This is a genomic window from Paenibacillus litoralis, from assembly GCF_046244365.1.
GTDB lineage: Bacteria > Bacillota > Bacilli > Paenibacillales > NBRC-103111 > Paenibacillus_V.
Window position 1 is genome coordinate 7,105,794 of sequence record NZ_CP176395.1, and the last position, 57,249, is coordinate 7,163,042.

51 protein-coding genes and 17 tRNA genes (2 of these 68 running past the window's edge) are annotated in these 57,249 nt (G+C 54.2%); 8 read left to right on the top strand and 60 right to left on the bottom strand.

Annotation, left to right across the window (positions count from 1 at the left end):
* The 4 genes from ACKGJP_RS29820 to ACKGJP_RS29835 form a co-directional block, all read right to left on the bottom strand.
* Positions 1-570 carry the 5' portion of a Gfo/Idh/MocA family protein gene (locus tag ACKGJP_RS29820; RefSeq protein ID WP_409342406.1) on the bottom strand. 402 nt of this gene lie to the left of the window's left edge, so 570 of the gene's 972 nt are visible here — the first part of the coding sequence; it begins with the start codon at positions 568-570; the stop codon falls past the left edge of the window.
* A 325-nt stretch (positions 571-895) separates the two neighbouring features.
* Positions 896-1,519, bottom strand: a complete 624-nt coding sequence (locus ACKGJP_RS29825; protein ID WP_409342407.1) for a cyclase family protein — start codon at positions 1,517-1,519, stop codon at positions 896-898.
* Positions 1,520-1,928: 409 nt separating this feature from the next.
* Positions 1,929-3,461: a glucose-6-phosphate dehydrogenase gene (gene zwf, locus ACKGJP_RS29830; protein ID WP_409347290.1), complete on the bottom strand. Its 1,533-nt coding sequence runs from the start codon at positions 3,459-3,461 to the stop codon at positions 1,929-1,931.
* Between the two features lie 167 nt (positions 3,462-3,628).
* Entirely contained in the window at positions 3,629-4,405 is a 777-nt protein-coding gene (locus tag ACKGJP_RS29835; RefSeq protein WP_409342408.1) for a YwmB family TATA-box binding protein, read from the bottom strand.
* Between the two features lie 144 nt (positions 4,406-4,549).
* Here ACKGJP_RS29835 and ACKGJP_RS29840 point away from each other — a divergent pair, with 144 nt between their 5' ends.
* Positions 4,550-4,906 (top strand): hypothetical protein, encoded by a 357-nt coding sequence (locus ACKGJP_RS29840; protein WP_409342409.1) that lies wholly within the window; start codon positions 4,550-4,552, stop codon positions 4,904-4,906.
* A gap of 77 nt (positions 4,907-4,983) precedes the next feature.
* Here ACKGJP_RS29840 and ACKGJP_RS29845 read toward each other — a convergent pair whose 3' ends face one another.
* The 11 genes from ACKGJP_RS29845 to ACKGJP_RS29895 form a co-directional block, all read right to left on the bottom strand.
* Positions 4,984-5,427 (bottom strand): GNAT family N-acetyltransferase, encoded by a 444-nt coding sequence (locus ACKGJP_RS29845; protein WP_409342410.1) that lies wholly within the window; start codon positions 5,425-5,427, stop codon positions 4,984-4,986.
* Between the two features lie 479 nt (positions 5,428-5,906).
* On the bottom strand, positions 5,907-6,551 hold the full coding sequence (locus tag ACKGJP_RS29850; protein WP_409342411.1) for a phosphatase PAP2 family protein: 645 nt from the start codon (positions 6,549-6,551) through the stop codon (positions 5,907-5,909).
* A gap of 50 nt (positions 6,552-6,601) precedes the next feature.
* The gene (locus ACKGJP_RS29855) at positions 6,602-6,856 is read right to left on the bottom strand and encodes a hypothetical protein (protein WP_409342412.1); all 255 of its coding nucleotides are present in this window, start codon (positions 6,854-6,856) and stop codon (positions 6,602-6,604) included.
* 91 nt (positions 6,857-6,947) lie between these two features.
* Entirely contained in the window at positions 6,948-7,592 is a 645-nt protein-coding gene (locus tag ACKGJP_RS29860) for a response regulator (RefSeq protein ID WP_409342413.1), read from the bottom strand.
* A gap of 29 nt (positions 7,593-7,621) precedes the next feature.
* Positions 7,622-8,710 carry a histidine kinase gene (locus ACKGJP_RS29865; RefSeq protein WP_409342414.1) on the bottom strand — a complete coding sequence of 363 codons (1,089 nt, stop codon included), beginning with the start codon at positions 8,708-8,710 and terminating at the stop codon, positions 7,622-7,624.
* Positions 8,711-8,809: 99 nt separating this feature from the next.
* Positions 8,810-9,469 carry a cell wall-active antibiotics response protein LiaF gene (gene liaF, locus ACKGJP_RS29870; protein WP_409342415.1) on the bottom strand — a complete coding sequence of 220 codons (660 nt, stop codon included), beginning with the start codon at positions 9,467-9,469 and terminating at the stop codon, positions 8,810-8,812.
* A gap of 150 nt (positions 9,470-9,619) precedes the next feature.
* On the bottom strand, positions 9,620-10,369 hold the full coding sequence (locus tag ACKGJP_RS29875; RefSeq protein WP_409342416.1) for a PspA/IM30 family protein: 750 nt from the start codon (positions 10,367-10,369) through the stop codon (positions 9,620-9,622).
* A gap of 4 nt (positions 10,370-10,373) precedes the next feature.
* On the bottom strand, positions 10,374-10,841 hold the full coding sequence (locus ACKGJP_RS29880; protein WP_409342417.1) for a PspC domain-containing protein: 468 nt from the start codon (positions 10,839-10,841) through the stop codon (positions 10,374-10,376).
* The gene (locus tag ACKGJP_RS29885; RefSeq protein WP_409342418.1) at positions 10,838-11,518 is read right to left on the bottom strand and encodes a PspA/IM30 family protein; all 681 of its coding nucleotides are present in this window, start codon (positions 11,516-11,518) and stop codon (positions 10,838-10,840) included. The genes ACKGJP_RS29880 and ACKGJP_RS29885 overlap by 4 nt, the downstream gene beginning before the upstream one ends.
* A 102-nt stretch (positions 11,519-11,620) precedes the next feature.
* The gene (locus ACKGJP_RS29890) at positions 11,621-11,917 is read right to left on the bottom strand and encodes a LiaF transmembrane domain-containing protein (protein WP_409342419.1); all 297 of its coding nucleotides are present in this window, start codon (positions 11,915-11,917) and stop codon (positions 11,621-11,623) included.
* Positions 11,918-12,189: 272 nt separating this feature from the next.
* The gene (locus ACKGJP_RS29895; RefSeq protein ID WP_409342420.1) at positions 12,190-12,888 is read right to left on the bottom strand and encodes a YetF domain-containing protein; all 699 of its coding nucleotides are present in this window, start codon (positions 12,886-12,888) and stop codon (positions 12,190-12,192) included.
* 199 nt (positions 12,889-13,087) lie between these two features.
* Here ACKGJP_RS29895 and ACKGJP_RS29900 point away from each other — a divergent pair, with 199 nt between their 5' ends.
* Positions 13,088-13,666, top strand: a complete 579-nt coding sequence (locus ACKGJP_RS29900) for a TetR/AcrR family transcriptional regulator (RefSeq protein ID WP_409342421.1) — start codon at positions 13,088-13,090, stop codon at positions 13,664-13,666.
* A gap of 63 nt (positions 13,667-13,729) precedes the next feature.
* On the opposite strand, the gene eis is transcribed toward ACKGJP_RS29900, so the two are convergent.
* The gene (gene eis, locus ACKGJP_RS29905) at positions 13,730-14,926 is read right to left on the bottom strand and encodes an enhanced intracellular survival protein Eis (protein WP_409342422.1); all 1,197 of its coding nucleotides are present in this window, start codon (positions 14,924-14,926) and stop codon (positions 13,730-13,732) included.
* A gap of 287 nt (positions 14,927-15,213) precedes the next feature.
* Between eis and ACKGJP_RS29910 the strand changes: the two genes are divergently transcribed.
* Both ACKGJP_RS29910 and ACKGJP_RS29915 read left to right on the top strand, forming a co-directional pair.
* Positions 15,214-16,239 (top strand): SH3 domain-containing protein, encoded by a 1,026-nt coding sequence (locus ACKGJP_RS29910; protein WP_409342423.1) that lies wholly within the window; start codon positions 15,214-15,216, stop codon positions 16,237-16,239.
* Positions 16,240-16,539: 300 nt separating this feature from the next.
* Positions 16,540-17,745, top strand: a complete 1,206-nt coding sequence (locus ACKGJP_RS29915; protein WP_409342424.1) for a serine hydrolase domain-containing protein — start codon at positions 16,540-16,542, stop codon at positions 17,743-17,745.
* Between the two features lie 673 nt (positions 17,746-18,418).
* Here ACKGJP_RS29915 and ACKGJP_RS29920 read toward each other — a convergent pair.
* From ACKGJP_RS29920 to ACKGJP_RS29930, 3 genes are all read right to left on the bottom strand, one after another.
* The gene (locus ACKGJP_RS29920; RefSeq protein ID WP_409342425.1) at positions 18,419-19,180 is read right to left on the bottom strand and encodes an SDR family NAD(P)-dependent oxidoreductase; all 762 of its coding nucleotides are present in this window, start codon (positions 19,178-19,180) and stop codon (positions 18,419-18,421) included.
* Positions 19,181-19,252: 72 nt separating this feature from the next.
* Entirely contained in the window at positions 19,253-20,977 is a 1,725-nt protein-coding gene (ilvD, locus tag ACKGJP_RS29925) for a dihydroxy-acid dehydratase (protein WP_409342426.1), read from the bottom strand.
* A 14-nt stretch (positions 20,978-20,991) separates the two neighbouring features.
* Positions 20,992-22,488 carry a M81 family metallopeptidase gene (locus tag ACKGJP_RS29930; protein ID WP_409342427.1) on the bottom strand — a complete coding sequence of 499 codons (1,497 nt, stop codon included), beginning with the start codon at positions 22,486-22,488 and terminating at the stop codon, positions 20,992-20,994.
* Between the two features lie 309 nt (positions 22,489-22,797).
* Between ACKGJP_RS29930 and ACKGJP_RS29935 the strand changes: the two genes are divergently transcribed.
* The 3 genes from ACKGJP_RS29935 to ACKGJP_RS29945 all read left to right on the top strand — a co-directional run bounded on the left by ACKGJP_RS29935 (position 22,798) and on the right by ACKGJP_RS29945 (position 24,680).
* A complete protein-coding gene (locus ACKGJP_RS29935) occupies positions 22,798-23,463 on the top strand; it encodes a GntR family transcriptional regulator (protein WP_409342428.1) in 666 nt (221 codons plus the stop codon).
* Positions 23,464-23,526: 63 nt separating this feature from the next.
* Complete coding sequence (locus ACKGJP_RS29940) at positions 23,527-24,243, top strand: EcsC family protein (protein WP_409342429.1); 717 nt, start codon at positions 23,527-23,529, stop codon at positions 24,241-24,243.
* Positions 24,244-24,308: 65 nt separating this feature from the next.
* Positions 24,309-24,680, top strand: coding sequence for a hypothetical protein (locus tag ACKGJP_RS29945; protein ID WP_409342430.1), 372 nt, complete (start codon positions 24,309-24,311; stop codon positions 24,678-24,680).
* Between the two features lie 188 nt (positions 24,681-24,868).
* Here ACKGJP_RS29945 and ACKGJP_RS29950 read toward each other — a convergent pair whose 3' ends face one another.
* The 8 genes from ACKGJP_RS29950 to ACKGJP_RS29985 all read right to left on the bottom strand — a co-directional run bounded on the left by ACKGJP_RS29950 (position 24,869) and on the right by ACKGJP_RS29985 (position 31,184).
* Positions 24,869-25,810, bottom strand: coding sequence for a metallophosphoesterase family protein (locus ACKGJP_RS29950; protein WP_409342431.1), 942 nt, complete (start codon positions 25,808-25,810; stop codon positions 24,869-24,871).
* Between the two features lie 365 nt (positions 25,811-26,175).
* Positions 26,176-27,474, bottom strand: a complete 1,299-nt coding sequence (locus ACKGJP_RS29955) for a molybdopterin-dependent oxidoreductase (RefSeq protein WP_409342432.1) — start codon at positions 27,472-27,474, stop codon at positions 26,176-26,178.
* Positions 27,475-27,639: 165 nt separating this feature from the next.
* Entirely contained in the window at positions 27,640-28,692 is a 1,053-nt protein-coding gene (locus tag ACKGJP_RS29960) for a sensor histidine kinase (protein WP_409342433.1), read from the bottom strand.
* Positions 28,689-29,399: a response regulator transcription factor gene (locus tag ACKGJP_RS29965; protein WP_409342434.1), complete on the bottom strand. Its 711-nt coding sequence runs from the start codon at positions 29,397-29,399 to the stop codon at positions 28,689-28,691. The genes ACKGJP_RS29960 and ACKGJP_RS29965 overlap by 4 nt, the downstream gene beginning before the upstream one ends.
* A 47-nt stretch (positions 29,400-29,446) precedes the next feature.
* Positions 29,447-30,034 carry a histidine phosphatase family protein gene (locus tag ACKGJP_RS29970; RefSeq protein ID WP_409342435.1) on the bottom strand — a complete coding sequence of 196 codons (588 nt, stop codon included), beginning with the start codon at positions 30,032-30,034 and terminating at the stop codon, positions 29,447-29,449.
* 63 nt (positions 30,035-30,097) lie between these two features.
* The gene (locus tag ACKGJP_RS29975) at positions 30,098-30,469 is read right to left on the bottom strand and encodes a fluoride efflux transporter FluC (protein WP_409342436.1); all 372 of its coding nucleotides are present in this window, start codon (positions 30,467-30,469) and stop codon (positions 30,098-30,100) included.
* Positions 30,466-30,885, bottom strand: coding sequence for a fluoride efflux transporter CrcB (gene crcB / locus ACKGJP_RS29980; RefSeq protein WP_409342437.1), 420 nt, complete (start codon positions 30,883-30,885; stop codon positions 30,466-30,468). The genes ACKGJP_RS29975 and crcB overlap by 4 nt, the downstream gene beginning before the upstream one ends.
* Positions 30,873-31,184 (bottom strand): winged helix-turn-helix transcriptional regulator, encoded by a 312-nt coding sequence (locus ACKGJP_RS29985; protein WP_409342438.1) that lies wholly within the window; start codon positions 31,182-31,184, stop codon positions 30,873-30,875. The genes crcB and ACKGJP_RS29985 overlap by 13 nt, the downstream gene beginning before the upstream one ends.
* 161 nt (positions 31,185-31,345) lie before the next feature.
* On the opposite strand from ACKGJP_RS29985, the gene ACKGJP_RS29990 reads away from it, so the two are divergent.
* Positions 31,346-31,744, top strand: a complete 399-nt coding sequence (locus tag ACKGJP_RS29990; RefSeq protein ID WP_409342439.1) for a DoxX family protein — start codon at positions 31,346-31,348, stop codon at positions 31,742-31,744.
* A gap of 1,156 nt (positions 31,745-32,900) precedes the next feature.
* Here ACKGJP_RS29990 and ACKGJP_RS29995 read toward each other — a convergent pair.
* The 33 genes from ACKGJP_RS29995 to ACKGJP_RS30155 all read right to left on the bottom strand — a co-directional run.
* On the bottom strand, positions 32,901-33,734 hold the full coding sequence (locus ACKGJP_RS29995) for an amidohydrolase family protein (RefSeq protein WP_409342440.1): 834 nt from the start codon (positions 33,732-33,734) through the stop codon (positions 32,901-32,903).
* A gap of 161 nt (positions 33,735-33,895) precedes the next feature.
* Positions 33,896-36,202 (bottom strand): aminotransferase class III-fold pyridoxal phosphate-dependent enzyme, encoded by a 2,307-nt coding sequence (locus tag ACKGJP_RS30000; RefSeq protein ID WP_409342441.1) that lies wholly within the window; start codon positions 36,200-36,202, stop codon positions 33,896-33,898.
* 252 nt (positions 36,203-36,454) lie between these two features.
* The gene (locus ACKGJP_RS30005; protein WP_409342442.1) at positions 36,455-37,351 is read right to left on the bottom strand and encodes an amidohydrolase family protein; all 897 of its coding nucleotides are present in this window, start codon (positions 37,349-37,351) and stop codon (positions 36,455-36,457) included.
* A 12-nt stretch (positions 37,352-37,363) separates the two neighbouring features.
* Complete coding sequence (locus tag ACKGJP_RS30010) at positions 37,364-38,185, bottom strand: AAC(3) family N-acetyltransferase (RefSeq protein ID WP_409342443.1); 822 nt, start codon at positions 38,183-38,185, stop codon at positions 37,364-37,366.
* Complete coding sequence (locus ACKGJP_RS30015) at positions 38,182-40,851, bottom strand: hypothetical protein (protein WP_409342444.1); 2,670 nt, start codon at positions 40,849-40,851, stop codon at positions 38,182-38,184. The genes ACKGJP_RS30010 and ACKGJP_RS30015 overlap by 4 nt, the downstream gene beginning before the upstream one ends.
* A gap of 30 nt (positions 40,852-40,881) precedes the next feature.
* A complete protein-coding gene (locus ACKGJP_RS30020) occupies positions 40,882-41,703 on the bottom strand; it encodes a carbohydrate ABC transporter permease (protein ID WP_409342445.1) in 822 nt (273 codons plus the stop codon).
* 17 nt (positions 41,704-41,720) lie between these two features.
* Positions 41,721-42,677, bottom strand: coding sequence for a carbohydrate ABC transporter permease (locus ACKGJP_RS30025; RefSeq protein WP_409342446.1), 957 nt, complete (start codon positions 42,675-42,677; stop codon positions 41,721-41,723).
* A 144-nt stretch (positions 42,678-42,821) separates the two neighbouring features.
* Complete coding sequence (locus tag ACKGJP_RS30030) at positions 42,822-44,318, bottom strand: ABC transporter substrate-binding protein (protein ID WP_409342447.1); 1,497 nt, start codon at positions 44,316-44,318, stop codon at positions 42,822-42,824.
* A 92-nt stretch (positions 44,319-44,410) separates the two neighbouring features.
* Positions 44,411-45,997 (bottom strand): response regulator, encoded by a 1,587-nt coding sequence (locus ACKGJP_RS30035; RefSeq protein ID WP_409342448.1) that lies wholly within the window; start codon positions 45,995-45,997, stop codon positions 44,411-44,413.
* Positions 45,994-47,679 (bottom strand): sensor histidine kinase, encoded by a 1,686-nt coding sequence (locus tag ACKGJP_RS30040; RefSeq protein WP_409342449.1) that lies wholly within the window; start codon positions 47,677-47,679, stop codon positions 45,994-45,996. The genes ACKGJP_RS30035 and ACKGJP_RS30040 overlap by 4 nt, the downstream gene beginning before the upstream one ends.
* Positions 47,680-48,268: 589 nt before the next feature.
* Complete coding sequence (locus ACKGJP_RS30045) at positions 48,269-49,021, bottom strand: TraR/DksA C4-type zinc finger protein (RefSeq protein ID WP_409342450.1); 753 nt, start codon at positions 49,019-49,021, stop codon at positions 48,269-48,271.
* 151 nt (positions 49,022-49,172) lie between these two features.
* Positions 49,173-51,380, bottom strand: a complete 2,208-nt coding sequence (recQ, locus tag ACKGJP_RS30050; protein WP_409347291.1) for a DNA helicase RecQ — start codon at positions 51,378-51,380, stop codon at positions 49,173-49,175.
* 467 nt (positions 51,381-51,847) lie between these two features.
* The gene (locus ACKGJP_RS30055) at positions 51,848-53,416 is read right to left on the bottom strand and encodes an MDR family MFS transporter (RefSeq protein WP_409342451.1); all 1,569 of its coding nucleotides are present in this window, start codon (positions 53,414-53,416) and stop codon (positions 51,848-51,850) included.
* A gap of 34 nt (positions 53,417-53,450) precedes the next feature.
* Positions 53,451-54,122: a hypothetical protein gene (locus ACKGJP_RS30060; RefSeq protein ID WP_409342452.1), complete on the bottom strand. Its 672-nt coding sequence runs from the start codon at positions 54,120-54,122 to the stop codon at positions 53,451-53,453.
* A 33-nt stretch (positions 54,123-54,155) separates the two neighbouring features.
* The gene (locus tag ACKGJP_RS30065; RefSeq protein ID WP_409342453.1) at positions 54,156-54,839 is read right to left on the bottom strand and encodes a hypothetical protein; all 684 of its coding nucleotides are present in this window, start codon (positions 54,837-54,839) and stop codon (positions 54,156-54,158) included.
* 8 nt (positions 54,840-54,847) lie between these two features.
* A complete protein-coding gene (locus tag ACKGJP_RS30070; protein WP_409342454.1) occupies positions 54,848-55,471 on the bottom strand; it encodes a YhbD family protein in 624 nt (207 codons plus the stop codon).
* Between the two features lie 289 nt (positions 55,472-55,760).
* Positions 55,761-55,843, bottom strand: a tRNA-Leu gene (locus tag ACKGJP_RS30075).
* 22 nt (positions 55,844-55,865) lie between these two features.
* Positions 55,866-55,942, bottom strand: a tRNA-Arg gene (locus tag ACKGJP_RS30080).
* A 13-nt stretch (positions 55,943-55,955) separates the two neighbouring features.
* A tRNA-Leu gene (locus tag ACKGJP_RS30085) sits at positions 55,956-56,041 on the bottom strand.
* 7 nt (positions 56,042-56,048) lie between these two features.
* A tRNA-Cys gene (locus tag ACKGJP_RS30090) sits at positions 56,049-56,122 on the bottom strand.
* Between the two features lie 6 nt (positions 56,123-56,128).
* Positions 56,129-56,203, bottom strand: a tRNA-Gly gene (locus ACKGJP_RS30095).
* Positions 56,204-56,208: 5 nt separating this feature from the next.
* Positions 56,209-56,283, bottom strand: a tRNA-Gln gene (locus ACKGJP_RS30100).
* Positions 56,284-56,313: 30 nt separating this feature from the next.
* A tRNA-His gene (locus ACKGJP_RS30105) sits at positions 56,314-56,389 on the bottom strand.
* Positions 56,390-56,407: 18 nt separating this feature from the next.
* Positions 56,408-56,481: transfer RNA gene (locus ACKGJP_RS30110), tRNA-Trp, on the bottom strand.
* A 7-nt stretch (positions 56,482-56,488) separates the two neighbouring features.
* Positions 56,489-56,573: transfer RNA gene (locus ACKGJP_RS30115), tRNA-Tyr, on the bottom strand.
* A gap of 8 nt (positions 56,574-56,581) precedes the next feature.
* Positions 56,582-56,657 (bottom strand) — tRNA-Thr (locus ACKGJP_RS30120).
* A gap of 18 nt (positions 56,658-56,675) precedes the next feature.
* Positions 56,676-56,751 (bottom strand) — tRNA-Phe (locus ACKGJP_RS30125).
* Positions 56,752-56,782: 31 nt separating this feature from the next.
* A tRNA-Asp gene (locus tag ACKGJP_RS30130) sits at positions 56,783-56,859 on the bottom strand.
* Between the two features lie 10 nt (positions 56,860-56,869).
* A tRNA-Met gene (locus tag ACKGJP_RS30135) sits at positions 56,870-56,946 on the bottom strand.
* A gap of 18 nt (positions 56,947-56,964) precedes the next feature.
* Positions 56,965-57,040, bottom strand: a tRNA-Val gene (locus ACKGJP_RS30140).
* Between the two features lie 8 nt (positions 57,041-57,048).
* A tRNA-Glu gene (locus ACKGJP_RS30145) sits at positions 57,049-57,123 on the bottom strand.
* Between the two features lie 20 nt (positions 57,124-57,143).
* A tRNA-Ser gene (locus ACKGJP_RS30150) sits at positions 57,144-57,235 on the bottom strand.
* 3 nt (positions 57,236-57,238) lie between these two features.
* Positions 57,239-57,249, bottom strand: a tRNA-Asn gene (locus tag ACKGJP_RS30155) (it continues 65 nt past the right edge of the window).

Here is a 57,249-nt window from a genome sequence, read left to right on the forward strand (position 1 = left end):
CGCTTCCGTCACTTCCCCGCACAGGTAACGCAGCATATCGACGACATGCGTCGTTTGTTCGGCGAACTGGCCGCCGGACTGCTCCTGCTTTCTCCACCACGGCACCATCGGCATGCCGCCCATCCAATAGCCGAGCGCCATTCCCGGCTTGCTCCCGGCGAGCAATTCGCGCGCCGTGGCAAGCGCCTCGTAATACCGCCAATGATACCCGACCGACGTAATCAGCCGCTTGTCGGCGATTTTTGCCGCGAGCTGCTGCACGAGGGCGTTCTCCACGCCGAGCGGCTTCTCCACGAGGAACGGAATGCCGCGCTCGATCAGCGCAAGCTCCGCTTCGCCGTGCGCCATCGGCGGCGTCGTTATGTAGACCGCATCCGGCTTGACTTCCTCCAGCATTTGCGCGAAATCCGCAAATCCTTTTGCGCCGTTGCAAGAGTTTGCCGCACGCTCCGCCTTTTCCAGCGACGTCCCGCAAAAACCGGCTACCTGCACGCCTTCGATCTTAGCCAGCCGGCTTACATGCGTTTGCGCAATGCCGCCGGTTCCCAAAAAAGCAATCTTCAATCCCATTCCTTCCAGCCTCCTTCAAGAATAACGCCAACGCTAGCCGAGCGGTTTCTTCCGGTTTCGGAAGCGTTTACGTTTTTTGCTAGAATGCTATGTTTATTCTGATAGTTTAACATAACCCGAGCCGCTTGCAGCTGAAATATTGCGACTTCCGGTAAGAGCCTGCGCCGCGGCTAGACGCTTCCGCTGAGCCGGGCAGCCGTACACGATCTTCCAGACGCCAAACGCAGGCCACCCTAAGACGCTCAACAAAAAGGACCGCACCCTAAGGAGCAGCCCTTGTATCCTGTCCGCCAAGCACTGGCGGTTCATATCGGCATATCAGCCCTTACTGCCCAAGCAAAAACGCCCGTGCCGGCGCTGCCTCGATTCCGGTAAGCTTCAGCGGAGCGATAACCATAAAATACGTTCCCGCAGCGACGTCCTTCAGCCGCAAGCCTTCGACGATGAGGATGTTCGCGTTCATCAGCGTCTTGTGCGTGCCGTATGTAGGCTGATCGCGCTCGATGCCGAGTCCGTCGGTGCCAACTCCTTTAATGCCGCGTTCCTTCAAATACTGCGCGCCTTCCTCGTTCAGAAACACGAATTTGTAATCGAATTCCTCGGAGAAGGAGTTCCGCGTCTTGAAGAGCAGCCATTCGCCCGGCTGGATGCCGTACGGCTCCAGGTCGGCCTTGCCGATCGATTCCTCGATCCCCGTAAAATCAAGAACGCGTGCCGTTCCGACGAGCGATTCAAGCGGGATCGTCTCGATCGTGTCGCCGCCGTCAAGCATGTGCAAAGGCGCATCGAGATGCGTTCCCGTATGAGCGTCCATTTTCAGATCGGTTTCATACGCCTTGGCGTTGGTGAAGTTTTGCCGGTTGATGATTTTCGGCTTCTTCTCGTCCTTGTTTTTGTACACCTGCATCCCTTCGTGGATCGTCATCGAGATGTCGTATAGTTTGAACATGCGGATCGCCTCCGTTCGTCTGCCTTAGTTATTTATGAGCTAACTCTACGCGTATGCACAGCTTGCCCTGTAAACCAGCTCATTGAGAACATTTAGAAGTCCTTACGGACTCTTATTTTAGCGTTTTAGCCGATTTTCGCGAAATTAGACGACGCTAACGTCTCTTATTTCCGCCAAATCCCCGGTTCAAGCCCGTCCCGGTCAAAATAAGAGCCCTTTAGGTCTTCTAAACCTCCCGAAAGAACCCAAATGGATGATTTAGAAGTCTTTAGAGGCTCTTATCTGCGGATCTCGCGTCATGGGCCGACTAACGCCAGCCAACACTCTATCGCTCACCATGCATCATAGCCGACTAACGCCAGCCCTCGCTGCTCATCCTACCGTGCCGGATTACTCGTTATCCGCCAATCTAGCCCTGGCGCCCCGATTTCCACACCACGCCGCTCTCGGCTTGCCCGTTCACCGGCCACCAGTGGAAGCCGTCTTCGGCGAGCAGCTTGTCCGCCGCCTCCGGTCCCCAGGAGCCCGCAGGGTACATCTGCAAATCGCCGTCGTGCTCGGCCCATGCCGAGGCAATGCGGTCGACGAACTGCCACGCGGATGCCACTTCGTCCCAGCGCGTGAAATACGTCGAATCGCCGCGCGCCGCATCGAACAACAGCCGCTCGTACGCCTCGGGCGTATTCAGCCCGACCTGGTTGCTTTGGCAGAAGTCCATCGCAACCGGCAAAATGGTCCCTTCGGAGCCCGGCTCCTTGGCATTGATCTTGATGTAGATCCCTTCCATCGGGTTGACGCGGAAGACGAGCAGGTTCGGCTGCAGCTTCCCCTTCTTAGCCAGGTACACGTTATCCGGCATGCTCTTGAACTCGACGACGACCTCCGTCGATTTGACCGGCATCCGCTTGCCCGTACGGACATAGAACGGTACTCCCGCCCAGCGGAAGTTGTCGACAAGCACCTTCGCCGCCACATACGTTTCCGTTCTCGACTCGGGATTGACCGATTCTTCCGTCCGGTACGCCGGCTTCGTTTCGCCCTTGACCTCACCCGCGGCATATTGGCCGCGAATGACATGGGCGCGCACGTCCTCCGCCGTCTCGTACAGACGAAGGCTGCGAAGCACCTTCACTTTCTCGTCGCGAATGTCCTCCGGATGCAGCCGGCTAGGCGGCTCCATCGCCATCATCGTCACCATCTGCAGCATATGGTTCTGGGCCATGTCGCGCAGCGCGCCGGCATGATCGTAGTAACCGCCGCGTTCCTCGACGCCGACCGTTTCGCTCAGCGTAATTTGAATGTTGGCGATATATTTGTTATTCCACAGCGGCTCGAAAAAGGCGTTCGCAAAACGAACCACTTCGATATTTTGCACCATTTCCTTGCCCAGGTAGTGGTCGATCCGGTAAATGTCCTGCTCGTTGAACACCTTGCGGATTTCCGTGTTGAGCTTCTCCGCGGAGGGCAGATCGTAGCCGAACGGCTTCTCGATGACGAGACGATGCCAGCCGCGCGTTTCCAGAAGGCCGCCGTCGCGCAGGTGATGCGCTACGCTGCCGAACAGTTCAGGCGCAAGCGCCAAATAGAACAGCCGGTTTCCGGCGATGCCGAATTGCTCCTCCACGCGCTCGGCCGTCAGCTTCAGCTCGCTGAACGCGTTCACGTTCGTAATGTCGAGGGGCATGTACTCGAAATGGGAGGCAAAGCGCTGCCACTGTTCGTCTTCTTTCGAGCCTTTATGCCGGGCGAACTGCTCGATCGACTGATACAAATCCTCGCGGAACTGCTCGTTCGTGCGGGAACGCCGCGCTAGTCCGATGACGGCAAACTTCTCCGAGAGCTTGCCTTCGCAATACAGGCTGTAGATCGCGGGAAAAAGCTTGCGGCGCGCCAAATCGCCCGTCGCCCCGAATATGAAAAAGACGGCTCCTGCTTCCTTCACGTTGTCGGAAAGCTTTACTTTGGAATCGCTTGATTCTACGTTGGATGGATACACGTCACACCATTCTTTCTATATAAAATGACTTTTAGCTCAGTCTGTTCTTAATGCAATAGTTTATCACAATCTTGGTAAACACGCCATTCGGAACGACATCGTTCGACATCCCGTCAATATTCGGTCGTAATGACCGGCGTCCCGATCGTCAGCCTCCACTGGCCGTTCTCCGACTGCTTATGCAATGCGGCCTGAAGCGATACGTGGTACACCCCGCTTCGTACGCTGCCTTTTAGCTTTTTGGATGAATACGTCACGCTAAGCGTTCCGCTGTCCGTATAGCGCTCAAGCTCTTTGCCTAGAAAAAAATTGCCGATCCGCTTCAGCAGGGCGTCCGCGTTTCCACCGGAAGCTAGCGTCTCCTCGCTGACCATCCCCTGAACCGCAATGTTCCACTTCCCCTTCAGCCCGCTGTCTCTCAGCAGTCCGGCAGCTTGCCGCTGCCATGCCGCGAGCGCATCCCCGTCGAGGCGGCCGGCAGTCAGCTCCCGCTTGAACACGGCATAGCCAGGCAGCCCTTCTCCGGTGTCGAACAGCACAAGCGAAACGCTTCCCTCGCCGTCAGGCAGCTGGGCGCTTGCCCTGTATGCCGCTTTTTCGCTCCCAGCCGATCCGTTTGCCGGCTTCTCGGCCGCCACAGCTTCTTCCTTCATGGCAAACAGCTTGGCAAGCTTCCTGCCTGCCTCGTGCCAGCCTTTCGCCTGAAGCTCTTCGCTCATCGGCGCGGCGAACCGGATCGTCACCTGCTTGGCGCCTTCCATCTGCTCCTCCGCGTACCTGGCGACCGCAAGCAAATCTTTGCCGTTCTCCGCCCCGGCTTGTCCGATCAAGCCGCCTGCGACGATCGCCGCTACAAGGCAAAGTATGGCGGCGTACAGCCATTTTTTCATGGCGCACCTCTCTTTCCTTCGAAAGATACTTGCCAAGACGTCTGGCTAAACAAATAAAAAGGGGTATCCGTGACATTCGTCTATGCCGTTTCGCCCATGGTTGAATAGCATATATCGTAAAGATCATACGGAGGTGTATACCGGATGCATTTGGTTCATCCGATTCAAGAGGAACATTGCAGGCCATTCGTCGGTCGTCCCATATGTGCCGTCCTGAACGACGGCAAAAGGTATATCGGGATTCTGAGCGGCATCGAGAAGGGCCGTCTCATTCTTAACGACCACCTGAGAACGGAAAGCACCGGTGAGGCCGAACCATCGTCCGACCGGACGACGGGCAAATTCTCCCGCAAAAAGGGTAAAAGCAAGAGCAAAGGCGAAAAGGTTGAAATTTCGGCCATCCCTTCCGCGCCATACGCGCCGGCTCGTCATCCTGCTTACGGGGAGCGGTCGACCGTCGACTTATCGCAAGTCGCTTTGCTGTTTCTGCTGTTCGTGTAGAGCGCTCTATAGGCATAACAAAACCAGGGGCGGCCTGCTGTGTCCCTGGTGTTTGCCTTGTTCTCTTGGTGTGTGGCCTAAAGCGTCTTCTCAAGCAAGTAGCACTTATACTCCGGCGCGAAAGAATGCGTTGCATAGCCGATCCGCTCGTAAAAGCGTTTGGCTTTATCGTTGCTCTCGTCGACATATAGCTGCGCGCGCGTACATCCGGTTTGTCTCCCGTACGTTTCCGCAACGGCCATGAGCGCGCTTCCCCAGCCGATGCCTTGATAGTCCTTCTCTACGGCAAGCATTTCAATGCGCAGCACATGCTGCGCGCTCGAAACGCTGACAAAGCCGATCGGCATCTTACTGCCGCGTTGTTCGCCTACATACACTTTGCTGCGGTCCAGCATCTTCTCCACGTCTTTTCTTCCGATGCGCAATGTGGGGAAAACCGCTTTGGCATACGGAATAAGCTCGCGTTCAATAAGTCGAAACAGATGCGGATCATCCAGACTCGGCATCCTTAAGCGGATCATTCGATCACTCCTTGCAATGAAACGGCTGTACAAATTGCTCCGTCGTTTTATCCGTTTATCCGGGGCCGTTTCCTTTTATTGTACGCAAAGCCGTTTGCCTTGGTACCGCCATTCGCCCGTCGAGCGCGCACAGCCATCCCCCGCGGTGCCGCCGGAATGCCGCCTATATAAAAAATAGACAGCCCGGAACAACGCTGGCGGGAATATCGGATCACGATGACTCACCGTTCGAATGTTCTGACTGCCGGCTTGCAGTCCTTGGACTGCGAACATAACATGCAAGAGTTAATATTTTTTTCGCATCAGCCATAGAAAAATCGCGCACACGATGATCACGACGCCGATGACGATCATTTTCCCCGTACCATCCAAGCCCTTATCCCTCTTTTCCAACCATCCGCTGCCTATCGTATTCGGGCTCTGGAACGAGTACCGTTCCTTCTATTGTAAAACGCCCGTCCGCTCTAGTCAAAGGCCGTCTATCTTCGCGATCTGCGCTCCATATACCATTGGAACAGCCAGATGATGATACCGAGCCAGCAAGCGCTGGCCATGTACCCGCCGATCACGTCGCTCGGATAGTGTACGCCCAGATAAATGCGGCTGATCCCGATCAGGAGCGTCATGGCGACAGCGAAGAATAGGAGGATTGTCCGGGCCGTTCGCGTTTTCAGATGGCGCCACAGCAAGAACGCCAGTATGCCGTAGAAAGCGAAAGCCACCATCGAATGGCCGCTTGGAAAGCTGTAGCCCACCTCTTCAACAAGCCGATGCAGGGTGGGACGTTCCCGTTCGAACACATTTTTCAGCGTATCGTTCCATATTTTCGCCCCTAGCACGGCTACGACGAACAGCACCAGCTCCATCCGATGCTTCAGAACCGCATACAGAAATATCATGATTAACAAGGATAGCGCCACCATCGGTACTGTCGTGCCGATATACGAAACGGCTTTCATAAATTTCGTAAGCGTTTCCGATTCAAGCCCTTGTACGCGCTCAATGATGCTGCTGTCGAAGCCGCGCAACCCTTTATTAAACGTCAGCACCGATACGATGCCGAAACAGACCGCTCCCAGCAGTCCGATGAATAACGCGTAGCGAGCCCTGCTTTGCAATGCCATACCATCGATCACCTTTGTTTATGTATATTCAGACCGTTCCCATGCCTCCGCTAGATCGGCAGCATATCCTGGCGTTCCGCCTTCGGCTTGCACGCTTTGCACAGACCGACGACCTGGCCTTCGGCATTGGAGTAAAAGATCAGCTTTTCGGACTTCTTTTTGCAGTAGGAGCATTTTTGTTTCAAGTTCCTGTACGCGGAAATGTTCGTTACTTTGCTCTTTCGGTTCTTGCGCCGGAGCGCCAGCCAGAGTAAGATGCCCGCCGCGAGCGCAGCGGCAAGCATTGCGTATGTCCATCCTCCCATTGCCGCATCCCTCACTCTCCCAAAATAACGTCTGGCTACGCAGCGTAGTCCGGCTCGTTTATGCTAAAAGGGAAACAGGCTGACGAAGATGCTATTCCGCCAACCCGTTCTTAAAGGCATAAATGGCCGCCTGCGTCCGATCCTCTACGCCAAGCTTGGCCAGAATGTTCGTTACATGGAATTTCACCGTTTTTACCCCGATAAACAGGTCGTCCGCTACGTCCTGATTCGATTTCCCGCGCGCAATCAGGCGAAGCACCTCCATCTCCCGGTCGGTCAAATCCTCATGCGGCAGCGCCTCCTGCTTCGGCTGGCGGAACCGGTTCATCATTTTCGTCGCCACCTGGGCCTCGAGTACAGGCTGGCCTTTCGATGCGGAGCGAATCGCCTGTGCGATTTCGTTCGCCCGCGACGTTTTGAGCAAATAGCTGAATGCGCCGGCCTCGATGACCGGATACATTTTCTCGTCGTCAAGGAAGCTCGTGAGCACGATAACCTTGCAATCGGGATGCTGCTGAAGCAGGCGGCGCGTCGTCTCGATCCCGTCCATGCCTTCCATGACGAGATCCATCAGCACCACGTCGGGCCTGTATTCCAGAGCGAGCCTTATGCCTTCCTCTCCGCTCCCCGCTTCGCCTACCACCTCGATGCCGTCCTCCGTTCCGAGCACGGCGGCGAGTCCGATGCGGACCATCTCGTGATCGTCCACCAAAAGCACCTTTATCGGCGTATCCATTAGCTCTCTCCTTCCCGTATTATGCGATTTTACTCGGCCGCTCCCGCATGCTCAAGCTGCGGAGATTGTTCGCCCGTCGAAATTTGAACGGTAATCGGTACCCGGATGTCGATCCGCGTTCCCTTGTCCGGGGCGGTGACCAGATTGAGCGAACCGCCGATTTCGTTCACGCGTTCCTTCATCGATACGAGCCCATAGGAAGCATGCTTTTGCGAATCGAGCTCGAAGCCTACCCCGTTATCGCGAATGACGAGCCGCACCGCGTCGGCTGCAGGCCGGACTAGCCGAATTTCAAGCTTGGATGCCTTGGAGTGACGCAGGGCGTTGGAGAGCGCCTCCTGGACGATTCGGAATAAGTGGTCCTCGATTCCTTTGGCCAGCTGAATGGCCTCGTCCATTTCCCAGTCGATCTGAATCGGCACTTTCGCCTGAAGCTCCTGAAGAAGCTCAAGCAATGCTTGCGCAAGGCGCTTGCCCTCCAGGTGGACGGGCCTTAAGTGCAGCAGGAGCGCCCGCATCTCCGATTGGGCGACGGCGGACATTTCTTCAATCAGCTGAATTTGCCGTTTCGCTTTGTCGAAATCCTTATCGAGCGTCCGCGCAACCGCGGTAGCCGTCATGGAGATGGCAAAAAGCTGCTGGCTGACCGCATCGTGCAAGTCGCGCGCAAGCCGCTGCCTCTCTTCTATAACCGCAGAATACCGGGCCTTCTCGGCAAGCTGCGCGTTGTCGTTGGACAGCCTCTGGAGGGAGTTTATTTGCTCCTCCCACTTCTGGCTGATGCGTCCAAGCTGTTCGCCGAGCCTCCCGATCTCGTCTTCGCCGAGCGGCGGGATCGTCCTCGATAAATTTCCTTTCTCGAGGTATAGCATCGCCTCGCGAAGCTGTTCGAGTCTGCGAATTACCCGGTTCGTATACCAATAACCGAACGCCGCGCCTAATATAACGGCAATACCGATCAGCAGCAAGCTTATTTTAACGCCGATCTGCCAAGTCTCGAAAGGCCTCAGAAAGCCTCCCGAGGATAGAAAGTATACAACGACGCCAAATAAAAAAAGGCAGAGAAGAATGGACTCTCCCATGTTGCGCCAAATCATATTGGTCAGCCTGCGATTCATCCACTTCTCTCCTTCATAATCCCCACAAAGTGAAGCGCTGCTTTGAAGCTTAGTCCTATTACTTTGCGGGGGGCCCCATAATCTTACTTATCTTTCTTATCACATAACTTTTATGTCTACATCTCCTACGATATAGGAAACGATCAGTTTCACTTTTTGTTCGCTGGCTTCATAATTGGGCGATTGCCAGACGATTTTGTTCAGCAGACCGGCTTCTTTCTCCCGCGCAACGTCGACCTGCCCGAACATGAGCGAGCACTGCACCGATACGCCCATATCCTCCGGCACCAAAATGTCGATGTCGCCGATAATGCCCTGCAGGACGACGACCGATTCCTTCTGCTCGGGTATCGCAAGGGATAAATCCATGTTCACTTCGCCGATCACATTCCATACGCTCATGTTTTTGAGCACCCAGGGCGCTTTGTCCCATTTCATGCTTTCCATCAGCTTATGCTTCTGCACGTACGACTCGTCCGGCTGCAGCTTCTTGGACCGTAAATAAAAGAAAGCGAATGAAAGCAGAATAATGGCTAAGACGAGCGGAAAGTTGTTGCCTAAAATAATGATAGCGCCGACAGCAAGAAGAATATATCCTTTTTTGCCGGAAGCCGTTATGATGCTGTGCAGCCCCAAGAGCATCAAGCATAATGCCGCGACAATGTAAAAGCCGAACGCCTTGTTCACAAGAAGAAAGACGCCGGCGCCGATCAAAACCATGTAAGTATTCCGCTTGTTGTACCGTTTTGATTCGTTCATTGCCGCACCTCCTTGTGGCCAATCGTTCGGCTTGCATTTATCTCCGGGATGGGAAGAAAAGCCATAGAGTTATTCCCTATGGCTTTCTTGCCTCAGTACTCGCTAGCATATCATAATTTTTCCTATGCTCAAAGCGTTTTTCGATGTGGACTACGCTTGCTCGGAAGCGGTTTGCGTAGTTTGCGTATCTTGCGGCGCGTTTACGCCGAGTTTGTTTTTAAGCAATTGAAGCTGTTCGTCGACACGCTGCTGCTTGACCGGATCGATCGGCGCATAGGACGTGTATCCTGCAGAGGACGCGGCCCCATAGCTTCCGCCGGCCGGTACGTAAGGCTTGCGGGCAACTTCGGCTTCCACTTCCATTTGGATGATTTTCTCTTCCATACGGTGGAAACCGCGGGAGGCATGACCCGATTCGATCGTGTTGGTCGCCGTTACTTGCGCCATTTGCTTCTTCGCTTTGGCCAGTTGGGCACGGGATACGAGCTCGCTGCGCTTGTTGCGCAACTTGTAGTACTCGCCCTTCATTTCGTGCAGCTGCTGAACGAGTTCTTCCGCCTGCTGCTTCGATTGGGCATGCATGTCGCTATACTCGGCGATCTTCTGATCGTGATACAGCTTTTCTTCAAGAACTTGTCGAGCCGCTTCCTCGTGGCCGTTCTTCAGAGCGTTGCCCGCTTGCACTTCGCGCTCCGCCGACAACTTGATCGATTCTTGCAGGCGCTGCTGCAGTTTGCGTTCGTTCGCGATTTGCTTGGCTACCGTTACTTCCGCTTGTGCGATTTCTTCCTCCATATCGCGGATGTATTGGTTCAGCATAATAATCGGATCTTCCACCTTATCCAGTACTTCGTTGATCGATGCTTTCGTCATATCCTTAATTCGTGTAAATACGCCCATTGTGTTATTCTCCCTTCTCGTATTTGGCCAATTTGGCCCGGAGTTCGTCAAGTTCTTTGCGCATTGCTTTTTGTTCGATGTCTTTCATCATGTCATCCAACTCTTGGTTGGATTTGTTCATTTGCGGCGGAACCGGAGGCTGCGGCTGCGGTTGATGCGGTACGGTGTGCGAGCTGTAGCCGTAGCTGCTTACAGGAGGCTGCATCGGCTGGCTGCCGTACATCGGCGGCTGTGCCGGCCCCGGTCCGAACGGGTTTCCGTGCGGCGGGAACATTCCCGGGAATTGCGGTTCCTTCGGAATCACAATGCTTGCGATAATGTACAGGAAGATGACGGGGGCGCCGCCCGAGAAGATCGCCGTTGCCACAACGATGAGCCGCAGCAGCGTCGGATCGACATTCAACATTTCCGCCAGTCCTCCGCACAAACCTGTCAGCTTGCTGTCCCTGCGGGAACGGTACAGTTTTCTCATTTCGACGACCAACCTTCCTGTTCAAGCTTTTTGCGAAGTTTGCCTAATTCTTGATCGAGCGCGGTGTTCAGCGTCATGCCGACTTGAAGCATCGCTTCCCGGCCGATTTTGCGCAAATCGCTAAGCGATCTGGCTTCCATCTCCATATCGGATACCCGATCCTCCAGGCGGTTAAACATGCGCGGAGTCGGATTGAAGCCGGTCCCGCTCATATAATTGTTCATCCGCTGCTGCAGGCGGGCCGTCTCGATGCGTGCCATGTAGTAGCTCCGCTTGGCCGCGACTTCGTCGTGATCGGCTTTCAGCTGCCGGAGCTGATCTTCCAGTTCGAGAATCGATTGCTTGCTTTGCTCGTAAAGCTCGCGGTACTGGTTGCTCTTCTCTTCGTGCTGCATTTTCTCGTGAAGGGCGATGCGCGCCACTTCGTCTTCGCCGGCTTTTAGAGCCGTCAGCGCTTGCTGCTCGCGCTTTTCCTTGTACTGCTCCGCCGTCAAATAATGCTGCCGGAGCGTTTGAGCATGATGCATCGCCTGGGTGTATAACCGCTCTGCCTCTTGAATATGCTGCCGTTGCTCGATCAGGTAACGATCGATCAAACGAACCGGATCTTCGGATTGCTCCAGCCGCTCGTTTAGCGTAGCGACCGTCATGTCACGCACTCGTCGTAGTATGCTCACTGCTTATCCTCCTTCAACTGATCCCCGTAAAGTTCGGAAACCGGTTAGCTTTAGCGGGAAACCCGAAATTGATCTATATGGTTATGTGCTTGACTTCTTCTCTTAATAGGTAGCGTTCTTCTTCAAGCTGGTCACGCCGTAGCCGATAAGCCCGATCGCGATCAAGATGCCGATGAATCCTGTAAATTTCCCCAGCAGGATAATGGCGCCAATCACCATGATCACCCAGCCGAAAAAGGTTTTACCGTTCTTCACTCCGTAAAATCCGAGCCCGACCATGGCGAGCGGAATCAGATAACCCATCAGCCATCCGAAGCCAAAACCGACTTTATCCAGCAGGATCAGAGCGCCGCAGGCGATCAGGAAGAGGGCGAAGCCTCCGTTTCGATTCAATCTCATTTTCGTTCACCGCCTTTCGTTTGTGTCTCGCTTGCTTATGTCCTTATTCTAGACCGATTCTCTCTTTGCCAAAACGGACCGGCGGCGGTTTTTGCACCTGGACTTAAGTCGGGGCGCATGACAGACCCGCGGGGGAGCGGAGCTGCGACTCCAAGCTTGCCCATAAGAAAAAGGAGCCTGGCGGCTCCTTAGGTTTTCTATGAATACGGCAGAGCGGCGCGGCACTAGATAGAAACGATAGTCACTTTCCGTTCCTACGCAGCAGGCTCACTCTAATGAAGCCCGTTTCCGCTCCGTTTCGTCACATACAAGGAACCGTCGCTCTGCAGCTCGGCAAAGAACACGTCCTCCACCGCTTCGATTCCCGCCTCGCGCAGCTCGCGCTCCAGCCATGCTTGCGACAGATGAAGCTCCTGCAAATTTTTGCGGACGATCTTGCCGTCGACGATCATTTCGGTCGGCACGTACTTCCGTTTGGAAGGATGCAGCGCGATATCTTCCTTCGTTACGGGCTCCTGCTCAGGCTTTTTCAATACGCTAAGCTGCCCGTTAGGCTCAAGGATCGCATACTCGACCTCCTTGACGCTAAATATATGATTGTTGCGCAGCAGCATGCTTAAATCGTCCATATTCAGACGAAGGCGGGCTAACACCTTATCCTGAATGATGCCTTTCTTGATGACGATACTCGGTTCGCCGTCCAGCAGCACGCGGGCTCTTGGCGATTTTAAGGCGATCAGCTCCATGCCAATCGACAATAATGCCCAGGCAATCAAGCCCGTTATGCCTGCCGTAAGCGTAATGTCCCGGTGCACGACCATATCGCCCGCTATATTGCCGAGCGCAATTCCCGTAATATAGGTGAAATACGTCAGCTGGCCGAGCTGTTTTTTGCCGAGCAGGCGCGTCATCAGAAGCAGCACCGCAAATCCGGCGGTCGTCCGCAGCAAGGTGATTCCTATCTCTTCCATGTTTCCTCCCGCACGCTAGTTTCCTATATCCATATACTAGCCATTGTTTCCGGGCTGCTTCGATCTCAAACCGCCTCATCGAGCCGGTAAACGATCCTGCTCCCGCATAGACGCATGAATTAGGAAAGAGAAGAGTAGAAATTGAACGCGGTTCCTTGCTATGATGGGGGAAACCGTATTGGAAGGGAAGACCCCCGATTTGAGCAAAAATAAAATTATCGAAGCTGCCGTCAAGCTTTTTTCGGAGCTCGGTTATTATCGAACCAGCATGGACGATATCGCGAAGCAAGCGAACGTCGCCAAAGGAACGTTATACTATCATTTTTCAGGCAAAAGCGAGCTGTTCGAATCGATCGTCACGGAAGGCTTCCGCATCCTGAAAACCGAGATTGCCGAGGTGCTTGATCGCCACCGCGATACGGACGACCAAATTCGCCTCATCGTCCAGAAGCACGTGGAGGTATTTCTGACATACAGCGAGCTTGTCCACATCATTTCCAAGGAAATATCGAACGGAATCGAAACGGAGACGCTTGAGAGAATCGAGTCGCTCAAAAAATCGCACATCGACTATTTGGCGGACGTGATGAGAGGCGGATACGAAGAGGGCGTGCTGAAGCCTTTGCCGTTCGAGCTGGCAGCTGCTGCCGTCATTGGCATGATCGAGAGCGCTTGCTTATACTACAAGAAAAACGAGCATCGCATGTCCAAAGCCGAGCTGCATGAGGTGATCGACGCTTTCGTGCTGTCCACCCTGCTCACGGAAGGCTCTTGCTAACCTGCATTCAATGAACGACGGCCGATCCCTATGCGTCAGCATGAGGACCGGCCGTACATTTACTCAGAAAAAATCGGCTAAATACGTCGTCCGGGCAGGCAGCGCCGCTTCCAGCTCCGCCGCGGCTTCCCCGCTACCGCACAAGCGGCCTAGCGCATGCAGCTGCAGCGGCTTCCTATAGCCGAACAGCATCGCCGTCAACGTGCCGATCCCGCAGGCAAGCCGCTTCTCCGCTCCGGAACCCTCCTTCGGATCATGCGTCCCCTTCTCATGCCGTTCCACCGCAGCGCTTCCCGCTTCGTCGATCCTCACTTCAAACAATCCGTCGTTCCACGGCGCATGAGCGTCCTCGATCTCAAGCATCAGCCGCCTTTTCGCGCCTTGGGCAAACGGATATTGCCGCAGCAGAGCTTCGGCGTCCACAATACGCGCCATGAAATACGTAATGATTTCTTGTTTGATTTTGGGATCGTCCAGCAGGAACGGCAGCGGATCGTCGATCGGCGCCTTCAGCGTGACGCTTCTGATCATCGAATCGTGGTTTGCGATAAACCGCCACAGCCCTCTGCGCGCTCCTTCGTCCAGAAATGCGATATCATGTACGGTCATCTCGAAATTGGCTATCCGGTAATACACATAGCCGGCAGGAGAACCTTCCGCGTCGTAATAGACGGCTGCCGTCCCCGGTTTGCCTGCGAACAGCTTCTGCTTCCACCAGGCTTCATCGCGGACAAGCATGCCGTTATAGCGCACCGCGTAAGCTTCGTAGATCCGGTTAAGCAGCTCCGTGTCCGCAGTCGTCTCCATATAACCGCCGGGATCGGCGAATTTGGGCAGCTGAGCGGTTTCCAGCGAATATTTTTTGTAGTCGGTATACGTTTCCCAGCCATACTTCCGATAGAAGGAGAACGAAAACGGGTTCAAAAACGATACCGTCCTGCCGCTCGCACGCATCGTTTCCAGCCCCTGGCGAAGAAGCTTGCCGACCATCCCCTGCCGCCGGTATTCCGGCCAAGTCGCCACGCTCGCTACCCCGCCCATCTCGAGCCGAATGCCGTTCAGCCATGTCTTCATCGGGTAAACCGCCATTTTGGCCGCCAGACGCCCGTTCACGAAATAGCCCCAAAAATCCTCCGCCTTCAGTTGCTTCAGCTTTTCCTCCGCCGCTTCGGGCGTCAGCGTGTACTGAAACGCAAATTGCGACAAGCGCAAGCTTTCCGGCATCTCTTCCACGGTCAATTGCCTGATTTCGATTTCCATTTCAACCCTTCCCTTTCCGCTTAGCGTAAAGCTTCTTTTTTGTTCATTATACACGTCTTTGCGGAAGAGTCGAAGGCATATCGCTGTCCCGAAAATGACCAAAATATTACATACAACCCGCCTGCTGTAAAATTTTACAGCTAAAATTCGGCTCCTGCCTATGCTATGATTTCCCTAGCAGTCTAGTAGATTTTGATGGGAAATACCCCAGCAACAAGCACTTGCTAGACGCATACGATCCTTGTCCAGAAGGACAGTCAACAACAGCATACTAGGAGGCGCACACGATGAGGAAAAATATGGCCAAACTGGTCATCGCCGGAACGCTTTGTTTCAGCATGATGCCGATTCAAGCACTGGCACAATCGACAACTACGCAAACCGCCACCGTCGTCCAATCCGTCAGTTTCAGAGAAAAGCCGTCCACTTCGGGAGAACGCATTCGTTATCTAAAGAAAGGCGAAACGGTAACCGTCATCGACAAACCGAACAGCTACTGGCTTCATGTCAAGGACGGCAGCGGCCGAACCGGCTACATATCTTCATCCCAGACCTACATAACCCTGCAAACGAATACGGCCCCTGCGCCTAGCGTGCCGAGCGGCAAAGCGAACGCCGAAGTCGTCGCCAGCGTTTCATTCCGTACAGGGCCTTCCACAAGCGATGCGCGCATCCGCTATTTGTCGGCAGGCGAACAGATCACGATCGTCGATAAAGTCAACAGCTATTGGTACAAAGCGACCGACAGCAAAGGCGTGACCGGCTACGTCAGCACAAGCTCGTCCTATATTAAAACCGACTACACGGCGCCGGCGCCGGCTCCGACTCCGACTCCAACGCCGACTCCAACGCCGGAGCCGCCCTTGCCATCCGGCGCTGCCGTCGAAAAAGCGATTGCCGCCGGCATGAAATTCCTGGGTACGCCATACGAGTATGGATCCAGCAGATACGACAATTCGACGATGGACTGCTCGGATCTTGTGCGTCAAGCATTCCTGAACGGCTTGAACCTTCGCCTGCCCGGCGATTCCCGCAGCCAAGCCAGCTACGTGAAGAACGTCGGCAAGACGACTACCGACTGGCATAATTTGAAACGGGGCGATCTGCTATTCTTCATGTCGTATAAAGGCACCAAAGCATCCAGCTATGCCGGCATCGACAAGGCTTCGCAGAGGATTACCCATGTCGCGATCTACTTGGGCAACGGTCAAATTTTGCACACCTATTCCAAGGAGTCCGGCGGCGTCCGCATCGACAATCTGGCAGGGAAACACTGGGAATACCGCTTCGTTTTCGGCGGCTCGGCCTTATAATAAGTACCCAATCGCCGCACCTTCCGCGTGGAAGGTGCTTTTTTTATTCCAACGGGGCTTATGCCAAATGCAGGGCGAACGTACGTTTAATAGGAATTTATAATCTTAATTTAAGGTAGCTCTCCTATTTGGTTTCTATAATAAAAGACAGACATAGAGATATCCTATAGAGATATGTAAAGAGAAGACCGTCGGAGGAGAACAATTTATTCGGATTTTCCATACAAAGTGCGCGGAACCGGTGTTCTACACCTGTTCCGTTCCCTTTGTGCGGAATTTGGAGGAGGAAACAGGTTACACATGTACGTTAGAGAGGAACCCAAGAAGCGAGGGCGCATCGCGGCTTATGCCGTTATTGTGCTCGTTTGCGTAGGCGTTATCGCCTTATACTTAAATACGACGGTCATGGCCAAAAAGCCCGACTACTGGCCTACGGCAGGCTGGAAAACGGCTGCGCCGGAGGAACAGGGCATGGATTCGGCCAATCTGGCCGCGATGTTCGATCAACTGAAGGATCAGAATGTGCACAGCCTGCTGATCGCCAGAAACGGATATATCGTGACGGAGGCTTATAACAGCACCACCGAAGCCGATCAGAAGCAGGACGTTTTGTCCGTTACCAAAAGCGTAATGTCCTCCCTCATGGGGATCGCCATCAATCAAGGCAAAATCGGCAGCGTCGACGAGTCCGTATCCTCCTACTTGCCGGAGCTTACCATCGATTCCGACACAAGGAAGCAATCGATCATGCTCAAAAGCCTAATGACGATGACGTCCGGCCTGACTTGGAATAATGAAGACGAACGCTCGTCCAAAGAAATGATTGCAAGCCCGAATTGGATTCAATACATTGAAGCCCAAGCGTTGGAAGCGAATCCGGGCACCAAATTTGCGTACAGCAACGGCAACGCCCATCTGCTGTCTCCGATCCTGCAAAAGGCGACAGGCAAAAACGCTGCCGATTACGCCAAGGAAGTGTTGTTCCAGCCGCTCGGCATTACCGACGTCAACTGGACGAACGACCCGCAGGACATACCGAACGGCGCTTGGGGCTTGCAAATGACCTTGCGCGATATGGCCAAATTCGGCTACCTGTTCCAAAATAACGGCAAATGGGAAGGCAGCACGGTCGTTCCGAAAGAATGGGTCGAGAAATCGACGTCCGAATTCGTCGGAGAAGGCTTCAAGGACGGCACGAAGCGGGGGTACGGATTCATGTGGTGGCTCCGCAACAAGGGCAATGCAGCGCCTGCTGATAAAAAGTACGAGATGTATTCGGCTGTCGGTTCAGGCGGTCAACGCATCGTCGTCGTGCCGGAACAGAAGCTCGTTATCGCATTTACCGCCGATAACAGCGACAGCTTTTTCGCCGATAAGCTTATTGACGAGTACATCGTACCTTCCGTGCAATCTGCGAAGGCTCTGCCGGCCAACGAGCAAGCTAACGCCCAGCTGCAGGACCAAATCGCTCAATTCAAGCAAACGAGCGACGTAGCCAAGCAATAGCTTCGAGAGCTCGCCTTCGGCCTTCGGCAAATGAAGTAACCCTCCTGACCGATAAAAAAGCGGTTCAGGAGGTTTTTTTATTAGGTTCGCAAACTGGTTTCGTCGAGCGAAGCCGGTCAAAGCTTTTACCGGGGAGGATTTTGACTGGCTGTTTCGAGCGTGTTCGAGATCCCCCCGATTTTAGACGACGCTAAAGGCTGCTAATTCGACGTAGCTATCTAATATGCTCGGATTAGACAACGGCAAAGACTCTTATATGGCTCGAAATCAGCTGAAGCGGCTCATAAAGGGCAATTAGAAGACGATAGAGACACCTAAAATCGCTTTTTCTTTCGAAAACCACGAAATAGACGACGGTAAGGGCTCTTATCCAGTGGTGAGACCCGGCTGTGTACGGGAGACGCGATGGTATCCGCTGTGCAGGGAGTGAGCGACAGCGCCGTTCATCCGGCTTTTGTGCAGGGAGAGCGCGGCAGTACCGCTCCGCTCATCCGGCTTTTGTGCAAGAGAGCGCAGCGGCGCATCCTCGACCGTCCTAGAAGCTAGATCCGCTTACCCTATCGTCGGTTCGGCCGCGTGCTGCTGCCCCAAGCAGCCAGCTGCGTTTTTGCCGGCAAAAAAAAACGCTCCCCCGCACCGTGCGGGAGAGCGTCTTTTATGTATCCGTCTTCGATCAATGCATGACCCAACCGCCGTCGATATTGAGCAGCTGTCCCGTAACGAAGTCGCTGTCCGGCGAGGCAAGAAATACGAAACCGCCGACCATATCCGAGGGAAGTTCCCGGCGGCTGAAGCATTGCTCCTTCGCCAAGTAAACGGCCGACTCCGCCCGAGACTCCTCGTCGTAAGTCAACAGCTCCTGCTCGGTCAGAACCGCTCCCGGCGATATCGCGTTAACCGATATACCGTGCTCCCCGACTTCTCTCGCCAGCGCGCGGGTAAACCCGACGATGCCTCCTTTGGAGGCGACGTAATGCACGAACCCTTTTTGCCCCCTGAGAAAGGTGACCGACGAGACGTTGATGATTTTGCCGTACCGCCGCTCCTTCATATAAGGAAACACCGCTTTCGATAGAAGGAAGCATGATTTCAGATTGACGTTCATGACGCGGTCCCATTCCTCTTCGGTGATGGTGAACCATGTCTTGTTCGGATAAATGCCGGCGTTGTTGACGACGATGTCGACGCCTCCCCACACCGCTCCGACCTCCCGGATCATCCGCTCGACGTCCGCGGCGCTCGATACGTCGGCCTGCTGCATCATCGCTTGCCCGCCCGCCTCCAGAATCGCCGCAACCACCTGCTCCGCTTCCTCGGGCGTATTCCAGTAGTTCACCACGACTTTGGCGCCCTCGGCGGCATAAGCAAGACAAACCGCTTTGCCTATGCCCGTCGCTCCTCCGGTAACCAAGGCCACTTTATCCCGCAATTTCATTTGCCTCTCTCCCTCATCCTCAACGGACCAAGATGAATCGCTTCTACCTCCTATATCGGCAAACGGCCCGGATTAGCTGATACCCCCGCCCATTAAAGAAGGCTTGGCGCAACGGGTGTAATGGCTTAATACGCCTTTCCGCTTGAAATCGGGCCGCTGCCACGACTGCCGTCTCTCGTCCAAAACAGCGCCGATCTCCGCTTCGCTGCGGGCTTCCCCCTTGATTCCAATTATCGCGATCGAACGGTTCGGAATGTCGATGCGCACGCGGTCTCCGTTCTCGACGAGGGCGATCGTGCCGCCGTCAATCGCTTCCGGACACAAATAGCCGACGCACGGCCCCCGGGTTGCGCCCGAGAACCTCCCGTCCGTAACCAGCGACGTCGTCTTGGACAAAACCGGATCGGACGCGATCAATTCCGACATGAAGAACATTTCCGGCATCCCGGCGGCTCTTGGACCCTGATAACGAATAATGATGACATCGCCGGGCTGGATCGTTTTGTCCTTGTAGGCTTGAACCGCTGCGGCCTCTTCGTCGAACACAATAGCCGGCCCTTCGTGGACGAGCATCTCCGGGGCGACGGCCGTCGTCTTGATGATGCAGCCTTCCTCCGCTATATTGCCCTTGAGGAAAGCCATGGCGCCTTGCGTTTTGAGCGGCTTCTTCAACGTATAGATCACGTCCCGCCGGTTCAGCTTGTAATTGGCCAGGAACATTTCCGCATACCGCGGCATTTCGCTGGCTTTGTAGGCCTGCAGATTTTCCCTTACGGTCCGTCCGGTAACCGTCAACTGATCCAGGTGCAGCACCTCCTGCAGCTCCAGCATAACCTGAGGCACGCCTCCGGCGTACCAGAACAGCTCCGTCGGATATTTTCCCGCCGTCTTCGTATCGACGAGCACCGGAATTTGACGATGGATCCGGTCGAATAACGCAGCGTCGATGTTAACGCCGGCTTCGCCGGCGATCGCGATAAGATGCATGACCGCATTGAGCGAACCGCCGATCGCGGCGTGAATCATGATGGCATTCTCGAACGCTTCTCTCGTCAAAATGTCCGACGGACGAATGTTCGCCGCCGTCAATCGCATCACCTGCTGGCCGGCGTCCCGCGCAGACCGGCGTATTTCCGCGTTGGTCGCCGGAATTAGCGCCGACCACGGAAGCGCCAGTCCGAGCGCCTCCGCCATAACCTGCATCGTCGCGGCGGTCCCCATATACTGGCAAGCTCCGCAGGTCGGGCAGCAAGCGCGCTGGAACGCAAGAAACTCTTCTTTCGTCATCGTTTGCTCGCTGACCTTCACGCTCATGTGCCAGAGCTCCTCGTTCGACTTCATGCACGGCCCCGCTCCCATCGCTCCGCCCGGAACGTGGATGGCCGGAATATCCAGCCTCGCGATCGCCAGCAAATGTGCCGGAACGGCTTTATCGCCGGCCGATGTCAGCACCATCGCGTCGAACGGCGTCGCCCTGGCGTGAATCTCCACCATACCGGCGATCATGTCCCGCGAAGCAAGCGAGTAGCGCATCCCGTCATGCGCTTGGGCGACCCCGTCGCAGATGTCGGTCGTCGTGTAGACAGCCGGCTTGCCGCCCAGCTGCAGAACGCCTTTTTCCATCTCGCTTACCAGCTCGCCCAAATGGTACGAACTCGGATGGCTGTGCCCTTCCGTACTTTCCACCAATACTTGCACCCGGTCCAGATCGTCGACCGTCCAGTCCATGGACATACGCAGCGCGTCGCCTTCGAAGCTGATTTGTCTGACCTTTTGGCTCTTCAATTCGTCTTTCAACGTTATCCCTCCGCTCATGTCCAGGCTTTCTTCCAATCGAAATTGTCGTCAAACGGATAAAACGGCCGCTCGATCCGCTTAAAGGGCAAGCTGCGCAAATTGGCCGTACTGCTGCCGGGCGTATCCAGGATGAGCATGCTTGAGGAAATGACGCCGTAGCTCGATTTGAACTGAGTCGCCGACTTGACGAGCACGAGCTCCGCATCCTTCGGCTCCAGCCCCATGCAACGGTACATGGCTGGATCTCCCGTATAAACCTGCCGCTCCATCACCAGCAGCGATAGCTGCCCGATTTGCACAACCGCACATCGTCCCATATTCACCTGCAAATTCGTTTGAAAGCCGTCGCCGAAAACAAACACGCCTTCGCGAGCCGCCGTAACGATGCCTTCGATCTCCATCGGGCTTCCGTACCTCGCGTCGAGCGAATAGCCGACGGACAGCCGGATCCGCGAGCCTTCTCCCGCCGTAAATGCGGCTTCCGCGGCCGGAGCGTCCACAATATGGAGCAAACAGCGCAGCCGTTCGTGCGCACCCAGCTCGAGCAGCCGCTTCAGCACGAAGTTGCTGTCGCCGGGCGACCCTGCTCCCGTGCTGTCCGCCGAATCGGACATGATGATCGGCTCGTTCCCTTCGCGCCGGATCGCATGATCGACGACCTCCTCCACCGTGTGCAGCCGGATGTCGAAACGGTGCCTTCGTTCCCATGCCAGCTCGGCAAGCCGCTCCGCTTCGCGCTCCGCCCACGCTTTATCCTCGGCCACAACGACGACCGCAAAACCGAGCTCGCCGATATCGAGCCACGGCTGCAGCTGGAACAGAGAGGTCACCAGCGACCGCCCGTCTTGTTCGCCGAGCTGCGCTTCCGCAATGAGCTCATGCATGGGACCGTCGGTCGTCTGATGATTTTCGGCCGGGAGAATCATCGGCACTTTGCGCAGCACCGTAACGGGTCGCACTTCCTTCCGTGCCAGAGCGAATAGCAGCTTGGCGGCCCGGATGCCCGTCTCGAAATGATCCACATGCGGAAATGTCTTGTAGCCGACCAGCGCGTCCGCCTGCTCCGCCATTAGCCGGGTTACGTTGGCGTGGGAATCCAGCGTCACAACGATGGGAATATCCCTGCCGACAAGCCTTCTGACCTCCGCCAGCAGATCGCCCGCCGTATCGTCGCATCCTTCCGCAACCATGGCCCCGTGAAACGCCAAAAACACCCCGTCGGCCTGTCCCGCGTTTGCGATCTCGGTCAGCAGCTTCCTCTTGAGCGACTCGTACGCCTCCCGGAGCAGTACCCCGCCTGAAATAGCCTGCGTATAGAAGGACGGTGCGATTTCGATCCCGCCGTCCTCTTGGGCCGCGCGGTAACAGCCGCCGATCTCGTTCCGCACGGCTTTCATGCGCTCCATCTCGGCACCCGTCAGGAACGCAAGATTGCGAAAATAGGCTTCCGAGCTCGGATACAGGCTAAAGGTATTGCTTTCTTGAATAATGCCGCCTGCCACAATCCTCATTTCATCCCTCAACTCCCATTTCGGACATTATCCGCTCGTCTGAACCAAGGATAAACGCCATTCGGCTTCTTTGAAGCCAGACGTTTACCTAGAAATGGAACAATCAGCGGAGGAAATACTTTCTGACATTTGAACAAGAAGCTGTCGCTTTTTTTGCTTAAAGCAGATCATCTAACGCCATCATAACGATTTAATTTGAATATTGTCAACAATATTTTATTAACCATATATAAAAATTGATGCTGTTGTTGACAATCCTCCCCCGCTCTCGTACTGTAAACGGAAAGGACTCATGCTGGAGGGGTTTCGTTGGGCAAGTTTACATTCATGCAGCAAACCAACATTTCGCTCAGAGAAAAGGTGGTCATCGATATACGCACCGCCATATTAAGCGGCAAGCTTCAGCCCGGCGAGCGGTTGAAAGAAGCGGATATCGCCGATCAAATGGGCATTAGCAAAGGCCCCGTGCGGGAAGCGTTCCGGCAGTTGGAGCGCGAAGGGCTGCTGATCACCCAGCCGTACAAGGACACCGTGGTAGCCGACACGGACGGCGAAGAAGTGCGGGATCTCGTTATTCCGATCCGGTTTCATTTGGAATGGTTCGTCATCGAGAAATACAGCTCGGCGATGGACGAAGTTTTCTTCGAGAAATTGCAGCAAATCGTGCGAGAGATGTCCCAGCACGCGGAGGAAGGCCGGATGGACCGGCTGGTCGAGCTCGATCTGCAATTCCACGAAACGATCATCTCCGTTGCGACCGAACGCACCCTCCAATTGACATGGAGAAGCATCTTCAATCAGATGAAGCTGCATTTTATGAAAAACTTGCGCTACTTCAACAAAGACGAGATTGTCGCCGACCACCAGAAGCTACTGGAACGGCTGCGAACGAAGGAGCCGGCGCTCATCCGCGACGAGCTGATCCGCCATATGGACGGCAACGAGCATTTTCTTTATTCGAGCCGCAAGGAATAATGTAACGAACCTCCCGGGTGCGCGTATATACTGCGTAAGAAGATTGTAACGGAGGGCAAGCCCATGTACGAGCAACAAATCCGCAGAGAGCTGCTGCAGTGGGAGCGGAATCTGCTTAAGCCGCCGGGCCTGCTGGAGAAGACGGCCAAGAAGGTCAGCGGCAAAATCAACGAGAAAATTCCCGAAAAAGTGCATAACCTCATAACCGGTACGGTGAAAGGGATCGTCAGAACGTCCTTATTCGGCGCGGAATTCACGCCTAACGAGAAGGTTTTGCACGGATTAAGCTTGGCGGACCGCGACCGGAAGGCCGACGAGGTCATTTCCTTGTACAAGAAGATCGCCGCGGCGGAAGGGGCAGGCACGGGAGCCGGAGGCATTTTGCTGGGGGTCGCCGACTTTCCCGCGCTGATAGCTATCAAGATGAAAATGCTATTCCAGCTCGCCCACGTGTACGGCTTCGACACGCATTACGAGAGCGAACGCCTCTTCCTGCTATACGTCTTCCAGCTCGCCTTCTCAGGGCAGGACGCCAAGCCAGCCATTTACCGTACCGTACAAAACTGGGCGGAGCGCGATCCTCTAGCCGGTTTGCCGAGCGCGGACAGCGTCGATTGGGAGCAATTCCAGCAGCAGTACCGCGATGCCATCGATTTGCGCAAAATGCTGCAGCTCATCCCCGGTATCGGCGCGATCGTCGGCGCATGGGCGAACTACGGGCTCCTCGATGAGCTCGGAACGGCGGCCAAAAACAGCTTCAGACTCAGAAGGCTCGGTTGATTTTCGCGCATCTGCCAGGTAAAGTGAGGAGATCGTCCACTCTTTAGCAAAGGCAGGGATTAGGCATGGCCGCTGAAAGTAATTTTATGCCCGTATTCGCGAGGCTGAAGGACATATTGAAGACCTATGAGCCGCAAATGGATGTCAAAAGCGATACGAGCGACAGCTACTATTTGGATACGCATCGCATTCATCCGCTTACCAAGAAACCGGCATTTTTCGGCGCGGTAAGCATAAAGAAAAACTACGTCAGCTTTTATTTGATGCCTGTCTACGGCTGCCCCAGGCTGCTCGACGGCATTTCGGACGGCTTGAAGAAACGGATGCAGGGAAAATCCTGCTTCAACTTTAAAGAAATCGACGAAGGCTTGTTCGAGGAGCTGACGGCACTAACGCGGAGAGGCTTCGAGGTGTACGACAGCGAAGGCCTGATTTAACCCGGGGAAACACTGCGGCTGCGTTCCATACGTTCAGCCCCCCTGTAATTGCATAGCCACCCGTGGCCGGCCGTTTACGTTTACGCTGCCGGCGGAATGATTCCGCATCAAAAAAAGCGAGACAACCGGATACCGACCGGAGCCTCGCTTTTTTGGCTTTCCTTACGTGCCCTCTTGCTTTGTTCCCTCTAGACGCGTTCTTCCGGCGCATGCTCGTCTTGGGCTTCCACGGCACCGTTTTCCAGCCGCAGCCAGGATTCAAATCCGCGCTCGCCCGCCGTCAGCTTGATCACTCTCGCTCCCCGCGGAAAGCCTTCCCGGCCGTACGTGCTGTATCCGCCTGCCCTTCCGTAGCAAAGCCGAATGCCGTGCAGCTCTCCCCAAAAGTCGTTGACATGGTCATGACCGACGAACGTGCCCGTCACATCGCCATTCTCGAGCATGGCTGCAAATAGGCCGGAGTTCACCTTGGAGCTGCATACGTTCTCGTATTTGGAGCCGTAGCATGTCTCTTTCTCCCATACCTCCGCGTATTCGGGGAGCGGAATATGAAAGAAAGCAAGCGATGGCAGCGGGTTTCCTCCGTTCAGCGCCTTGTATGCCGCCGACTGTTTGTTATACCAAGCGATCTGCGACGATTTCACCCAATCATAGCCGCCGATTTCCGGCGCGTATGCTCCCGAATCCAAAAAATACAGAGCAGCCTTTACCCGTTCATCGCTTCGCGACGCCAGCTCCACGACATAGTTGCCGACGCCGTGCACCTCGTCCGGTCCCGCTTCGCCGACGCCGTATTCGCTGCGCTCCTGAACCTCCATGAGCTGCTTGCTGGTAACGGCGAGCGTCCCGCCTTCATCGTCATGATTGCCGAATACGGCCGCCCATGCAAGCCCCCGCTCTTCCACGGCCGCAACCGCCTGACGATAGGCGCTAACCGCATCCTCGCATACCTTGCCGTAGACCGTATCGCCCGTATACACGACCAGATCCGGCTTCTCGGCATCGAGCACAAGCTCCATCAGCCGCCTGCTTTGCAGATCCGCTTCTTCCCCTTTTTCTCCCCAGTGGATATCGGTAAATTGAACGATCTTGAACGTCCCGTCTTCCCGAAAATGAAGCTTCTTCGCCATTCCGGATTCCTCTCCTTCGTCGTATCCCAATCTATCGGCTTTGCCTTGACTTCTCCCCCTATTCTACCTAAACGCCTTAAATAACTCAACAACAAACAACTAAAAACAACAAAAACAACTTTTTTTCTATCGAAAATCCCAATTCTCTTACTATCACGATATGGACGGCATCGGAACATTATGCAGCAGAGCTCCCTGTTTTCTTCGTCAGATGGCGGAATGCCGTTCCAATCTAACAAGCTGCTTTGGGAGCCGTTCGCTGCCCTGCCGTACAATGCTCGCGCTTAGCGACTACGGAGCTTCGCATTCAAGCTAGAACGCCGCAGCCAAGGCTCTAAGCCAAAGCTGCGGCGTTCTAGCCGGCGTTATACCCAAGCATCCTGATCGTAGCCGCGCACTTCCCAATAGCCAAAATGCTCCTTCTCGACCAGTTCGATTTTGTTCAGCCATTTGACCGATTTATAGGCGTACATCTTCGGTACGATGAGGCGAACCGGACCGCCCAGCTTTTGCGGGATCAGCTTGCCGTCAAGCAGCACTGCGACCATCACGTCGTCCATGCGCGCTTGCTCGAGCGACAAGCAGTCGGTATAAACGCCGTCTCCCGAGTAGAGCTTGACGAATTTCGCCTTCGTTTTCAGCCCTGCCTCGTCCAGAAACTGCGACAACTGTATGCCTTCCCACGTGCAGCTGTTCACCGACCATCCCGTTACGCAGTGAAAGTCGCTGACCTGCACCTTTCGCGGAATCGCTTGGAACTTCTCCCAGTTCCACGTCTGGGGCTTGTCGACAAGTCCCGTTACCTCGAAGCTCCAGTTATCCGACGTAAAAACAGGCAGCTCCGTTACGGTATAGATGCGGAATTGTCCTCTGGCCCCGCCGCCTGCAGGCGGCACGGACTCCGCCTGCGGCTGCGGCTCGGGCAGCATCTTATTGACGTCCCCGATCGAATGATCCGTAAGCGGAGCACCCCCGGTATCGAAGGCCCCCTTCATCCAGCGGTAAAAGGCCGGGCCGACGACGACAAGCAAGGCGGCAGCCGCACCCAGCCGGAGAAGCGTCCGCCGCGAGAGCAGAGGCCGGTCCAGCGTCGAATAGTCGATTGCCGGCCGCTGAGGGTCTTCTGCTGGGGGAGCATATGCGGCAGGCTTCTGCAATCCCGCCCCCATGCGGTGTTTGACGGCTGCTTCGCGTTTGTCCTCCCGTTCGATCCTCTTTAAGTACCGGCTGCGTGAAATCGAATGATAGGCGGCATACGGAACGCCGACCCATGTAAACAAATCGTGAATCACAAGCGCCGTATTGCTCCAAGCCGGCGGCAGCGAACGAAACTGCCACAGCACTATCCCGCTGACGCTCCATCCGGCCAGCAGAACCAGCACGACCCACAGGTTGCTGATTTGAGCCGTTTTGCCCTGCAGCTGACGCAAATGCTTGGCGATGAGCGGCACGTACAAAGCCACGACCACGACGGAGGCGATGCCCAGCACGATATGCAGCTGCTTCAGAAGTACGCGCAGCGCGCCAAGGTCGCCACGTATCGAAGGAATGTACAGAATGACGCCCGATACGGCAAGAAGAAGCACCAGCCAACCGTTCCAAGCATGCAAAGCTTTCAGTTTCTTGCCGTACGGCTGTTTCACCCATTCCCTAAACCGATCCATCCCGCTCACCATCCTTTCGTTTCTTCACATTCACGGCAGCTTTCTTCCCGAATATCCGATTGTTCGAGCTTCGAGCTTCGAGCCCAATATCCAAATAATCGCCCATCCATAGAGCTGTTATCCTTAACTTTAGCGGCAACAGCTTAAACGCACCTAACGATTGTATTACAAATGTCTTACATTTTTGCCGGGCGGCACCGTAAACCAGAACAGGCTGCCCTGTCCGGGCGCGCTTTCGGCTCCAAGCTTCCCGCCATGCAGGTCTACGATCGATTTGGCGATGGACAGTCCGAGTCCGGAGCCGCCGCTTTCCCGGCTGCGCGACCGATCCGAACGGTAAAAACGTTCGAACAAGCGGGGCATGTCATCCGGGGCGATCCCCTCGCCTTCGTCACGCAAGCTGAACCGTATCTGTCTATCGTCACCCATAGCTACTTGCAGCCGGAGCAAACCTCCTTCGGGAGAGTGACGAATCGCATTCGTAAGCAAATTGGTAAGGACGCGTTCGATTTGCAGAGGCATCACGAGAACCGGAGGGAGCATCTCGGCCATCTCGACGCGTATCTCAAGCCGCTTCCCTTCGATTTGCAGCGCATGCCGCTCCAGAACGTCAAGCAGCAGCTTATCGGCGGGGTAAGGTTCCGGAACAAAAGCGACCGCTCCTGCTTCCAATCGGGACAGCTGGAACAGATCGTCGATTAGCAGATTAAGCCGTCCCGTTTCCAGCCTGATCGTATGCATATACCGGGCAAAGGTTTCTTTGTCTTCGGCGAGCTCATCCTGAAGCGCTTCCACAAAGGCTTGTATGGAAGCCATCGGCGTGCGCAGGTCATGGGATACGTTCGCTACAAGCTCCCGTCTGGCGGCCTCCGAGGCGCGCAAGCGCTTGAAGTTCTCGTCGAGCTTCCGGCTCATTTCATTCAGCTGGCCGGCGAGCAATTTCACTTCGGAAGGACCTTGCCCCGGCGCCGTTTCCAGAAAATCGCCTTCGGCAATCCGCTTCGTTTGGGCCATAAGCCCGCGAATCGAACGCTCGACCGGACGAATCATCATATAGTGGACGGCAAACGACAAAAAACCCGCTCCGATCGTCACGCCTGAGATCCAAGCAAGCTGCCTGAGCGACAACGCCATTTGCATATAGCCGAAAGCCAAACAAAGGAGAACGACAGCCATGCTTACGCCGTTAGCGATGAGCAAATAAGAGCGAAGCTTCAAACCCGCTCACCTCCGTCGAACTTATACCCGATCCCCCATACCGTTTTGATATAGCGGGGCTGGGACGGAACCGGTTCTATTTTCTCCCTAAGCCTTCTGATGTGCACCGTTACGGTAGTCGTATCCCCGTAATAGTCGGTATTCCAAATCCGGTTCAGCAGTTGGTTGCGTGAGAAAACTTGCTCCGGATGCCCGGCAAAAAGCGCCAAAAGCTCGAACTCCTTGACCGTCAGCTCCACCGTCTGTCCGTTTACCGCAACTTGCCGGGTCCGCGTATTGATCTCGATGCCTTCGTACAAGAGTAAATGTGCGGCTGCTTCGGCCGTTTCGCTCTTCAGCGGGCGGTAATACCTCCGCAGGATCGCCTTTACCCGAAGCACCAGCTCGCGCGGGCTGAACGGCTTCGTCATGTAATCGTCGGCGCCCATCGTCAAGCCCATCAGCCTGTCGATTTCCTCGCCTCTCGCCGTCAACATCAGGATAGGAATTTCCTGCTCGTTGCGGATTTCCTCGCACACCTGCCACCCGTCCACGCCGGGCATCATGACGTCCAGCACGACGAGATCGGGGTTTTCTTGCCGCCATAACCGGATCGCGGCTTCGCCATCCGCCGCCACGACGACACGGTAGCCTTCCCTCTCTAAGTATTTCGCGACGATTTCCGTCATATTCGCTTCATCGTCCGCTACCAGAATCGTATGCCCCACCGTGCCTTCCTCCTTAGCAGCAAACTTCGCCGTTCAGCGCCTCGAAATTAAGCCTCCAAATGCTCCGTACAGTTATACAACGTGCACGCCCATTCGCCCTCGGCCTGCTCCTTCGATTGACGGACTACGCTGATCGACGTATTGTGCAGCGGCGTGATTTCGATATTTTTGACAAGTCCGGACAGAATCGTGCGAATCCAGGCGCCATGGCTGACAACAAGAATGCGGCTCCCCTCGTGCTTGCGGGCAATCTCGTGCACAGCCTGCAGCCCTCGTCCCAGCACTTCTTCCAGCGGCTCCTCGTCATGATCGAGCTCCCGCCAGCCGGAGCCCCATTTCTCAATACGTTCCTGCTCGGTCGTGCCGTCGAGCCTGCCGTGCGTTTTCTCCCGCAGCCGAATGTCGTGCCCCGTTACTTCGATCTTCTTAGCTTCGGCTATGATGGCGGCGGTACGGCTTGCCCGCGACAAATCGCTTGCATATATATAGTCCCACTTCTCGGAAGCAAGCCTTCGTGCGACCTGCTCCGCCTGTTTAAGACCCGCTTCGTTAAGAGGTACGTCGTGCGAGCCCTGAGCCCGCCCTTCCAAATTCCAATCCGTCACACCGTGCCTGACAAATCCGATAATCGTCATCGCTTGACTCTCCCTGCCCGATTTTTTTCTATCTATCTATCTATCTCTTGCTGATTTCCACTGTTAAAACTGTTGACCGATCCAGAGGCCGAGCCATGCCAGAACGAGCCCGAGCGTATAGCTTCCCCCCAAATAAAACGCCAGTCCGATCGCATCGTTGCTTTTTAGTAAAGTAAGACCCTCGTATTTAAAAGCAGAAAACGTAGTGAACGCTCCCATGAAGCCGGTAGCTAGCAGAAACCACCAGGCCGTGTCCTTCAATCCGCTTCCAAGCAGCAATCCGATAAGCATAGAGCCTATCATATTGACGACGAACGTCCCTAACGGGAAGCGCATCGGAAACGTACGAACGAGCCATCCGGCGAGCAAAAAGCGGGAGACCGCCCCGACGGCACCCCCGCCCGAAATGAGCGCAAGCTTAACGAGCAGCATCATGAGGAACGCCCTCCTATGGCCTTGCCGGAAATCGCCGCAAGCCTTGAGCCTAACCAAGCCGCCAGCAAGCCGCCCCAAAAGCTGATCACCACATACGCCATCGCTTCTTGCTTCAGTCCTTCCCGCAGCAGCTCCACCGTCTCGATACTGAACGTCGAGAACGTCGTGAACGAGCCGATCAACCCGGTAGCGATTCCCGTGCGAAGATAAGGATGTATCGACTCGTAGCGGCTGAACCGCGTAAGAAACCATCCCAGCGCTATGCAGCCGGCCACATTGATAAGCAGCGTACCCAGCGGAAAAGGCGATGCCCATAAGCCATGGACAAGAATACCTGCCCCATAACGCAGAAGCGCTCCGACCATACCGGCCGAAGCGACGATTGCGAGCATGATCCCCTGGTTTATTTTTCCCATTGCTCCGCCCATGTTTGCACTTCATCCATAACCGGCTGCAGCGCTATGCCTTTCGGGGTCAGTTCGTATTCAATGCGAACCGGCGTCTCCGGATACACCTTGCGCGTAATGATTCCCGCGGCCTCCAGCTCCTTGAAGCGTTCGGATACCATCCGGTCGCTCATGCCGGGGATCATTTCGGAAATATCTTTAAAGCGCTTCGGTCCGCTGAGCAGCACCCGAATGATCAATCCTGTCCATCTTTTGCCGAGCAGCTCAAAAGCGGATTCGAATTTGGGACACAACGAATGTTCCGTCATGTTGAATCAACTCCTTATACATAAGCGAGCGTTGCCGCTCACGATGTTTTATTATTGTTTATTTTATCACACCCCCTTGACAAAAGTAAGTAGTGATTTTAGAATAACTAACATAAAGTAAGTCAATTACTTTAATATATAAAAAGGGAGAGGTTATTTATATGATGGCATTAGGTTTGCTTCTTATTCGTTTGGTGATCGGATTGACGTTCGCGGCACACGGTACGCAAAAGCTGTTCGGCTGGTTCGGCGGGTACGGCCCGAAAGGAACGGGAGGCTTTTTTGAATCGATCGGCATTAAACCGGGCGTTACGATGGCGGTTCTCGCGGGGCTCGCGGAGGTTGCAGGCGGCTTATTGTTCGCTGCCGGCTTGTTGACAGGCGTGGGCGCCGCTCTCATCGTTCTGACGATGCTCATAGCGATCGTGAAAGTGCACGGCCAGAACGGCTATTGGGCGACGGCGAACGGCACCGAATACAACTGGGCGCTAATCGTCATTGCCGTAGGCGTAGCATTGATTGGCGCAGGCGACTATTCGCTTGACGCGCTGATCCTGTAATCAACCTTGCGATTTCATCAGGCTTAGCATGTGCAAAAGGGGCGGCTGCTATGAAGCTCACGCCGCCCAATCCAAACGGAAGCTGTCTCGAAGCCATTGAATTGGCGGAGGGACGGCTTCTTTTTAACAAGCCTCGCAATAAGCCTTTACAACCAAGCTCTACAACCAAATGCTGCAACCAAACCCTACAACCAAACCCTACAACCAGCCCCTACAACCAAGCTCTACAACCAAACCCTACAACCAAACGCCACAACCAAACCCTACAACCAAACCCGACAACCAAACCTTACAACCAAACCCTACAACCAAACCCGACAACCAAACCCGACAACCAAACCCTACAGCCAAATCCTACAGCCAAACCCGACAACCAAACCCTACAACCAAACGCCACAACCAAACCCTACAACCAAACCCGACAACCAAACCTTACAACCAAACCCTACAACCAAACCCTACAACCAAACCCTACAACCAAACCCGACAACCAAACCCTACAACCAAACCCTACAACCAAACCCGACAACCAAACCCGACAACCAAACCCGACAACCAAACCCGACAACCAAACCCGACAACCAAACCCGACAACCAAACCCGACAACCAAACCCGACAACCAGCCCTTCTTTACCTAGCCCCTCCAGTATTTAGAGTGTCATTACAAATAGTGAACGCAAGTTCACTGTTAGTGAACCTACATTCACTATTCGAGTTCAATCGGGTGCTTCCATGCGAGATAGTGAAGAAAACTTCACTAATAGTGAACTTCACCGCCAAATAGTCGCGTTTGCTTCACTATCTGCCCGGAAAAGGGAGAATGGAGTAAAAATAGTGAACTTAATTCACTAATACTGAACCCAGGTTCACTCGGGAACATGCGCGTCCCAACACAAGCGAAAAACCAACAAAAGAAGCCGTTCCTCAGGCCTTCCAGACCTTCGGTCGATGCTAGCGGCGCAGCTGAAAACGGCTACAAAGGGAGTAAGGACGTGCATCGGAAAAGGGCATCGGAAAAGACCCTGCGGACTCCGTTAAAACCGTATCTTTTTCATTCATCCAATCACGAGAGGCTCCCATTCTCCCTGTTGCGATTTTCGAGCCGCTTCTCCTAAAAACGCAGGCTGCTTCGTCATTCGACAAAGCAGCCTGTGTTCAACTCAATTTATAGAAACGCATCGCATTTAATCCGAACAATTGGTCCATCGAGAACGCGTCGAACGTTTCCGGCAATACCCGTTCCAATGCCTGATACGTTTGCGAATAATCGGCGGCAAGCAGACATACCGGCCAATCGCTGCCGAACATGACACGCTCCGTACCGAAGACGTCTATCGCGTGCGTAATATAAGGCTTCAAGTCGGAAGGCTTCCATTGCTGATGATCCGTCTCCGTCACCATGCCGGACAGCTTGCAATAAATGTTCGGAAACTTGGCGATCTTCGCCATCTGTTCTTTCCACGGGTACAGCTTGCCCGATTTAATGTCGGGCTTGGCGATATGATCGACAACGCCGCGCAAGTCGGGCACCTGTTCAAGCATCTCCAGCACATGCGGCCAGTGGCGGGTATTCATGAGCAGATCGACCGGAAAACGGTCTGCCGCCAATCGCTTGAGCGCCTTAACTACCTGCGGCTTAACAATCCAGCGATCGTCCGCCTCTTCCTGCATCATGACGCGAATCCCGACGAAATACCGGTTTTGCAGAAGCCTCTCGTAATCGCTAAGCCAGCTTTCCGACTCCAAGTCGAGCCATCCGACCGCACCGGCAAGAGTCGGTTCTTTCTCGCATAGCTCGAGCAAAAACTCCGTTTCCTGCACCGTTTGCGCAGCCTGTACGACGATCGTGCGCTGAATGCCGCACTTTTCCAATTCCGGGCGAAGCCGGTCCGGCATATAATCGTCGTATAGCACGCCCGCTTCCGGCGTCAACCAGCCGTAATCTCCCCGCTTAAGCAGCCAATAATGCTGGTGAGCATCAATACGCATCTTCCCGCTTCTCCCCTTGTCAGATAAGTTTGCGCAGAACTACCGAGTCTTAATCCTAATGATGACATGTTTTCCGTCCTGCCGCAACCGCTTTCCTATACATCAGGGATAAGCTCGAAAACCCGATTAGGGCATATCACGCTCCAAACTATGCAGGGTTTCTAGTTAAGCCTGCTAAACCCTTGCTGCGCTTTCTCCACCTCCATTAGCTCATTCATATCGCCGCTGTTCAGCATGCCGGCAAGTTCAGCGAATACTTCGCCGATCGCTTGCCCGTAAGATGCGAGAATCTCAGGCGTATGCGCCAACGTCGGATAAATAACCGTCCCAGCCAAAAAACCTCTGCTCAGCATTTTGATCGTATACAGCGTCTTCAACTTTCTCGCATATTCGCCGGTAAACTCGAATTTCGCCAAGCAAGGATACCCTTCGCCCACATGGACGGGGAGACCGGATTGCAGCCCATTTGTTTTCCATGCGCGCATAACCGCCGATCCTGCTTCCGCAACGATGCCCGGAACGTTCACTGCCCGCATCCGCTCCAGCGTTGCCAGCGCCGCGGCCGGACCAATGCTTTCCGTCCAATAGGTGCTGCTGATGAAGCTTCGATGCGCCCCATCCATCGCTTCGCTCGTTCCGATTACCGCTCCGATCGGATGGCCATTGCCCAGCGCCTTTGCAAAAACGGCGATATCCGGATGAACGCCCAGCTTCAGATGGGCGCCACCCAAATGAAGCCGCCAGCCGATCGTGATTTCGTCGAAAATGAGCAGCCCGCCGATTTGATGTATCGTATCTCGCACATGCTCCAGAAAGCCGGATTCCGGATCGTTATATCGGCAGGGCTCCATCATAACCGCAGCCAGCCGGTCTCCATATTGTTCGATCAACCGATCGAACGCCTGCCGGTCGTTAGCCCGAAACGTGACCGTCGTCCCTCTCAATTCGTCCGGTACGCCCGTCGGGTTCAGTCCCGACATCAAATGTCCTTTCAAGGCGTCGTCCTCACCGAGGTTTGCCGCCAAATACCAGTCGTTCCAGCCGTGGTAGCCGCAAACGGCTACGATTGAGCGGTTTGTCGTAGCGCGGGCGATCCGAACGGCTACGGAGCAAGCTTCCCCTCCCGTCCTCGTATACCGGACCTGCTGCGCCCAGGGATGAATATCGAGCAGCGTTTCAGCCAGCTCTACTTCTTCCGGCGGATTGAGCGTACTCATGCTGCCGAGATTGATCCGCCTTTTGACGGCACGGGTTACGGCCTCATCGCGGTACCCAAGCAAGCAGGAGCCGATCCCGTTCGTGGACATATCGTAGTAATGCTTGCCGTCGAGATCCCAAACCTCGCATCCCCGAGCCTCGCTGAAGTAGGCCGGCCACTTGCCGGGAGCCAGCTGCTCCGGCCTTTTGCTTAAAAGCTGCGTGCCGCCCGGGATAATCGCTTTGGCCGTCCGGTACAACTGCTGCGTCCGGTTTTCCTCGGGACTTGCCTGTTTCGTTAACCGCATCGCATTATCGTAAAAAATATGCTCAATATCCGACTTGTTGAGTCCGATCATATCGGCTGCCGACTTCAAAGCCCGGAGCGATTCCAAACCGACAAGCGTCGGCGCGGTACGGCCGGCACGCTCCCAATCCAGCGTTTCCTTCTGCATCCAGAAGAAGCCGTTTCCGACCGTGACGGCCTTGCCCCTGATCGCCGAGATGGGGAAATCGCTGCCCCACATCAGCTTCTCCGGCCCGAACTCGTACAGAACGGGCGCAATCGCCTCAGCCTCGCAAACGGCGGACATGTCGAAATACACGTTGTCCAATCCTCTAAGCGTTTTGACGCTTTGCGCATGAAGAGCGTGAAAGCTTCGGCCGGCATGCGCCAGCACGCATTTGGCATTCGGGTAGCGGCTGCAAAAGTCGCGAAGCTGCCTCTGATTTTCCGGATCATCCATCGCGGAATCCTTGACGATATGCAGCATTAGGATAAGTCCATGCCGATCGGCCAATTGCCAGAAGCGTTCCGGCAGGAACTCATCGATCTCGGAGTCGGCCGTCGTCTGCCTGGAGCTGAAGCAATGATACGGCTTGAAGCCTACAATTTTATCATTTTGCAAAAAGATGCTTATTCGCTCTTCCGAATACTCCGGCGAAACGAGCAGCAACCCGCGGCTGCTCGTTTCTTCCTCCAATTGTTCGATTAAATATCGATTCGCCTGATCCAGATCGCAAGACTTAAACGGTGCCGGAAACAGCAATCCGCCTTGAATCTGTCTCCCCAGCAGCTGCTCGACGGAGGAACGCCAGCGTGAGACGGACATTTCCTCTTCTCCCTCGGACCATATCGATGCGGCTTGCAGATGGAGATCCTTGACCCTCCAAATATGCGCATGCGCATCGAAAATACGCTCGGGCACAAAGCCCTCAAGCTGCTCCCTTACCAGCAAATCCCGCTCTGTGTATGTGAAATGATCCCGCATCTCCATGTCCCCCGCTATTATTTTTGTTGCACTGAATAAAGACGATAGATCACCATCGCGCTTTCGGCGCGCGAAGTAGGGGCATTTCCCAGTCATCCCCTGCAGCGGTATATACATAAGTGGGAGCGCGTTCCATGTAGCCATGTGAATTCGGCAGCACAAGATCAAAACGGCCTTTACCGCTCAAATCATTGTCCATAATTCGGCGTATCATTCCGCTCGCATCGACAAACAGATTGTCGCCCCCGCCGGCTATAATCCCAAAAACTTGATTGCATTTTCGCGCGCAATCTTATTAAACACGGTTTCGCTGATTTTGTTCGAATCCCGCCATTGAATCAGCGTGTCGACCAAATCCACCGGCATCGTCTTCGTACAAATATCGGTTCCAAAGAACAGCCGGTCCTGGAATTCGGTGAGGAACTTCGGACCGTACTCGGGATCGCGGGCTATGGCGTTATGGGCCGTAAAATCGGATAAATCGCCGTACAAATTCGGATATCTGCGGAACAGAACCGGGACGACTCCCTCTTCCTCGATCGGGCCGCTAGGCAATCTGCCCGTTTGACCTCCATTCAATTTGAAAATAAACGAGCGCTCTCCCGGCGTGCGAAGCCGTCCGATTTCCGCCCAGAACACCGGACCATGCCCGAATATAGCCAAATTCGGGAACCTTTGCAGCGTATGCTCCAGCTGCGGCAAACCGGGATCGTCATACAGACCGAAATCTCCCGTCTTCTGATCGGAGCCGTCGAAGACGATCGGAAGACCTACGCGTTCCGCGCACCGGAATAAATTTTGTACAAGGGGGTCCATCAATTCGGCGTTGAGCATCACTTCTCCCACCCCTTTGCAGCCTTTCTCCTTATAATAGGCAAGCACCTTATCTAGCGGTGCCTCCGCCGAGTTGGTCAAAGCCCGCGGATCGATATTGCAGTAGGGGATGAACCTGTCGGGATATTGCGCGGCCATATCCAGAATATCCTCGTTGGCTTGCGGAAAATAAATTTCCGGGCTGACGATCGGCAGCAAGACCCCCTTCTCGATCCCTAGTTCGTCATAGCGCTGGATCAGTTCCTCCGCCGTGCAGAATTGAACGACGAAAGGCACTGGCTTTCGGTATGCATGAGCATGAATGTCGATAAACATGTATGTTCCTCCTTATATTGGTGTAACATCTTGCTTCAACCATGCAAGAAATGCATCGTCGAACCACTCTTCCGGGTTTTTCTTGAATGCCGCCAGTACATTGTCGACGTACTCATCGGCCTTGATGCTCGTAAAAAGCGAGTTGCCGCACTTGGTATATGTGATCAGGCCAAGCTCATGCAACATGGCTTGCGTTTTCACCGTATCGTGAAACGGCCATACTCCAGGAACATTATGTCTGGCCAGCTTCGACATGGCTGCGCATTTTTTCCCGGGATCGCGTATCATGCTGCAATAATGCTCCACAAGCGCGTATTCCGCAAAATGCTTGAACGTATTATAGAGCGTATCGATGCCGATAAAGACGATTCTCGCTTTATGCAAATACATCTTTTGCCACGGAGACGAATACGAGAAGCAATAATCGCCGAAGACGCCCATTCGCGGACCGTAAGCGGAATGCTCGCTTGTGATCTCGGCTGCCCGTTTTCCCCATGCGGCAACCGAATGCGTGGCCTGATCGCTCCGGATGCTGTCCAGCAGCAGACGGAACGTTTCGGTAATGTTTCCGACGTCGGAGGGGGAATGGCGGATATCCCAGTTGCGGTAGGCGTTTGCAAAATCCCGCTGCACAAGCGTCGGAAACACGACGGTGCCGCTTTCCGTGACCGCTTCCTTGATCGCGTCGATCACGCTAAGGGGACCGCCGATAACGCGGCCAAAGCTTTTTAACGAAGAATGAACGAGCGCAATATCCGACGGTGCGACTCCAACTTCTTGAAAAGCGCGGACGATGTCCGCTTTGGAAACGCTCGGCACCGATTCGCTACTCATGAAATCCCTCCTGAAAGCTGCCGCTGCACATGAAGGCAGTTGAGCACCTTTTCTTGAATATCCTGACGTCTGTAATAGTAATGATTCGTCGCTTCGTAGCCGATCCGCGAATCCATGCTTACGAGTGCATACAACGATTTGGCCAATTCGAGCTCTTCCTCGACAATATCGACCAGACGGCTCCGCAGCTTGCTGCTCGCATCCACGTCCTCTTCCTGAAGGTACCGGTCACGGACAATGACGAATGAAATTTGCATAGCGGTGCTGCGGAAATGATAATAAGCGCCCATTGCCGTATGGAGAAGCTCCGTATAATCCTTTTGGCTGCCGTCCGGCACGACCGCTTCCGCTTCCAGCAATTGGTCCAGGCCCGCCTTCCATTGCTGCGACAGGAGCTGAAACTGCTTCTCGAACCGCTCAACCGTATATATGTTTTTCCAAGTGCTCAGATCGTCGTAGGGAAAGCCCACCATCGTTGCTCTGTAGCCGGTCGGCGTAAGGTACAACAAATTCGCCGGTCCCGAGTTTTGCGGGCCCGTATAGAGAGTTGTGATATGAAAAGGAAACTGCCGGAAGGCTTCGCTCATCCGACCGATCGCCGCGGCGATCGGCTCCGCCGCTTCGCCGAACTTACGCCTCAGCAGCTCCACTTTGCCGGACAATGCCGGTAATCCCGAAGCAACGGCTTCCGAACCGAGTGAACCGGTCACGGACGTTTCCCAGTAATATTCGGAGGCCAACTCGAGATTGGGAGACGGGTATCCCCCCAGCGTCCAGCTTAACATCAGTCCCGTGACTCCGGACTCGAGCAAACCGTTCAAATGCTCCTCAATCAGATCCAGTACAGGCAAATAAGGAACGGCGGAGCATTCCCAGGAATTATTGAACTGCACCTTCGCGACCGTCTGCAGTCCGCGCGCCGCAGCCGCTTCCCAGCTTATTCTCGCTCTTTCTCCCGGGCCGACGATGGAAATCGAGTAGTCCCTCACATACCCCTGTGTGTCCGCTACATGCGTCGGCATCAGCTCCTCGCTTACGCACATGACGCGCATCCCTTCCGGAAGGCCGCGAATTCCCTTGATAAGCGTTTCTTTCTCGTATTCGGTCCAGGCCCAGGTATAGCAGATCAGCTTCGCATCCGGTTTGGCGCTGAACGCCCCTTCGGCGATGCAGCGGCTCAGCTCGGCAACGACCTCGATCGGCTCCCGCTCGCGGCAGCGGGCGCATGTCGTCGTTTCGCGATTTGCGTGCGAGTAGCAATGCGTTACATTTTCCGATTTCGTAATCGTAAACAGTCCCGCCAGCTCCGGAACCTCGGTAAACAGCCGGGCCGTGGAGCTGCGGAGATAGTGCTGAATGTCGGGATGCGATGTGCATAGCACAGCGTGTATACCGTCATGCGAATGCCCCTTCCACTCCGGATATCGCTCGAAGAAGGAAAGCGGCATTTCGCGCGGTTCATTGAAATACAGATAGACGCCGATGCCGTACTCAGCCGCCCGCTCGGTCAGCCTTCGCAGACCGTCCAGCCGCTTCTCCCAATGGACCGACAGTTCGGGCGCCGCATCCCAAGGTACCAGGTTATACAGAACCGTATGCAGCCAAACACCGTTCACACCCAGCTCGGACAAGGATTCCAGCAAGGCGTCGGGATACGGGTCTACCTCCGGATCAATCAAAGGATCGCCAAACACCGCAAAATAAGAATAAATAAAGCGCAGATCCATCTTCGTCTTGCGCTGCGTATGTTCCCGCTTCAACTGTGGCCCTCCGTGCCCTTCCATGCACTTGGTTATCCACTGGAAGCCCCTAAGCAGGCCCGGCTCGTCTACCGCCCGGATCGTTACGGCATGCGCGGACACCTCGATCGCATGGCTTTCCGCGAGCAAGCTGTCGTCCGGACGAATGACGAGATGAACCGTTCGCGGCTGCGCGCCGACAGCCGCCTGCTCCGGGTCAAGCTCGCATGCCGTCATCTCGATCCCCCACCGCTGCTTCATGCGCCGAATAAAACGGTCGACGTAAGCACGCGCATGCTTGCCTTCGGCCGGATAACAGACGCGCCAGCCGGAATCCAGACGAATGTAAGAGGAATCGCCAATGGTCAAGCCTTTTTTGACGCTTTCCGTCGCAAACATCCGCTTATCGTGATCGCCGGCTGCCGCAAACCGGTTCAGAAAACCAAACGGCTTATCCTGTAACGGATGAGCGTCCGCAGGAAAGTGCCGGGTGATCTGCCGCTGAAGTTCGGCCGTCCGTTCCTTCTCCTCGTCAGTCAGCGGGCGATAATAAACAGCCTCTCTCGCCGGCTTAAGCGATCCCAGCTTGATCCAGAGGAAATCGTCCTCTTTCAGGGCGAAGGCAAGCCGGTCAGCCGTCCAATCCAGCAGCACAAGCAACTGCTCGTACGTGAGCAAATGCCAGTTCGCCCGGATGAGCGTAATATAGCCGCGCGACAGCCATAACGGGTCCGTCACAGGAGAGGCGGGCAAGCCCATCCCTACTGCAAGCTCGACCACCTGCTCCGGGCTTGCCTGCAGCAGCTTCGCGATTCGCTCAACCGGCACCATGCCCCAATTCCGCCATACGATCGCTTGCATCGGTGTCGGAAAATGAGAATACTCAAGCGCAGTCTTTCCTTGATCACTCCTAAATAAATCGAGCACGGAAATTCTCCTATCTATAAGTTGATGCTCCTACATCTTGATCGATCCGGAGGTTAAGCCTTCGACGAACTGTTTGCTGGCAAACAGGAACAGGATAACCAGCGGAATGGAAGCGATAACATAGCCGGCGAACAGCGGCCCCCAATTGGTCGTAAACTGATGCTGGAACACCATAAGCCCGATCGTCAGCGGCATCATGCGATCCTCATTGATGACCATCAACGGCCATATATAGTCGTTCCATGTATTCAATACGTTCAAGACCCCAAGCGTAGCGATGATCGCCTTCGACAGCGGAAGCACGATCGTGAACAATATTTTCGTCTCGCTTGCGCCGTCGACCCGGGCCGCCTCGAACATCTCCTCCGGCAGCGAAGAGAAGAAAGACCGGAGTACGAAGATGCAGAACACTTGGCCGCTGGCGATGTAAGGCCCCCATAGGCCCAGCCAGTTGTTAAGCATTTGGAATTTGATGATCAGCCCGAACAAGGGGACTAACGTTAACGTAAATGGAATCATCAGAAGCGCTATGATCAGAAAGTAAATTTTCTCCTTGAGAAAAAACTGCATCCTTGCGAGCGGATAGGCGGCCAGGCAAGAAATAACGAGAACGCCGGCGACCGTCACCCCGCTGATGATAAAGCTGTTGCCGATATAATCGGAGATCGCCTGCCAGGCCGAGGAATAATTTTCCCAATGAAAGGGAAATGTCACGCTCCAGCGGTTCAGGTTAAACTGCGACGAGTCCTTAAACGACAAGCTGATCAAGATAAAAAACGGCAGAACGGTCAAAATGCCAAAAAATATAATGATGCCATGCCTGATGAGAAGACCGCTTTTCGTCGTATGCACGAGACACTCCTTTCCCCCTATTTGGGACTGTATTCCGTCGACGACTGGAGGTATTTATTGTTGATATACGTCACGACAAAGATCAGAATGAACAGAACGACGCCGATCGCGCACGCGAATCCCATTCGGTTGTTGATCATCGCTTCCTGGTACATGACAAGTCCCGGAACGGTCGTCGAGAACCCCGGCCCGCCTCCCGTCAGCACAAGCTGCGTCTGAAAGCCCTGCAGGCTGCCGATAATCGTAAGAATCAGAATCAATTTGATTTGAGACATGACAAGCGGGAGCTCGATCCGGTAAAAAATCCGAAAGCCCTTGGCTCCGTCGACCGTAGCGGATTCGACGATTTCCTGCGGGATGCTCTGAAAGCCGGCCAAGAAGATCAGCAGTGCCACTCCGTTCACCCAAGGGAAGCCGATCAGCATAAGCGACATCAGAGCCGTATCGGGACTAGCGAGCCAAAGCGGAAGCCGATCCTCCGGCATGCCGAAAAACGACAGCGCCGCATTGATCATCCCCACATCCGGGTTAAGAATAAATTGCCAGAGCAGGATGATGATCATCCCCGGGATAACCAGCGGAAATACGAACAGCAAGCGGTATGCATTTTGCAGCCTTCCGTGCCGGACTTTATAAATCATTCTCGCCACAAGCAGCGGTACCGCGATCGAAATGACAATCTGAAACAAAGTAAGCCAGAACAAGTTCCAGAAAGCCTTTGAAAACACCGGCGTTCCGAATATTTCCTTGAAATTGCCGAATCCGATAAATTCGGGCGCGTTAAATCCGTTCCACTTCGTGAATGAATACACGAACGCCGCAATGGCGGGATAATAGCTGAATACGAAGATCATCGCAAGCGTCGGCAGCAAGAATAAGAAAGCGACCACGTTGTTGTTCCTTCTTTTCACCGGCCGGCGAAACGCAGTCTGCATAGCACCTGGCGATAAATTCGTCTCGCTCGTCTGGTCCAATTGGCATTCCTCCTTTACTGCAAAATTCTCGTACCATACCGCAACTTAGCTGCAGCATGGTACGACACCGTGAAACGGGATTGCCTTAACGGCGGCTCCTGGCGCATGGCAAGCGATCAGTGCCGCCCCATTTTTTTCCCGGCGTTATTTCTTCTGAGCCTGCTCATACTGCGCAATAGTTTCGTCGGCGCCTTTGGCATAAGCTTTTTTCACCTCAGCTATAAGGTCGTCCAAGCTCATCGAACCGCTCAAATATTGGATGATGCCGTTTTCCCACGCATCGGAGAACGATTTGCCCATATAAACGTCGTAGCCATTCGTCACGATAAGCGGGATGTCTACCATGAACACCTCATGACCTTCCGGCGCCTTCGCCCCGATAATATTCGGTTCAGACTCCGTTTCCATATCGAGCTTGGAAATGTTCTCAGGCTTGCTGAGAAACATCAAGTAGTCCATAATAATCGGCAGCTTGCCCGGATCGTCCTTCTCCAAGTAGCCCGGAACAATCCACTGCCCCGGCCCCCAAGGGCCAAGTATTTTCGCCCCTTTCTCCGTAGAGAGCGATGCGGATTCCTTGGTCACCAGCGGGAAATTGAACGATCCCCACTCGAACGGCAGCTTCATCGCATTCAACGATGCGATCGACCAGCTTCCGCCGTACATCATTGCCGCTTTGCCCGATGCGAACATTTGGTTCTGATCGTATTTGCTCATATATCCTTTAGGCCAATATTGCGACCATTCCTTGAGCAGGGTAAACTCTTGTCTTAAAATGTCCTCGTTCGGCATCACTCCTTTTTTGGTCGCGCGGGCGATTTCGATCGGATCGAGCCGGTTGTTCTTGTCTTCATCCAGATGAGCCATGTTTCCGATCAGAAACTGGTTATGCAGCAACGTGTCCGACCAGGAAACATCGCAGCAGCCTTTGTTGACATGCATAAATGCGAACGGCGTCGTCCCGCTTTCTTTGATTTTTGCCTGGACATCCATAAATTCTTTCCACGTTTTCGGTATGTTCAGATTGAGATCCTTGAATATTTTCTTGTTGTAATAGATCGCTACGCCTACGCCGTCCGCCGGAATATCGTACAGCTTGCCGTCCGGCGCACGCACCGAATCGAGTATGCCAGGAACGAACGTATCGCCCCAAATTTTATTGCCGTTATACGGAGTCGGCTTCTTCATCCATTCGTCAACCGCGTAGAACCAGCCCTTATGGTAATTCTCCCATGTCGTTTCGAAATTGGTCCAGAAAATATCCGGCGCATCCTTGGCCATCATCCGCGCTTGCAGCCATGCATTGCGGTCCTGCGTGGAGGGAACCTTCACCAGCTCGATCTTGACGTTCGGGTGAAGCGCCTCGTATGCTTTGTTCAGCTCGTCAAGCACCTTCTTTTCCGTCGGGTCCTGCGCATCCGGTCTTTTCGGCATATGTCCCTGCGGGTCGAAGCGTATTACCCACTTCTTGTCGGCTGCACCCTTATCATCCGCCTTTTTAGTAGGTGACGGATCTCCCGCGGCGCTGTCCGCCGGCCCTGCTGACGGCGCGAGATTATTCTTGGAGCAGGCTGCCAGCATAAGCATAACCAGCAAAATCATGAGTGCGGAAAGGATCAAACCGTACTTCTTTTGCTTCATTCTACTTAACCTCCCTGTTCTCTCTTAATGGGCAATCGTACTGCCTGGTTCCTATTTTAGAGGCTTCGCTTTGCCCCTTACATGGCTGCGCTTTACTTCACTGTGCCGGAATTGACTTTAGTTTTGCGTGCTTTCTGCAAATGCCGCTCGCGGTACTCCGTTGGACTGACGCCCACGGTTTGCTTGAATAATTGGCTAAAATGGGAAGCATCCTTAAACCCGACATCGTAAGCGATCTGGAACGATTTCGTCTCCGTTTCCTCGAGCTGCTTTTGGGCTTTGCCGATGCGCGTGCGCCACAGCAGGTCGCGAAAATTGATGCCCGTCTCTTTCTTGATAAACCGGCTAAGATAGCTATGGTTAATGCAAAGCGCTTTGGAAAGCGAAACGAGCGTGATTTCCTCCCGATAGTGGGCCTCCAAATACTGCATGACGTTTCGGATCACGACGTGCACCGATTGCTTATTGTTATTGGCGACTTTTTCTGCGATTTCTATCAGTTTGTGTTCGAGAAATTTCATCAGATCGGATAAGATATCGTAGGACAAAATGATTTTATGCGTCTCGATCCGCTCCTCCTTGCCGTTCGGCTGCTCATACCCGTCCAGCAAACGCTCCGCGCGTTCCATGATCTCGATGGCATAGTGCTGCACTTGCGTTTTGCCGAGCCCCTTGGCCAGCATTTCCCGATAGACGGACCGCAAAAAGGACATGATCTTCTCTCTGTCCCCTCCCGGAAGAATGTCCAGCAGCTTGGCGACGTTGACCTCATCCTTTTTCCCGGTCTCGTCCCGAATCGAAGACAGTGTTTCGCCAGAAATGATCGAGCCTTTGCCGAGCAGCATCCGATAATCCAAGCATTCCTGAATGTCTTCAAGCCCGCTGCGCAAATGCTCTACCGACGGCAGCAGCCGGCTGATTCCGATCGAGATGCTATGATCGAACGAGGATTTCGTGCGGGAAACGATGTCCCGGGATATTTTCATGCTGTCCGATTTCATGTCCCCTAACGGCTGGTCCGGCTGGAAAACGATCAGGTACACGCCCCTTCGGTTCATACAGGTCCAATACGGATACGGATAACCGTTCATCATATGGCAAACTTTTTCTCTTAGCATAAAGAGGGAAGGCGGCTCGCTCGCGCTTTCGGCCAACTCAATATTGTCGACTTCGATAGACAGCATCATCGTTTGTTTCCCGGCGACCTCGCTCCAGCTGGCCTGTTTCTCCAATTCAGCCAAATCCGGCTTATCGGACAACAGCATCCGTACCATTTTTTCCTGCAGCATCCGGTCATCCGTGTTCGCGCGGCTTGCCCCCTGCATGATCAGCTCCACCGCGTCGATCAGCTCGTTCAAGTCGATCGGCTTCGTAATAAAATCGGCCGCTCCCAGCTTCAAAGCCTGCTTGGCATACACGAAATCGTGATACGCCGAAATAAAAATAATAGGCGTATTCGGATAAAGCGAGCGCATCGCACCGGCGAACTGAATGCCGTCCATGATCGGCATCCGGATATCCGAGATCACGAGATCGGGCTTGCACTGATGCGCAAGCTGCAGCGCTTCTTCGCCGTTAGCCGCTTCACCGACGATCGAGCAGCCGATCTGCTCCCATTCCTTAAGCTCGGCCAAATGCCGGCGGATCAATTGCTCGTCGTCCACGATCATAATGTTCATTGGTCATCGTTCTCCTTTTCGAGCGTAATAGGCAACCGTATCCGTACGATCGTCCCGCCTTCCGGCTTGTTTTCCGCCGAAACGCCGTATTCTTGGCCGTAGTATATTTGGATGCGCGACGTTACATTTTCGAGGCCTGTGCCTAAGCCGCCGGGCTTTGATTTCTTGACGATTCCGGGGCCATTGTCCTCCACTTCGAGCCATAGATCGTAATCCCGTTCATAAGTCCTGATGACAATGAGGCCCGGTTTGTCCGTCTGATCGATGCCGTGAACGACAGCGTTCTCGACGATCGGCTGGAGAATAAGCTTCGGCACTTTGACGGCGGCGAGTTCCTCTTCCATTTCCGTTTGCCAAATCAACCGATCCTTGTACCTGTATTTATGGAGCTGCAAATAAGAGACGGCCAGACTGAGTTCCTTTTCCAGAGGAATGAAATCGTCGACCGGCGAAATCGAAAAGCGCAAAATTTTGGACAGCGACCGGATCATTTCCGGCACCTCCTTCGATCCCGCTTCGCTCGCCAATATCCGCATCGACTCCAGCGTGTTGTACAGAAAATGGGGATTGAGATGCATTTTAATCGCTTTCAAATCCGCTTCTTTTTTGAGCAGCTCGGTTTTGTACACTTCCTGAATCAAGCTTTGAATCTCTCTGATCAAGCGGTTGAAGCTGTTGCACACTTGAGCGATCTCGTCTCGGGTGCGGATTCCTTGCATTTGCTCGAAGTCCTCCCGCTCCGCTCTGCGCATAAGGCGGGCCAGCCTGACCAGCGGATTGGTGATGTAGCGCAGGACAAATATAGTGAGAATGAACGCCGCCACCCAAGCTGCAAACGTGATCCATGCGGCAAAGTAGGCAAGGTCTTCGATTTCTTTGTTCAACATTTTTTTGGGGACGATGCTGTAATAAACGAAACCGGAGTATAGAGAAGTTCGTTTGTTGACGATCGTATCGTTGTCATCGGCCAGATTCAGCCGCGTATCGATTAAATTAATATCGGAAGCGGATAGAATCAAATTTCCGGAATTGGCAATAAAGAACGACTCGCTCGAGTAGGTAGCGTACATGTCGAAAACCTTTTGCGGCTTTAATGCGATCGAGATCAACCCGACTTTTTTTTCCATGGAGTCATATTTGATTTCCATTGCCGACATCAGCCGCCGGTGATCGGTGAAGAACGCCCACCCCAACTGGCCGGGCACCTCGTGGGCTATATACGTCAGAGCCGGGTAACTGTCTACCTCGACTGCACCTGAGGAGGCGTACACGATACCGTTCTCGGAGAAAATATAAATCGCATCAATCATCTCATCCGCCGCTACTTCGTCATTCAGCAGCTCCTTGAGCTGTTCCTTGTACAACGTTTTTTCTTCATCGGACAAAGCGTATATTTCGGGGTCATTTTCATATTTGAGAATTCGGTTCGCATATATGCTGCGCGAGATAGTATCCGCTTTTTGTTTAAACAACTTTAAATTCCCGTCTATCTTATCCGCCGTTTCCACCAAAGTCTGGTTCGTCGTTTCCCTTATTTTCGTTTCGATAATTTCGGTAGAACGGAAATAAAATAAGCTGATGATCACGATGAGCGGCGTGACGACCAGCAGCGAATAAATAACGACCATTTTATACAGCAAACGGGACGTGATATGCATCCATAGACGACGAAAAAAATTCATATGATCCCCCCGCGGGAAACGTTTTTGCACTGCTCGCAGCTCCTAGTGAGCATTGTTACGCTGGACGGCCGCGGACGATCGGACTTTTTTTTGAGAACGCTTCCGTTTTAACCGTCACAAACTTTTCCATCTATTAAGTAGTTTAACATTTAATTGGCTGAACGGTATATTCACTTCGCGCAGATTGGCTTTTGGAGTGGTGAAGCAGTCGGCGGTTAGTGCTTGCTGAATTTAGCCAAAACTGCTGGAATCGATTCATGATCCCCATCCGTTTCGAGATAAAACCGTTACATTGCAAGCTAGCACACCTGCAAACTGCATATCGCGCAGTCCTATACCAGTCTAATCGCCATTTGCCGGAGCCTACATAGCTGAACTTTACTTCGCTGTGCTGGAATTGACTTTATTTTTGCAATGGGAAACAATACCGCACAAGTGTGAATGGGCGTATATTTACGTTATCTGCCCAGACGGAATATTCGGCCCGATTTGTTACTTTTGCTCTTTTGCTCCGCTAGTCCAAGAAATGTACCCTTGAACGCGCAAAAAATCCCAGGATCGCATGGATCCCGGGATTTTTTGTGCCTGACTATCTCACACTGTCACCTTCGATGCCGTCCTCATAACGGTCCTCCTCGAGCAGCGCTTCGCCTTCTCCGTCCGCAATATACCGCCGGTACGATTCGTTCCGCACCACCATCACATGTCTGCCGTACATGTCGGTCGCCACGAAATCCTCGATCGGTTCGACAAAGCCGTCCGCTTCATCCTCTTCGATCCCGATATCGTCGTAGCCGTCAACTTGGCGCTCCTCCGCCATCGCCGGCGAATTGGAGGTACCCCAGCTTGACACGATCTGCCAGGCATCTTCGCCGTCGAAACCGTTCTGGCCTTCCTTCTCGTCCAGGCTCGTACGGCCGAATGGCGGGTTCAGAAACTGCTCCTCCACCGGACGGCGAAACGACTTGTCGCGTTCCTTCGCATGATCGACGCAAGTAACCGTCATGGGCAGCGCCTCCAGCCGGCTGACCGGGATCTCCTTCCCGCAAACGTCGCAAAGCCCATAAGTCCCGGCATCCATGCGCTGAAGCGCAAGATCGATATCCTCCAGCCTGAACTCCGATCGTTCGTTCAACGCAATATCTTTGCCCCGCTCGAACATTTCCGTACCGAGATCAGCCGGATGGTTATCGTAAGCGGATAGCTCTGAAATTTGCTCGCGCATCGACTCGCCGAGGCCGAAATGTTCATTTTGCTGCAGACGCCGCTCCAGATCGGCTTTTTCCTGCTCGAGCCGTTCGCGCAGCCGTTTCGTTTGGTCTTCCGTCAAATGGGTGCTCATGCCGCCCGCTCCTCTCTAATTCGACGTTTCGAGGGTTCACGTGTTAGCATTCGCAGCACAAGGGAACATCATTCAACGAGAGCGAACAAAATGCCCGAAAGCATGAAGGTGCATCTGTTATTTCCGCCCTCTTGCGGCGTGCCAGGCAAGGTTATTCCGTATGCATTAATTGCTGCTTGGCGATAACCGCTTTGATCGTAAAATAATCGATTTCCGGCGGCAGCGCGTCTTTAATCGGCCTCAGCTTGTCTGCGCCGAGCCGCTCTACCGCTTCTAGAACAAGCTCTTCTTGGCCTGCCGGAATCAGCTCCCGCCAATCGATCTCGCAGCCTTCAAGCGCACAGCGGATAATATGATCTTGTACGGTAATGAGTCCCATCCCGCGCTCTTTGGCAATATCGTCAGGCGAAAGACCTTCCGCGAACATTTGCCACGAAACCCTATGACTCGATTGTTTGTCCGCCAAGAGAGATGTCCCCCCGCTTGGGGCGGTTCGTTCGGAACGAACGAAGCTTCGCTTTGCCGGACGATCCTCGGCTGCTGCGGAAACCGATGCGTATGCTTCTCTTTCCTGCATCTCCGCGTTTTCTTCGCCTGCCTCCTGCTGCAGCAGCTCCAGAAACGGCTGTCCGTAACGCTGAAACTTGGCAAGCCCGACACCCTTCACCTCAAGCATCGACCGCTCGTTTGTCGGTACGGTAACCGCCATATCGCGCAGCGTGCTGTCGGCAAAAATGATATAAGGAGGCACGCCCTCCGCATCCGCCAATTGCTTGCGAAGCCGGCGGAGCTTGTCGAACAGCTCGTCTCCCCCGGTTACGGCCTGCTTCCGCTTCGGCAGCTTGCGCATGACTTTCTCCTGCCCTCTCAGGACCGCTCCCGCCGGCTGCTGCAGGCTCACGACCGGATATTGCCCTTCGCTCAACGCCAGATATCCTTCCGCTACAAAGGAATGAATCAGATCCGCGATCGCCTTCTCCGTATACTGCCTCATCACGCCGTACGTCGGCAGCCTCTCGAAGCCGAATTCGGCGATCCGCTTGCTGCGCGATCCTTTCAGCACCTGGCTCACCAGCGTAGCCCCGAATCGTTCGTTCATCCGTTTGATGCAGGAAAAAACCTTCTGCGCTTCTACCGTTACGTCCACAAGCTCGCTGTCGTCGTTGCAGCTGCTGCAGTTTCCGCAGTGCGCTTCCGTGTCGCGTTCTCCGAAATATTTCAATATCGCGCTGCGCAAGCATTGCTGCGTATGGCAATAGTCGGCCATCGCCTGCAGCTTCTTGTAATCCGCCGTCTTCCGCTCCGGAGACGATACCGACTGCTCGATTAGAAACTTTTGCGTTTGAATGTCCTGCGGACTGAATAGGAGAACACATGTTCCTGGTTCGCCATCCCGCCCGGCACGGCCTGCTTCTTGATAGTAGGCCTCCATATTTTTCGGCATATTATAATGAAGCACGTAGCGGACATTCGACTTGTCGATGCCCATACCGAACGCATTCGTCGCTACCATTACCCGGATGTCGTCCCGCAGAAAAGCATCTTGGCATTTTAACCTCTCATCGTCGCTCAAGCCCGCGTGATATTTGCCGGCCGCCACGCCCTGCTTTTGCAAAAAAGCGCTGAGCTCGTCGACTTCCTTCCGCGTCGAGGCATACACGATACCCGCTTCCTCCGGGTGATCGCGCACGTATTGCACGACATAATCCCGCTTGTTCACGCCGCGCAGTACGGCTAGCGTCAAATTTTCGCGGTCGAAGCCGGTAATCGTCACCCCCGGATCGCGCAGCTCCAGCAGCCGAATCATATCCTTGGTAACTTCCTCCGTTGCAGTCGCCGTAAATGCCGCTACGACCGGCCGCTTCGGAAACTGCCGAAGCATCGGCGCGATCGCCGTATAGCTCGTCCGGAAATCATGGCCCCACTGCGACACGCAGTGGGCTTCGTCAATCGCCAGCAGCGGAACGGGCATAACCTCGAGCAGTGAACGGAAGCTGTCCGTCTCCAGCCGCTCTGGCGCGACGTACAGCAGCTTGTATTCGCCGTTTGCGGCGCTCCGCAATCTTTGCATCGTTTCCGATCCGGTCAGCGACGAGTTGATGAATGCGGCCGAAATGCCGAGCGTAGCAAGCGCGTCCACCTGATCCTTCATCAGTGAAATGAGCGGAGACACGACAATCGTCGTCCCGGGCAGCAGCAGGGCGGGAATTTGATAGCAGATCGATTTCCCTCCGCCGGTCGGCATAATTCCGAGCGCATCTTGTCCGCTCAGTATCGTTTCAATCATTTTCTCTTGTCCGGTCCGGAATTTCGGGTACCCGTACACGTCTTGCAGCGTTTGTCTTGCAGCTTGCAGCAACAGCTTCACCTTCCGACTTCCAAATTTCGTTCCCCTATTATAACATGACAGCGGGCTGCAAGACGAAGTTGGCCACGAGTCCGTGCAAAAGTTAGTATTAGCAGGAGTGGAAATGGCGCAATAAAGCGAAAAAGGCTACATCCCAAGTAAGTAGAGCCATGAAAACAGCTTGCGCTGCCGGGGCAAGGGGTATCCGCCTCCACCTCCGTTAAAGTCGTATCGCTATGATTACCCGCAAGGATACGATACGACTTTAAAGTCGGCCGCCAGGTCTTTCCGGCGAACACCCCTTCCTCCTTTCAGCCTGGCCGCTTTCATGAAAACCTTACTCGGAAGTGGATTATTATTGCGCCATGAAGGAGAGGACGGTCGGCGCATCTCCATCGGCGAGTTTCGGGTTAAGCTCTAGGCTTTATCATGATAAAGCAAAAAACCGCCCGGTCACCCTGGCGGTTTTTTGCTTTCTTCTAGTGCCCGCCGCTCCATTCCGTTTGCGGCTTGCGCTCCTTACCTTCCTTGCCTTTTTCGCCTTTACCCGGAATGATCATCCTGGAGTTCCCCATGAACATAACTGTCACCAGCGCAAGTCCGGCGGGTACGATCGCCCACATAAACATCGTCGATATGGACGAAGACAAAGCATCTACGATTTTGTCCATTACATCTGCCGGTATCGCTGCACGCTTCTCCGGTGAAAGCAGCTCTCGCGTATTCCCGAACGAGCTTCCGTCCGCGCCTGCGGGGCCGCCTGCTCCTCCGAACGCATCGCCGAGCTTGCTTGTAAGCAAATTACGCTGAATGATCCCGAACACGGTTAGACCTACTGTCATCCCAAGGGAACGGACGAACGCCATCGTGGAATTCGCGGATCCGCGCTGCCTCATATCGAAATGATGAATAGCCGCCATCCCGAGCACCGAGAACGAGAAGCCGACGCCGAATCCTGCGGCGATCATATAGAGCGTCAGCATAAATTTAGTCGTTTCAGGCGCAATGGTGCTTAGCAAGAACGTCCCTAACAAGAAGACGACTGCGGAAAAAATCATGATATTTCGATAGGACGTCTTCGATGCCGAGAAGCCTCCTATTTGCGCCGCTACGACCGACCCCAATGTCATCGGCAGCAATATGAGCCCCGAGTTGGTCGCCGAGCCGCCGGTTACCCCCTGCACATAAATCGGGATGTACATCGCGAACGTAATGAACGCCGCCCCGTAGAAGAGCCCAGCCAGCGTACTGGCCGCGAACAGCCGATGCTTGAACATCGCATACGAAATGATCGGCTCCTCCGCTTTCGTCTCCACATAGAGGAATACGGCCATAAGCACGGCCGCCGCCGCGAACAAGCTGATGATTACCGCGGAATCCCAGGCGAACTCTTGTCCGCCAAGCTCAAGCGCGAACATGAGGCATACGATCGAGCCAACGAGAGTAGCTGCTCCCCACCAGTCGATTTTCTGCTTCGAGTGCTCCATCGATTCATGGTAGAAAAAGACGATCAGCGCCAGCGCGACCAACCCGATCGGCAGGTTGATATAGAAAATCCAGCGCCACTGAATATAGTCCGTAATATACGCGCCGAGAAGCGGTCCGAATAAGCTCGAGGTACCGAAAACGGCGCCGAACAAGCCGCCCATGCCGCCTCTTTTTTCCGGCGGGATCACATCGAACATGACTGTAAACGCGATTGGCACCAGCGCCCCGCCGCCAATGCCTTGAATGGCGCGATAGATACTCAGCTCCACAATGCTGTTCGCCGTACCGCATAGAATCGAGCCTAGCAAAAACAGCGCAATCCCCAATACGAAAAACCGTTTGCGTCCGTACATATCGGACAGCTTGCCGAATATCGGCATAGCGGCCATCTCGGTTACGAGATAAGCCGATGTTACCCAGACGAACTTGTCGAGTCCGCCAAGATCCGAGACGATCGTCCCCATTGCGGTAGCTACGATCGTATTATCGATAGCCGCTACGAAAATGCCGAGCAGCAGCCCGGTAATAACTAGCCCTAACCTGCTTTTTTGCTGTACCATGGAATGGGTTGACTCCTTTACCGTCAAGTATTCGTTAAACTTTACATTGCTGCCGTAACGTTGCGCTTTTTCTAGTTTGCAGGGAATTCCGGTACTCCACCAGCTCGATTTCACAGCCGGGTCCGATCGTTACGTTATTCCCTCTGACGATAGCGGCCTGCGTATGCTCCAAATAAATATCGTCGCCTTCAATCGTATCGGCCTTCAATTCGGTTACTCCGGAAGGGGTGAACCATTCCTTTACCGCCATCCACTTCTTACGGCGTACGGAGATGCGTCCACCGCCTATTTCCTTCACCTGGCAAGGACCGAAGAGATTGATGCTAAGCTGTTCAGCATTGAGCAGCCCGCTGACGTCCATCGCGCCGTTCAACTGAAGCTTGTCGGCCTCGCATGCCCCTTTTACGATCAGCTGTCCCGTCATTTTAATCGAGTCTCCGCGCACATTCCCCTTAACGAGAATTTGCCCAAGTCCCGTTAATACGGCAGCCTGCAGGTCCCCGTCGATTGAGACTTCCCCTTGGAACCGGTATCGGCCTGCTTGGAGGCTTCCCTGTACCGCACAGTTGCCCATACATTTGAACTCGTCGCACAACAGATCGCCTTGAACGCGTCCTTCGCCCATAATGTTGACGCTATGAAAGACGCCTCCGGAAGCGGAGCCGATTCCGGTTATCTTCATATTTCTATTCCTGTCCTGCGTCATTTCGCATCCTCCTTATTGAGCGTGCTCGATTCATTAGCTGCGAATTCGCTCGTTTACCTTCGCCTCAGGATGCACCACGAGCTCCGTGCCGTATTCGACGCGCCCGATGCCGCAGCCGGGGCCGATATAAACGCGATTGCCTCGTACGACAGCTGCCGTTGTCTCCTCCAAGCGAATGTCGTCCCCTTCGATGGTCTCCGCAAACAAATGCGGCTCAAACACGGGAAGGATCCACGATACCAGGCGTCCCCAGCTGGAATGATTCGACTTTTTGACATGAATGCTGTCCCCGCCGATTTCCTTAGCTTGCCCGCGGCCATACAGAGCGATATCGATCGTACCCGCGTTAAGCAGACCGTCGATCGTAAAGCCGCCTTGCAGATTGAAGCGCTCCGCTTCGCAATCGCCATTCACTTTGATCATTCCGTTCAGCCTCATCTCTTCGCCATGCAGCCGGCCTTTCAAACTCATATGCCCATCTACGAGTAGCGTTAACGATGTCAGGTTGCCTTCGCCGCTCAGCTTGCCGTTCATTTCAAATCGCGCCGCTTGAATGCTTCCTTTCACGGTAGCAACCCCGTTTGCTTTGAAACTCTCGCAAAATATATCGCCGTCCACCTTCCCGACGCCTTCCATGTTTACGGTACGGTAACGGCCCCCAAACGCATTTCCCATGCCATTGATGGTCAGATCCGTTCTGTTCGATTCCTCTATCATGCTTCCTCCTAGGTTAGCTTGTTTTTAAGCTCTTCTATGCATGCAGGCAGCGACAAACGAGCCACGATCTTCACACCGGTTTCAAAATACAGCTCTCCCGGCATTGCTAACAGCGCGAACGTCGATACCCCCATCTTACGAAGGAAAAACAAATCGCAAGGTCTTCCTTCGAATTTCGAAAAGTGTTCGTTCAGCGCTTGAAGCAGCAGCCCGCCTTCCTCCAGGCTCATTTCCCCGGTTTGCAGCAGCTTGTCGATCGTAAACAAGAACAAAACCTTCTCGAACGTAAGAAGCCCTTCGTCTTTCTCTTTCGTTCCGAACCTATCTAGGACTACCCTCGAAACAATGTTACGTCTCAAAAGCTCTTCCTTCCGCAAATTCGTGTCATAAAGCAGCGGAGAGAGCTTTCCCGCCAGTTCGTCTAACGACAAATCGTCTTTCAGATCCACGATCTTCTCGATTCGCGATAAGATAAGCTCCTTAGGAAAAAACGTTTCCTGTCCGGTAAACGTCGATTTCCGTATAAACCACTCCTCCGGAATCAGCTGCTTCCTCTTCCAGCGATAGAGCTGCCCGTATGAAATACCCGTCAACTCGAGAAGATCCTTTTTCGATATCAGATCACGGTCCATTGCCATCTCCTCCGAAACGAATGTAACATAACACTGTTACGTTGTAAAGAGACAAGGATAGGATTGAGGCTAGATCGCTTCCTCCGTCTTACGTTATCCAGTATACAAATTTCTGCGGCCGATCGGATAGAGGCTCAGGATTGAAAGGTTTCTCCGTCTCGAGACTGATCTTGCTTCAGCTGCTGGCCTGATCTCATGAGCGCTTCCTCAGTATTTATCTATAGCAGACCTAGATATAACAAAAAAACCTTTGAAATCAATTGATTTCAAAGGCTCTCGATGGTTAATGTGGTGCCGGTGAAGGGACTCGAACCCCCACGGTTTCCCTCACGATTTTGAGTCGCGCGCGTCTGCCAATTCCGCCACACCGGCATATGATGAAAACTTGTAAAAATGGCGTGCCCTAAGAGATTCGAACTCCTGACCTTTTGATTCGTAGTCAAACGCTCTATCCAGCTGAGCTAAGGGCACAAAGTAATACGTCTGGTGCCGAAGACCGGACTCGAACCGGTACGGGGTCGCCCCCGCAGGATTTTAAGTCCTGTGCGTCTGCCATTCCGCCACTCCGGCAAGTAGGTGGAGGCGCCACCCAGATTCGAACTGGGGGTAAAGCTTTTGCAGAGCTCTGCCTTACCTCTTGGCTATGGCGCCGTACTATGGAGCGGACGACGGGAATCGAACCCGCGACCCTCGCCTTGGCAAGGCGATGCTCTACCGCTGAGCCACGTCCGCATAAATGGCTGGGGATCCAGGATTCGAACCTGGGCATGACGGAGTCAAAGTCCGTTGCCTTACCGCTTGGCTAATCCCCATTAACCGTTGTTGCTTCATTTTAAAAATTATGGGGCGATCGAGGGGAATTGAACCCCCGAATGTCGGATCCACAAACCGATGCGTTAACCACTTCGCCACGACCGCCATAAAATTGTTGTGCTTTGGCAGGGGCAGCAGGAATTGAACCCACACCAAAGGTTTTGGAGACCTTTGTTCTACCTTTAAACTATGCCCCTACAAAAATGGTGGAGGATGATGGATTCGAACCACCGAACTCAGAGAGAGCAGATTTACAGTCTGCCGTGTTTAGCCACTTCACTAATCCTCCATGTTACATGGTGCCGCCGAGAGGACTTGAACCCCCAACCTACTGATTACAAGTCAGTTGCTCTACCAGTTGAGCTACAGCGGCATATTCAATTATCAAGAATGGTGGCTCGGGACGGAATCGAACCGCCGACACGAGGATTTTCAGTCCTCTGCTCTACCGACTGAGCTACCGAGCCGAGTGTTGCTTATTTGCTTTAAGAGTAAAGATGGCGGAGCTGACGGGATTCGAACCCGCGGTCTCCTGCGTGACAGGCAGGCATGTTAGGCCTCTACACCACAGCTCCATATGTTGTTTGGTTGCGGGGGCAGGATTTGAACCTGCGGCCTTCGGGTTATGAGCCCGACGAGCTACCGGGCTGCTCCACCCCGCGTCGTTAAAGAAAATCTTATGGTGGGCGCTGACGGGATCGAACCGCCGACCCTCTGCTTGTAAGGCAGATGCTCTCCCAGCTGAGCTAAGCGCCCTTACTTCATGGTGACCCGTAGGGGATTCGAACCCCTGTTACCTCCGTGAAAGGGAGGTGTCTTAACCCCTTGACCAACGGGCCCTATGTAGATGATGTAGATCTGGCGGAGAGAGAGGGATTCGAACCCTCGAGACGCTTGTGACGCCTACACGATTTCCAATCGTGCTCCTTCGGCCAGCTCGGACACCTCTCCAGATGGCTCCCCGA

Bases quoted from the DNA above. Each gene is read 5' to 3' on its own strand.
- ACKGJP_RS29825 (WP_409342407.1), bottom strand. From the start codon at position 1,519: ATGTTCAAACTATACGACATCTCGATGACGATCCACGAAGGGATGCAG.
- ACKGJP_RS29835 (WP_409342408.1), bottom strand. From the start codon at position 4,405: ATGAAAAAATGGCTGTACGCCGCCATACTTTGCCTTGTAGCGGCGATC.
- ACKGJP_RS29840 (WP_409342409.1), top strand. From the start codon at position 4,550: ATGCATTTGGTTCATCCGATTCAAGAGGAACATTGCAGGCCATTCGTC.
- ACKGJP_RS29845 (WP_409342410.1), bottom strand. From the start codon at position 5,427: ATGATCCGCTTAAGGATGCCGAGTCTGGATGATCCGCATCTGTTTCGA.
- ACKGJP_RS29850 (WP_409342411.1), bottom strand. From the start codon at position 6,551: ATGGCATTGCAAAGCAGGGCTCGCTACGCGTTATTCATCGGACTGCTG.
- ACKGJP_RS29855 (WP_409342412.1), bottom strand. From the start codon at position 6,856: ATGGGAGGATGGACATACGCAATGCTTGCCGCTGCGCTCGCGGCGGGC.
- ACKGJP_RS29860 (WP_409342413.1), bottom strand. From the start codon at position 7,592: ATGGATACGCCGATAAAGGTGCTTTTGGTGGACGATCACGAGATGGTC.
- ACKGJP_RS29865 (WP_409342414.1), bottom strand. From the start codon at position 8,710: ATGAATCGCAGGCTGACCAATATGATTTGGCGCAACATGGGAGAGTCC.
- liaF (WP_409342415.1), bottom strand. From the start codon at position 9,469: ATGAACGAATCAAAACGGTACAACAAGCGGAATACTTACATGGTTTTG.
- ACKGJP_RS29875 (WP_409342416.1), bottom strand. From the start codon at position 10,369: ATGGGCGTATTTACACGAATTAAGGATATGACGAAAGCATCGATCAAC.
- ACKGJP_RS29880 (WP_409342417.1), bottom strand. From the start codon at position 10,841: ATGAGAAAACTGTACCGTTCCCGCAGGGACAGCAAGCTGACAGGTTTG.
- ACKGJP_RS29890 (WP_409342419.1), bottom strand. From the start codon at position 11,917: ATGAGATTGAATCGAAACGGAGGCTTCGCCCTCTTCCTGATCGCCTGC.
- ACKGJP_RS29895 (WP_409342420.1), bottom strand. From the start codon at position 12,888: ATGGAAGAGATAGGAATCACCTTGCTGCGGACGACCGCCGGATTTGCG.
- eis (WP_409342422.1), bottom strand. From the start codon at position 14,926: ATGGAAATCGAAATCAGGCAATTGACCGTGGAAGAGATGCCGGAAAGC.
- ACKGJP_RS29910 (WP_409342423.1), top strand. From the start codon at position 15,214: ATGAGGAAAAATATGGCCAAACTGGTCATCGCCGGAACGCTTTGTTTC.
- ACKGJP_RS29915 (WP_409342424.1), top strand. From the start codon at position 16,540: ATGTACGTTAGAGAGGAACCCAAGAAGCGAGGGCGCATCGCGGCTTAT.
- ACKGJP_RS29920 (WP_409342425.1), bottom strand. From the start codon at position 19,180: ATGAAATTGCGGGATAAAGTGGCCTTGGTTACCGGAGGAGCGACGGGC.
- ACKGJP_RS29930 (WP_409342427.1), bottom strand. From the start codon at position 22,488: ATGAGGATTGTGGCAGGCGGCATTATTCAAGAAAGCAATACCTTTAGC.
- ACKGJP_RS29940 (WP_409342429.1), top strand. From the start codon at position 23,527: ATGTACGAGCAACAAATCCGCAGAGAGCTGCTGCAGTGGGAGCGGAAT.
- ACKGJP_RS29945 (WP_409342430.1), top strand. From the start codon at position 24,309: ATGGCCGCTGAAAGTAATTTTATGCCCGTATTCGCGAGGCTGAAGGAC.
- ACKGJP_RS29950 (WP_409342431.1), bottom strand. From the start codon at position 25,810: ATGGCGAAGAAGCTTCATTTTCGGGAAGACGGGACGTTCAAGATCGTT.
- ACKGJP_RS29955 (WP_409342432.1), bottom strand. From the start codon at position 27,474: ATGGATCGGTTTAGGGAATGGGTGAAACAGCCGTACGGCAAGAAACTG.
- ACKGJP_RS29970 (WP_409342435.1), bottom strand. From the start codon at position 30,034: ATGACGATTATCGGATTTGTCAGGCACGGTGTGACGGATTGGAATTTG.
- ACKGJP_RS29975 (WP_409342436.1), bottom strand. From the start codon at position 30,469: ATGATGCTGCTCGTTAAGCTTGCGCTCATTTCGGGCGGGGGTGCCGTC.
- crcB (WP_409342437.1), bottom strand. From the start codon at position 30,885: ATGGGAAAAATAAACCAGGGGATCATGCTCGCAATCGTCGCTTCGGCC.
- ACKGJP_RS29985 (WP_409342438.1), bottom strand. From the start codon at position 31,184: ATGACGGAACATTCGTTGTGTCCCAAATTCGAATCCGCTTTTGAGCTG.
- ACKGJP_RS29990 (WP_409342439.1), top strand. From the start codon at position 31,346: ATGATGGCATTAGGTTTGCTTCTTATTCGTTTGGTGATCGGATTGACG.
- ACKGJP_RS29995 (WP_409342440.1), bottom strand. From the start codon at position 33,734: ATGCGTATTGATGCTCACCAGCATTATTGGCTGCTTAAGCGGGGAGAT.
- ACKGJP_RS30000 (WP_409342441.1), bottom strand. From the start codon at position 36,202: ATGCGGGATCATTTCACATACACAGAGCGGGATTTGCTGGTAAGGGAG.
- ACKGJP_RS30005 (WP_409342442.1), bottom strand. From the start codon at position 37,351: ATGTTTATCGACATTCATGCTCATGCATACCGAAAGCCAGTGCCTTTC.
- ACKGJP_RS30010 (WP_409342443.1), bottom strand. From the start codon at position 38,185: ATGAGTAGCGAATCGGTGCCGAGCGTTTCCAAAGCGGACATCGTCCGC.
- ACKGJP_RS30030 (WP_409342447.1), bottom strand. From the start codon at position 44,318: ATGAAGCAAAAGAAGTACGGTTTGATCCTTTCCGCACTCATGATTTTG.
- ACKGJP_RS30035 (WP_409342448.1), bottom strand. From the start codon at position 45,997: ATGAACATTATGATCGTGGACGACGAGCAATTGATCCGCCGGCATTTG.
- ACKGJP_RS30040 (WP_409342449.1), bottom strand. From the start codon at position 47,679: ATGAATTTTTTTCGTCGTCTATGGATGCATATCACGTCCCGTTTGCTG.
- ACKGJP_RS30045 (WP_409342450.1), bottom strand. From the start codon at position 49,021: ATGAGCACCCATTTGACGGAAGACCAAACGAAACGGCTGCGCGAACGG.
- ACKGJP_RS30055 (WP_409342451.1), bottom strand. From the start codon at position 53,416: ATGGTACAGCAAAAAAGCAGGTTAGGGCTAGTTATTACCGGGCTGCTG.
- ACKGJP_RS30060 (WP_409342452.1), bottom strand. From the start codon at position 54,122: ATGACGCAGGACAGGAATAGAAATATGAAGATAACCGGAATCGGCTCC.
- ACKGJP_RS30065 (WP_409342453.1), bottom strand. From the start codon at position 54,839: ATGATAGAGGAATCGAACAGAACGGATCTGACCATCAATGGCATGGGA.
- ACKGJP_RS30070 (WP_409342454.1), bottom strand. From the start codon at position 55,471: ATGGACCGTGATCTGATATCGAAAAAGGATCTTCTCGAGTTGACGGGT.